Raw genomic sequence first — 57,671 nt, 5'->3', positions numbered from 1 at the left:
TTCTATTATTTTGTTCCCCATAACTTCATCGTATCTTGTGTAATTTTCGTCATTTCTTTATTCGCTTTTTCAATATCCATTTCGATCAGTTTCTCTTGCATTTCGTCCCAAGCTGCATCAAAATCAGCAGGTTTTCCAAGGATGGCTTGGGTGATTTTTTGCTCTGTATAGTCATCGGCTTTTTGTTGGATAATTTGCAGATCACTATTATTCGGAATCGTATAGTTTGCAGCTGCTCCGTGATTAGAGATGCCTAGTTCCTCCGTGGAAGGGAACCAATCAATCCAACTTTCCATCCCATATTTACCCAATGCTTCTTTTTCCGCATCTGTATAGGCAGCGATTATATCCTCTTGTGTGTCAGGTGAAATCGGGTTACCAGTTGAATCAACTGCGCCATTTCCCCATTGTGGGAATGGATAGACATATTGACCTACACCTGTTTTTTCTGGATACTTCGCATCTGTTTTTCTTTGTTCTTTATCATCATCCTGTAGTACTCTTTTTCCATCAATTACATCATAGTTTTCTCCTTCAATTCCCCAATTCACCAAAATTTGTGCTTCTTCGGATGCCATCCAATCAAGAAATTCGAAAGCTTTTTCTTGATGTTCTGAAGTGGAACTAATCGAGATTCCTCCACCACCAGCAAAGCCGTAATCTTTTAAACCTTGAGACTTGTAGTTTTCATTCAATGTAACGGGAAGTGGGGCATAGGTTCTCCACTCTTTTCCATCCGCTTTCAAGGCTTTATCGGCATCCCCATAATTCCAGTCTTGATCCGCAATTCCTAGCACTCGACCAGAAGATAGTTTGGAAATATACGTATCATGTGTTTGTGTGAAAGATTCTGGATCCAGTAAGCCAATATCATTCATGTGATTTAGCCATTTAAAATATTCTTTAATCTCAGGGATCGTAAATTTATATGTTGCTTCCCCTGTTTCATCATCAATCGCCCATTGACCATCGTCCTGTATGCCAAGAGCGAAACCAGCCGGATTTCCAAGCGTAATCAACCAGCGCCAATCACTACCTAATAAAGAAAGTCCGATTGTCTTTTGACCATCTATTTCTGGATTCTTTGCAATATAATCTGTTAATGCATTTTCATAATCTTCAAGTGTTTTAATTTCGGGATACCCTAACTCCCGTAAAACGTCCAATTGTATAGACATCGTTCCACTTGTCTTCCAATAAGCATTTTCCACGCCATAGGTTCCTACTCCATAAATACTTGGATCATCGATTGAATTTCTTAAACGATCAAGCTGGTCCCCGTACATTTTTTTCAAATTATCGCCTTTTTCTTCGATTAAATCATCTAGTTTAATCACGCCGCCAGCTTCGATTAATTTTCCAATATCCCCTTTGGCGTAAATCAGGTCTGGGTATTCACCACTCGCAATCATTAACGGAATCGCTTGCTCATCTCCGCCAACGGGGTGTTGGATATCGAGAATGACACCCGTTTTCTCGGTAATTTTCTTCGCGACTTCATCATCAAACGAGACGTCAGATGTTAAATCCGCATTAAAGAACGTTAATGTAATCGGTTCATCAGAAGACTTCGATTTGTCCCCATCGTCTCCTTTCTTTCCCGTTTCACTACTACAACCTGCAAGCGTAATCCCAACAACTAAAACCAATATCAGTGACCATAATGGCCATTTCCTTCTAAACATGTTACTCCCCCTCATTCATTAGAATTATATCAAAAAATTGATACCTTATTTAACAGCTCCCAAAGTTAATCCGGTGACAAAATATTTTTGTAAGAAAGGATAGACCATCAAGATCGGAACTGTGGCAATAATCGTAATCGCCATTTTTAAAGACTGTGGATTGGTTTGTTTGGCAATAAATTCGGCATTTTGCGAATTGATGCCAGCACCACCAGATGTACTGGCATTATCCAATATTTTCATAAGTTCATATTGTAAAGTGGTCAGATTTTCATTGGCTCTTGCATATAAATACGTATCAAACCAACTATTCCATTGCCCTACAGCCAAAAATAAGGAAATGGTCGCAATCACTGGCATGGAAAGGGGTAAGATAATTCGGGCAAAGATCGTAAAGTCATTGGCCCCATCCATTTTGGCTGACTCTTCCAATGCCTTTGGCAGACTATCCATAAAGGAACGAATAATGATTACATTAAAGGCACTAATCAACATCGGTAAGATATACACCGCAAATTCATTGATGAGACCTAAATTTCGGATCAACATATAATCAGGGATCAATCCCCCACTAACAAACATCGTCAATACTAGTAATAAAGCAATTGGCTTGTTAAAAACATAATCTTTTCGACTTAATGTATAGGCAAGCATCGTACTGGCGATAATTCCCGTTAATGTGCCTACCACTGTTCTCGTGACAGACATGGTAAAAGCTTTAAATAGACGGTCATTACTACCAAAAATTTCCGTATAGTTCGCAAATGTAAACTGTCTTGGCCAGATATGAATTCCACCTTTAGCCGTATCGACCGCATCATTCAGAGAAATGGCCAAAATATTGAGAAAGGGGTATAGCGTAATAATAATGACAATGATCATGCCGATCGTGAGTATAAAATCAAATAGGGTGATTTTCTTAAATTGTTTCACTTTGGTTTCCTCCTTCTCCTAATAGATGCCGCCATCCCCTGTTTTCTTGGCAAGATTGTTAAAAATGACGATTAAAATGACGCTAATGACCGATTTAAAAATACCGATTGCTGTACCGAAGGAATATCGGAACATCCCGATTCCATAATTTAACGCATATAAATCAATGACCAAAGCCTTTTCAGCCACAATATTATTTCCTAAAAGCATTTGTTTTTCAAAACCGATATTAATTAAGTTTCCAATACTTAAAATTAGTAAGACGATGATCACGGGTCGAATACTCGGTAAGGTAATATGCCACATTTGCTTCCATCGACTCGCGCCATCCACTTTCGCTGCTTCATATAATTGCGGGTCTACCCCTGTCATCGCAGCCAAATAAATGATCGCATTCCATCCTGTTTCCTTCCACACATCCGCTGCCGTCACAATTCCCCAAAACATATTAGGGCTTGACATAAAACCAATCGGCTTATCAATGAGATTGACGGCCATTAATAAATTGTTGACAATTCCTTCCGGGGCTAACATCGTTGTCACAATATTCGCTACAATTACCCAAGAGACAAAATGGGGTAAATAAGAAATGGTTTGCGTAAGTTTCTTGAATTTTAATAATCGTACCTCATTGATGAGCAAAGCAAATCCAATGGAGGTAATCGTTCCGAAAACCAAGCCCAATACACCCATACCTAATGTATTTGTGAGAGCTTGATAGAATAAATCTTCCTTAAATAAGACTTTAAAATGCTTTAATCCCACCCACTCCTGGTCAAAAAAACCTTTAGCAGGTGCATAATCCTGAAAAGCCATCGCCCATCCACCAAGAGGAATATACTTGAAAATAATTAACCAAATGACAAAGGGAAATGACATGAAGATTAATGCCTTTTGACTTTTTATTTTCTTCCACGTATTTTTTTGGGGCCTAGTTGGGTTCGCTTTCAATTCTATCGCTGTTTTTGCCACGTTTCTTCTCCCCTCATATAACAAATCATTGCTTATATTTCATGTTATCTGAAATCGCTTACACTTTATACCCATTAAAAAAGAGTAAATTTCCCGTAAAAATTAGAGGTGTAATCTTGCATAAGAAAAGCATTAGACCCCCACCTTGAAAGTGACAGTCTAATGCTTCCCTATCGACCTTATATCTTCTATCTACCCTTTCGACATTTTCATCTCTAAATATTTTAAAGGTTTTTGTAAATTGAACATCACAAAATATCCGATCAAACTAATTAAAAATAGGGAACTTATACTTGGGAATGTCCAATAAATGATCCCAAAAGCAATAATGCTTGTGATATTTAGAAGGGTTACCTTAAAAAATTTAAAATTAGCATACATCGAGATAATGAAAAGGTTTTTCATTTTTACCTCAAAACGTGAAATAATCGGAAAGGCATAGATCATAATAAAGACAGAGACAATCAATAGAATGAAAAAAACAGGCGAAAAAACGTTCGAACGATTGGTTGAATAGCCAATATCGATCGCCAGAATCAACATAATCGTTAACTGAATCATCCAGTATTTGATCGTCGGCCAAAAATTGACTTGATAGGCTTTAAAAAAATCTCTCGTTACATGTAGGTCCTTTTCTCTTACTAATTTTCCCATTGTAGACAAAACAGCCGTCATCGCCGGGCCCGTTGGGATTAAGGTGAGATAAAACAATAAAATATTCTCAAATACAAAATCTGCTAAGAAAAATACAATAAAAAATAATAGATTGCACAAGATAAAATAGAAATTAGTGAGAAAAAAATAATAAAGATATTTCATCATTGTATAGGCCGGTCTATCTGTAACAGGTTTACCCATAATCATCCCTCTTATTAGCTCTTCATTTGGAATTCTTTCGGACTTATTCCTTCATACTGTTTAAAATTTTTATAAAAATAATCGGCGTTCGAGTAACCAACAAGTTGAGAAATTTCATTCACTTTATACTTCTTACTTGCTAACAATTTCTTTGCCTTTTGAATCCTTACTTGATGTACATAACTATTAAAATACTCCCCTGTTTCCCGTTTAAAAAGCTTTCCTAAATAGGCACTATTATAATGAAATAAATCTGCCACATACTTTAGACTAATATCTTCATTATAGTAAAAATTCACATACTCTTTTACTTTATCGACGATATGTCCTTTTGTCGGGGAGCTGCCATGAATCGATTCACTTATGTGAAGCAGTTCATTCATAATAAACTGAATGATCCCTTGCAGATTTTTTTGGCTGTTTATTTTATTCGCTACTACATCCTTATCCACGATATCCAATTCCGTATAATTATTTTGGATCAGTTGAAATAAGGAAATACACCATTCAATCAATTCTGCTTTGATTCTCTCTTGTGGATAACGAATTGTTCGGTAATATTGTTCTAATTCAGCCACTTTCTTTTTCATATTCTGCTTGTCACCAAACTCTGCATAGTGATACAGCTCTTTCTTATCTTGTTCCTCTAGCGGCTTTTTTACCGCTTTATGATTGGTTTTGAAATAGGAATAGCGTAAAACGGCCTTCTCACTATAGCAAAATTGGATATCCATCAATTCTTTGATTTGCTGATAAGCCTGTGATAATTCTTCCGGATGGTAGATAGGATCTGCCATCAGCAAGACGATTGGGGAAGCACCATTTGTCTGAAATTTCCGCTTCATCTTTAATACAAATGTCTTCATAAAGGAAGGGTCCTTTTGAATAAAAAGCAAATGATCGTAATCATCTTTCCTAATTAACTTTATTTGTTCCGCGTTTTCGGCGATATTTTCCCTTAACCACTGATCATGACTTTGTGGCAAATCTCCGTAGATTCTTACAAGCTGCAATTCCTTCACCTGTAATTCTTTGACCATTTGCTCGGAAATACTGGCTAGTTTTCCCTCCAATAGTGCCCGAAATGTTCGTTCTTCGTTTAATTGGTTATAGAAAGCTAATTGATTCTGTAACTCCTGTTCTTCTAAACGTTCTTGCTCTATTTTTTCAAGGGTTTGGATTAATTCCTTCTCCACAACCGGTTTTAACAGATAATGTTCGATGCCGAGTCCCATTAATTTTTGTGCATAAGAAAAATTAGAATAGGCCGATAAAATAATAAATTTTGTTGGTAGGTTTTCTTTTTTCAGCTGGCTAACAATATCGATACCTGAAAGTCCAGGCATCTCTATATCAAGCATCACTAAATCCGGCTGATGCAAGCGAATTTTATGTAAACCATCTCGTCCGTTTATCCCGACATCACAAATTTCATAACCATACTCTGACCATGGGATAACATGTTTTAATCCTTCTTGGATAATAGGCTCATCATCAATGATCAATAATTTTCGCATTTGAATCCGGTCCTTTCACTAAAGGTGAGTGTTCAAAAAGGAGGATAAAAAGGACCAAGAAGTTCGAGGCGGCGCAGTTTCGAGCAGCGCAATGTATGCTTATAAATACATGAGCAGCAGAGAAACAAGCCAACGAAGAAATTCGATGTGTCATTTTTACCGGAGGCCTGCAGGACGCAGGTCACAAAGGCGTTGCGACAGGATGTCGCGAATTTAGCCTTTGCTCCTTACTTTTTGAACATCTTCTAAAGGTAAAAATAATGTAACGACTGTACCAGACCCTACCTCACTTTGGATATCTACACCATATGGATCCCCATAGTATAATTTAATTCGTTTATTCACATTATTTAATCCAATTCCGCTATGTCGCCCGACGGAGTCATCTGAATCATTTAAAGTTTTTTTCAAAAGCACCAGTTTGGAGGCAGAGATGCCAATGCCATTATCGATTACCTGGATGACAAGGTTTTCCGTTGTTTTCAATACTTGAATCTCAATATGACTGTTTTCAGTCTCTCGATCAATCCCATGAATAACCGCGTTTTCGACTAATGGCTGAAGGAGTAAAGGAAAAATATAATAGTCTTGAATATCGCACTCGATCTTAATATCAAAGTCTATTTTATCCCCAAAGCGCATTTTTTGAATTTCCAAATAGGTTTTGACCAGTTCTAATTCAGATTCTAGCAAAATCGGTTGATCCGACACTTCTAAACTGGAACGCATCATTTGGCTTAATAGCATCACAATTCTAGCGACTTCATGATCTTTATTGATCAATGCCTTCATACGAATCATTTCTAATGTATTATAGAGAAAATGCGGGTTGATTTGGCTGGCCAACATTTTAAATTCAGATTCTTTTTGTCTTCTTTTCCATTGTTCTTCATTAATTTTATGAATATACACTTCATTAATTAATTGTTTAATACTATCCGCTGTGACCTCTAAATCTCTATAAGCTCCCCCAATTTCATCTTCACCAAGATTCTGTTTTTTAATATGAAAACGGCCTTTCGCAATATTATTCATCGCATCTCGTAACTGATAGATTCTTTTATCAAATGATTGAATAAATAATACGATTAAAGTGATGGATGTAATGAGACAAACAAGTACGATCAGAAATCCCTTATACAAAACTTCCTTTGAATCTTTAATGACGTCTTCAATGGGAATTAAGGCGGTAATTTGAATCTGATTTTCCAGTGTTTTACTTGGCTTGAAGGAACGTAAATAAACCTTAACTTTTTCCTGATTAAAATTCGCATCATAAATAATCGATTTTTTCTCTTCTGATATCTCTCGATTCTGGATAAAGGCCGGTTTTTTTCCTAAATAACGCGGATCTTTACTATGGACGATTTTTTCATTATCTAAAGATACAAAGACATCGAATAATTCATTTTTGGAGATATCATTTAGATTACCAGGAGAAATATAGATGGCTAAAACACCTAATAATTCATGATTCTCTCCATAGACAGATCTTGTTAAGGTGAGATAATATTTTTCGGTCCATTTGTCTTGAGTATATCTCCAGGATATACGTCCCTGTCTTTCAACGGCTTCCTGATACCATATTTGATTTCTGGTCCCTTGATCCGCATAAACAAATTGAGAGTTCGTGATCATGTCTTTCGTCATAAAGAAACGGATATTTTCAATTTCATTATAATAGCGTAAATAGTTATCAAAAATCGGGTATTTTGCATAGGCATTATAGATTTCAAGATTATTTTCGTATTCTTGATCTACTACTTTCTTTAGGTCTTGACTAATATAAATTTGATCAGAAATACTAATCGCCCGATCCAATATCGTATTTAATCTCATCTCTAATTTATCTACATTGGCATCGACTTCATTAATGGTATTATTGAGGACGACATCTCTCATACTATAATTCAAGTAAAATCCGATGAGCAGCGTGGGGATCACAGTTACGAGCAGATAAATGCCTAATAATTTAATCTTTACCTTTTTATTTGTAAAAGAACGATAGAATTGCCCAAGGTATTTCACTGCATCCCCCACTCCACTTACATTAGATGTTGATTTGAAATATGATTCACATTTTAGACAATGTGGTCTAGAACTCCTATTCCGTTTTTTCTTCTTAATGATGTCCGGGTCAGCTTTTTTCGCTCGTTTCCATCTGTTTTATTCAATTATAACGTGTTAATCGAAACAAGTCTTTCATGAAGATAAAGGGAAACTCCATTCAGCGTTTTTTTCATCCCTCACTGAATCACAAGGATCTAAAGTTCACAATTCCATCCTCCTCACCAGTGGTGTATTTTCAAAACGCTTACAATCCTTACTTTTAATGGTAGCATAGGAAATAAGCAATAAATACACGATAAATTAAACCTAAAATCAGTCAAAATTAGTGATTTTTCGGTAGAAAAATGGCGAGGAATTCATGTATAAACTAATATACTCCTAGGATTCTAGTCGAAAAAAGTACCCCTTACGTAGATTTTTATATTCATTGACTGAAATTATGAAAGCGTCTAAGATGGGGATGATGATGAAATAGAGTAAGAAGGTGGGATAGAGGATGATAAATGATACATTGCCGAAGATTTGGTATGGGGGAGATTATAACCCTGAACAGTGGCATGAAGAAGTATGGAATGAAGATATTCGGATGTTTAAACTAGCGGGAATTGATGTGGCGACATTAAATGTTTTTGCGTGGGCCCGTAACCAACCGGATGAAGATACATACGATTTTGCCGCATTGGATGCCACTATTGACAGATTATATCAAAATGGCATTTATACGTGTTTAGGAACGAGCACAGCTGCACATCCTGCTTGGATGGCGATAAAATATCCTGATGTTTTACGTGTGGACTATCAGGGAAGAAAACGGAAATTTGGCGGCAGGCATAACTCTTGTCCGAATAGTCCGACATTTAGAAAGTATTCAGAAAGGATGGCCGAAAAACTAGCGGAACGGTATAAGGATCATCCGGCTGTCCTTATTTGGCATATTAATAATGAATATGGCGGGTACTGTTATTGTGACAACTGTGCAGAATCATTTCGGAATTGGTTAAAAGAACAATATCAGTCTATTGAAGCCGTAAATAAATCTTGGAATACCGCGTTTTGGGGACATACTTTTTATGATTGGGATGAAATTGTGCCTCCGAACAGCTTAAGTGAGGAATGGGATGGAAATCGTACAAACTTCCAAGGGATCTCGCTAGACTATCGCCGTTTTCAATCGGATCGTTTACTAGAATGTTTTAAAATTGAAAGGGATGCCATTCGTAAGCATACTCCGAATATTCCCATTACGACTAATTTAATGGGTCTTTATCCTGAATTAGATTATTTCAAATGGGGAAAAGAAATGGACGTCGTTTCTTGGGATAATTATCCTTCTATTGATACGCCTGTCAGTATGACCGCGATGACACATGATCTTATGCGAGGACTTAAAAACGGCAAGCCTTTTATGCTGATGGAACAAACGCCCAGCCAGCAAAATTGGCAGGCCTATAATTCGCTTAAACGCCCAGGTGTGATGCGTTTATGGAGTTATCAAGCTATTTCCCGCGGTGCTGATACGATTCTATTTTTCCAGTTACGTCGTTCCATTGGGGCAACGGAAAAATTTCATGGAGCTGTCATTGAGCATGTTGGGCATGAACATACCCGTGTTTTCCGTGAAACCGCTGCATTAGGAAAGGAACTTGGCAAGCTTTCGGACCAGTTGATTGATGCGAAAATTGAAGCAAAGATTGCGATTGTTTTTGATTGGGAGAACCGTTGGGGCATTGATTTAACAAGTGGTCCATCGATTGCTTTAGATTATGTGAAAGAAGTTCATAAATATTATGATGCCCTTTATCAACAAAACATTCAAGTGGATATGATTGGCGTGGAAGAAGATCTTTCGAAATATGATGTGGTGATTGCCCCTGTTCTTTATATGGTCAAAGGGGATTATGCTCAGAAACTAGAGGAATTCGTATCAAACGGCGGAACCTTTGTGACGACCTTTTTTAGTGGAATAGTTGATGAACATGATCTCGTCACAACAGGTGGGTATCCCGGAAAATTACGCAAGCTATTAGGGATTTGGGCAGAGGAAATTGATGCGCTTCACCCTGATCAACATAATCGGATTGTGATGAAGGAAAGGATGGGTCGATTAGATGGGGAATATACATGCAATATTCTATTTGATCTGATTCACTCCGAAGGCGCGGAAGTTGTGGCTGAATATGGGGATGATTTTTACAAAGGCATGCCTGTCGTCACCAAGAATACATTCGGTGCAGGTGATGCATGGTACATCGCCTCCAGTCCAGATGGCGATTTCTTAAGGGACTTTATCACGGAGATTTGCTCCGCTAAGGAGATAAAGCCGCTCTTGAAATCAGATCGTGGTGTGGAAGTTTCACAGCGTGTAAAAGCAGATCGGAAGTTCCTATTTGTCATGAACCATAATGACACAACAAGCTCGTTTGAATTGGATCATGTGCAAAAGCTTGATCTGTTAAGTGGAGAAACGCTTACTGGTACAGCATCGATTGCTGCTCATCAAGTAATGATTTTAACCGATTTAGAATAGAATACGGAAGTAAAAAAGCAGACGTGCTCCATTGAAATGGTGATAACAAACGTCTGCTTTTTGTCATTCCCAACAAGCTTGCTTTGCCTATTGTTCCGTCAGAATCAAAGGACCATTTTTCGTAATCGCTAAGGTATGTTCATATTGGGCAGAGAGTTTACCGTCCATCGTTCTCGCTGTCCAACCATTATCATCCATTTTGGACTGCCAAACACCTTCGTTAATCATCGGTTCGATTGTAATGACCATGCCTTCCTTCAAGCGCAAGCCTTTTCCAGCTGGGCCATAATGAAGAATTTGCGGTGGCTCATGCATAGTCGGACCAATCCCGTGGCCCGTAAATTCACGGACAACGGAAAATCCTTGAGGCTCGACATAAGATTGAATCGCATGACCGATATCACCAAGCCGATTTCCAATGAGTGCCTGTTCAATCCCTTTATCTAAAGCATTTTTGGTCACTTCTAGTAATGTTTTGCTTTTATCAGAAATTTCTCCGACTGCATAGGTCCAGGCTGAATCAGCCAAAGCCCCGTTCAAGTTTACCACCATATCAATCGTGACAATATCCCCTTCTTTTAGCTCCGTTTTGCGTGGGAATCCGTGACAGATTTCATCGTTCACAGACGCACAAGTGGCAAATTGATATCCTTTATACCCTTTTTGTTCGGGGGTTGCCCCATTTTCTGCTAAAAATTGCTCTACAAACCGATCTATTTCTAAAGTGGTGACCCCTGGTTTTATCCGTTTCGCAATTTCTCTATGGCAAGAAGCCAATAATTTACCAGCTTCATGCATCAAACTGATCTCTCTTTCCGTTTTTAAAGTAATCATCGTCCTTTGCACCTCTTTTTCACGTGACATCCCTTATATTTTAATATTGTATGTGAGTGAATACAAATATCCAATAAAAAAATCTCTTCGCAGGGAAGTTTTTTGGATTATTTTAACGGGGAAAGCCATCCAGCGCACCATAATGAAGTAGACGAATGTTCGCCCTTTTTTATAAAAAAATGGACTTCCCCGTCTGCAGAGCGGAGATCGTCCATTGTTTTTCAGTAGGAAATAATCCCTGCGAATAAATAGGCCAATACAAATAACAGGGAGATAGCCGCAACAAATACCGCATCCATTTTTGTATAAAAAGTAGGATAATAATAGGTGCGTCTCGCATTCATTTGAAATCGTTTCGCTTCCATCGCGACAGCGACCCTTTGCGCTCTGCGGATGCTTTGGGCAAATAAGGGCACCGTAAACATGCGCAGTCGCTCGAAAAAACCTTTTACGCCTTTCGAAAAATGAACCCCACGTACTTTGAGGGCATCTGAGCGTGTTCTTAATTCATCGACAATCAGTGGCAGTAAACGGATAGAGGCGATAAAACTGTAAGCATATTTAGGTGCCAGTTTCAATTGCTGCATGAACGCATAAAAAAGCAAGATCGGCCGGGTTGTCAATAAAAAGGTTAAACTGATGATACCAAAACAAAGGGTTTTGCAGCCTAGTAATAAACCATAATAGACGCTTTCTTCTGAAATTTTAATGAAGCCCCAAGACCACCAAATATGATCGCCTTTTCCAAACAAAATCATTGTCACTGCAGAGGAAATAAAAGAGAGCACCATCGGAATCGAAAATAGAAGTAACTTTTTCCACGAATAACCACTCCATCCATACAATAAAATGCCATTGAATACGGTTAAGTGAAAAATAAAGCCTAGATGACGATTGAAAAGAACGATAAGCAATAGGCTAAAAAATAGGACGAATTTTAAAGCGGGATTGACCCGACAGAGCCACGTTTCTCTAAGAGGAGTAAATAGATTCTGCATATAACCGCTCCTTGCGTTTAAACTCCATGTCTACTAATTTCCCCTGCTCAATCGTCCATATTTCTGTAGCAAAATGTGCTACAATTTGTGAGTCATGTGTGACCATTACAATGGTTGTTCCTTCCCTGCGTAAACTTTCAAGTTGCTCCAAAATCATAAAGGTGTTTTTTGCATCTTGCCCAAATGTTGGTTCGTCAAGCAACAATAGTTTGGCACCAGTCATAAAGGCTGTTGCGACACTTAACCGCCGCTTTTGTCCGATTGATAATTGGAATGGATGACGCTTTTCGCTCATGGGAAGTTGAAAAAGGTCGATAAGTTTTTGCACCTTTTTCAGCAATTCGGCTTCCTCTATTCCTTTTATTCGATCGGAAAAGGCTAATTCATCCCATACCGAATTCGTCACAAATTGCAGTTCAGGATTTTGAAAGACAAGGGAAAGACCTTCTGGCAGGGTTTTCCTTCGTTTTTTCCATTGGATGAACTTTCCCTCTAACTCATAATGACCGGTTGTACGCAATAATTGCATTAACGCTAATAGGAATGTGCTCTTTCCGGCGCCATTCTCACCGATAATCGTTAGCCAACTTCCGGGAGTGATTTCGGCCTTTGGAATATGAATTTTTTCCGCCTTGCCTCGGTAGCCGATAAAATCATCCAACTTCAATAATGGTTGATTGTTTTTCTGCTCTTCATCTCTGGTTTTGACAAGACTTAAATAAGAAGGGGACGCCAAATAATCCTCCCAAACCTCTGGATACCAAATCCCATATTGAATGAGTTCTTGTTTGTGAAAATGGAAAATGTTTTCTGGAACATCATCCGCAATGATTTCCCCATTATCCTTAAATAGCATGACACGGTCGACCCAATCAGCAATATGGTCAATTTTATGCTCGACAATCAGCACTGTTTTTTCATCCGCTACTTCCTTAACCGATTCCCAGATTTGTATGACCCCATCAGGATCCAATAAGGCGGATGGCTCATCCAGAAACAGTACATCTGGTTCCAGTAATAACACGGAGGCAAGCGCTAATCGCTGCTTCATCCCTTGCGACAGATCATGGATCTGCGTATGAATGGGAAGTTCTTGTAGACCAACCATGTCCAGCGCCTCTTTAATCCGAGTATCCATCTGGCTTCTAGGGATATTCAAGTTTTCCAAAACGAATGCAAGCTCTTCATCCACATAGGGCATACAAAATTGAGTGTCTGGGTCTTGAAAGACAAATCCCCATGATTCAGGTATTTGGATGGAATCATATTTAAGGGGGACCTCAATCGAATCCGGAATCATTCCACATAAAACTTGCAACAATGTCGACTTTCCGCAACCGCTTGGCCCTAGCAATAAAACTTTCTCCCCCGGTGAAACGGAAAAGGATAAATCCTTAAAAATCAAGGATGGTTCATTTGGAAATTTTAAACGGAGATTGGTAACTCCCAATGCATTCATTTCTTGTTGATAGCCCACTGGTCTACACCCCTTTTTTTCTGACGTTCTGATAAAAGTACCATATGTATGACATCTTAAATCGTTCGAAGTGAAAACATCCCACGACTCGAAGTTGACTCTCAATGGCTCAATACTCGAAGGGCAAGGGATCGAAATAAAGTCGCAATGGCGCACACTTGATCCTCAGCGGCTCGTACTCGATCTATTTATCTAATGCTGTATATTCTTCCTTCGCAACAGGTCGAATAAGATTGGTTACACCTGTTGCTTCTAATGCTCGGACAATGAAATACGCAAATACGCCAGTAAAGAGGAATGCACTAATCACACGCAATCCGTATTTGACAAAAATGGCCCAAGCTTCCAGATTGGCATAACCATAAACCCAATCTAAAAAGTAACTAGCCGCACAAGACATAACACCCGCTAAACCAGCTACGATGATACCAAAACGTTTGTAACGAAAAGTAGCAAAAAGTAATTCAGCCCCTAACCCTTGGAAAAATCCATAAATAAGAACCTCAATTCCATGACCAATAAAGGCGGAAAGACCGGCCGCCGCAACGCTTGCAAGCAAGGCCACACCAGGTTTTCGAATCAGTAAAAAGGCAAAAGGCCCCACCATAAACCACATCCCATAAATCAATTGACGAGCAACGGGCAGCATCGGTTTAATCACCGTGTATAAATCATCCCAGAATTTCATCAAAATGCCGAACACAACCCCAAGCATGACCGTAATCAGTAAATCGGTAAATTTTAATTTCTTCATGTCCCTACCCCTTCCATCCCATTTTTTATCCATACAAAAAAGCCGTCTAAAAATGCTCAGACGACGAGAAGGGCCCTATAACGATTCATCGCTCTCTACGCTGGCATTACCCAGATCAGATTAACGGTCAGTAGCGGATAATAGCTACTATCTCAGCCTGATTCCTCAAGCACCCGGACGGACTTTTATGTAATTAGCCTAAATATACAATAGTTTATGAGATTAAGCAAATGCTTCTTAAAATTTAGTGATATTTTCAAGAAGAAAATGTAAATAACCATGATCTTCTGCATAATGGATGCTATAATAATAGATGTAATAGAATAGGCTTTCAAGGGTGGTCAGCACCTGTTTATCGTCCCTGTCCCGGTTATTTTGATAGGGAAGGGGGGTGCTGCTATGAGTGTGTTCGAAGGATTGATGTTTGCCATTGCTTTTTCAAGCTTAATTTTGGCAATCTTGTCGTTCGATCGCAAAAAACAATCCGCCCTTGAGCCTACAAGCGAGGAGCGGATTATCGCGAACTTGCTGATCGCCTTTAAAGCGATTCTATTACTGAGACCGTTTGATGTTACAAGCATCATTCGGTCTTTTTTAATGTATTTATATCCACATTTATTATAACACAAAAAGAAAAAGATTAAACATTTTTTAACGCAAACTGTTCAATTCTTTTTTAGATAAGCGATCGTCTCCTCTTGGTCAATCTAATCATCTCCCCATCTTTCTTGCAAGAGCTTGATCTCCCGTACATGGGGGATGTCTTCTTTTGGGGTTTCCAAGATAAAAGGAATTTTTTGGAATTGTGGAGTTTTCATCAGCTGGTCAAATTGTTCTTCCGTGATATAACCTGATCCAAAAATGGGGGCATGCCGGTCTTTTCCTAGACGAGGTGGATATTTGGAATTATTCAAATGAATGACTTTGAGCTTATCAAAATAGCCATTTGCATTCCCCTTTTCTAGCAACTCCTCCCAATTATCCCCCGTCCATAACCCTGAAGCAAAAGCATGGCAAGTATCTAAACAAAAACCGATTTTTTCAGGATACTCACATAGGTTACGAACTTGAACAAGCTCTTCCAAAGTCGTCCCCATGCTTCCTGGTACTCCTGCATTATTTTCGATTAAAAGCTTTGCTTTTCCTTCCCAATGTTGAAGAATTTCATTCAGCATTTGGATCATGAGTTGATAGCTTGAAAGAGGATCCGAATGAATTCGTTTGCCAAAATGGACGACAACGCCAATCGAACCACAGGCTTCTGCGATTTCCAAATCATTGCGTAGAGAGGCAACGACTTGCCGTCTTTTTTGCTCATGATGAGGCGTTAAACGGCTGGGATACGGAGAATGGCTGACTGAAATCAAGTCGTTTTCGATACAAAACATTTTGCATTGCGCTGAATCTTCCTTGTTAAAATTTTTGACCCCAAGGCTTCGAGGATTTTTGGGAAAGTATTGAAAGGCCGCTGCATTTATCACTACAGCTTGTTTGGCGGCTCCCAAATACCCCTCTTTAATCGAAAGATGACAACCAAATTTCATCCCTACTCCCTCCTCACTCACTTCTGACAGACTGGACAATAAAAGGTGTTTCGCGAGGAAATTTCGACTTTTACAATCGGTGCCCCACAACATAACGATTTCCAATCCCCGCTAAAAATTCTTGATTGATCAGCGTTGTTTTCAATCCACCTCTTTTTGTTTGGATCCGTTCAAGAAAAGCATCTTGTAAAAAATTTGGATCAAGCGGTTCTGGACCAATATGGTCTAACTCCTGTTGTAGCTTGTTAGAAGACAAATAATGCAAATACCCTAATCGCAGTCCGATAAAATAGAGATGATGATCGCCAAAGCTTAATTGAATTTGCACGGTGCGACGCGGTTTTTCATCCGTTTTTCCATAAAATAGCCACCCACCAAGCATAAGATGCAAAAGCAAATGATCTCCATTCTCCAGATGAAAAATCAGGTACTTAGCCCGGCGATCAATGCCGTTCACTCTTTGCATGGCAACTTGTTGGGTAAAATCCTCTGTTGGCAGATTGATCGATTTTTCACGCTGAACCGCAACCTCTGTGATTTTTTTACCTTGAATTCTTTCTTGTAATAAGAATGCATAATTTTCCATTTCTGGTAATTCTGGCATGGGATGTCCTCCATTTTCATAGTGTCTCCTCATTATTCCTCAATTCATGAAAATAATGATGAAATTCCTTCTTGACTTTCACGTTACGTCAACGTTTATGATGAAATTATCAGGAGGTGATGAGGATGGAGTACACCATTAGCAAATTGGCTAAATTAGCCGGTGTTAGCACGCGAACGCTCCGCTATTACGATGAAATCAATTTGCTCAAGCCAGCTAGGATCAATAGCTCCGGCTATCGTCTATATGGGCAAAAGGAAATCGACCGCTTGCAGCAAATTCGCTTTTTTCGGGAATTAGATGTTGATTTAGACACGATCGTGTCGATTATGAACAACCCTCAATTTGATAAGACTGAAGCCTTACAGCAACATTATGCGCAGCTTGTGCACAAACGAATTCACCTAGACAACCTAATTCAAACCCTAGAAAAAACAATCGCCCATGAGAAAGGAGAATATACGATGACAAATGAAGAGAAATTCCAAGCTTTTAAAGAAAAACTGGTGACAGAGAATGAGGAGAAATATGGGGAAGAAATTCGCCGTAACTATGGAGATAAAACAGTCGATGCATCCAACGCCAAATTACGTGGTATGTCCGAAGAGGACTACACCGCTATGCAAGCACTGGAAAAAGAACTTTTGGGACTTTTGCAGCAAGCACTAACTCTAGGTGATCCGCACTCCCATTTAGCGCAAGAAGCCGCAGCGAAACATAAAGAATGGCTGATGTATTCGTGGGTAGACTATTCTGCTGAAGCCCATGCTGGACTTGCGGAAATGTATGTGGCGGATGAACGTTTTAAAGCGTATTATGACAGGGCTGGCGAAGGTGCAGCCGAACTTCTTCGAGAGGCAATCTTGATTTTTCTAGGGAAAAAGTAAAGGGGAATTTTATTCAGTGTAGGGATTCTTTGTCGCTCATTTACCATTTTTGTTTTCGTCGATTCAAACACATTTTGGATCTATTTTTTTGCTGGTCCTTCGCATTTTCGTAGACCCAAACATGCTTTGGGTCTACGTTTTTGCTGATCTTTCGTGGTTTCGTCAATCCAAACACATTTTGGATCGACGTTTTGACTGGTCCTTCGCATTTTCGTAGATCCAAACACCCCTTGGATCTACGTTTTTGCTGATCCTTCGCATTTTCGTAAACCCAAACACCCCTTGGATCTACGTTTTTGCTGATCCTTCGCGTTTTCGTAGATCCAAACACCCCTTGGGTCTACGTTTTTGCTGATCCTTCGCATTTTCGTAGATCCAAACACCCCTTGGATCTACGTTTTTGCTGATCCTTCGCGTTTTCGTAGATCCAAACACCCCTTGGATCTACGTTTTTGCTGATCCTTCGCGTTTTCGTAGATCCAAACACCCCTTGGGTCTACGTTTTTGCTGATCCTTCGCATTTTCGTAGATCCAAACACCCCTTGGATCTACGTTTTTGCTGATCCTTCGCATTTTCGTAAACCCAAACACCCCTTGGATCTACGTTTTTGCTGATCCTTCGCGTTTTCGTAGATCCAAACACCCCTTGGGTCTACGTTTTTGCTGATCCTTCGCGTTTCCATCAATCCAAACACATTTTGGATCGACGTTTCTACTAATCTATCGCATTTTCGTAAACCCAAACTCCCCTTGGATCTACATTTTTCCAGATCCTTCCCTTTTTATTATAAATTCTAATTAATCCCCAAAAATACTTTACTATATTAGAGTGATAAAGTATACTAATCATATACGATAACATCCTGGAGGGACAATATGATTGGGATTATTGATTATGAAGCCGGAAATTTATATAGCGTTGAAAAAGCGGTGAAAAAATTAGGCTACCAGACAAAATTAATTCGTGAAGCTTCAGAATTTACCGGAATAGATAAAATAATATTTCCTGGTGTCGGTAATGCCAAACAAGCGATGAAAATGATTCGATTAAAGGAACTTAATCAACCCATACAAAAAAGCATTGACAACGATATCCCCTTTCTAGGTATTTGCTTAGGTATGCAGTTACTAATGGAATTTAGTAAGGAAAATGATACAGACTGCCTCTCTATTTTTCCTGGGAAGGTTCTCCCTTTTCAAAAAAAGGTCAAAGTTCCCCATATGGGCTGGAATGAAGTACAGCAGGTTGGGACACATCCTATTTTCCAGAAAATTCCAGATCGAACAGATTTTTATTTTGTCCACTCTTTTTACGTCTCCCCTGCCCAAGAATCGGACAAGATTGGCATCACGGATTATGGTGCTGATTTTTGTTCTGTTATCGGAAAAGATCATGTCATCGGTGTACAATTTCACCCAGAAAAAAGCGCTGAAGCTGGATTAACCGTCCTACAAAATTTTTACAGATATGTCTAAGGGGGCTCTCTTCTATGTTAAAAAAACGAATCATCCCCGCTATTGATGTCGCCAATCATCAAGCGGTCAAATATATTCAATTTCGGAATCCAACTATCATCGGCGACCCCGCAAAACTAGGTCAGAAATATGCTGAACAGGGTGCAGATGAAATTCTTTATCTAGATACGACAGCTTCCTTATATCACCAGGATGTTAGATATGACTGGATACGCCGAGTAGCTGAACAGGTCTATATTCCCTTTTCTGTTGTAGGCGGGATCCGATCCATTGATGACTTTAAACAAGTGCTTCGGGCCGGGGCCGATAAGGTCGGTGTCAATACAGCGGCGGTCCAGCGTCCCGAATTATTAAGGGAAGCGGCTGATATTTTTGGTACACAATGCGTTGTGCTTGCCTTGGATGCCAAGCCGATTAAAAATCAAGATGGCCAAATTTTGCGTTGGGAAGTGTACACCCATTCTGCCCATCAAACAAGTGGACTTGATGCCATTGAATGGGCGCAACGGGCAGAAGAGTTGGGGGCTGGTGAAATTGTATGTACAAGCATCGACAGGGATGGGATGAAAAATGGCTATGATATTGAATTGATGCAGGCACTGACGGAAGCTGTGCGTATTCCGATCATTGCTTCTGGGGGAGCTGGCCATGTATCTCATATAGAAGAAGTCTTTACAAACGGGCATGTGGATGCAGCTTTAGTCGCTTCCTTATTACACTACCAAGAACTGACTGTAACAGACATCAAATCCTATTTACAGGATGCAAACATTCCCATTCGGATATAGCGCAAAAACCCAAGGAGGCCTTTTTCCCTTCCTTGGGTTTTTTTCTTCAAAAAATGGATGGATTCTCTCTTGCCTTTTTAGCCAACTGCTCATATATATCATGCAAAGTGAAACAGCCTACATGGTTGAGCTTTTCCACATAATGATCCCAAAGTTCTGCTGTCATTTGTGCATCCCCTAATGCATGATGCCTATTTACGATTTCAACTCCAGCATATTGACAATACTCATCTAAGGTAACCAAGTCACGATCTGTCTCAATTAGTTTAAACACAAGGGATGTATCGACAATTCTGTGTTTCCAAGCCTTTTTGAATAATTTCCAATGAAAATACTGTAAAAATCTTTTCTCATGTCCTGCATGATGAGCAACTAGTGTGCCTGTTTGTATAAACTGATAGAATTGAAGAAGGACATCTGAGAGAAGCGGGGCTTTCTTTAAATCGTCTTCTCTTAATCCCGTCAAGTCTTGAATATTTTGTGAAAGAGCTTGATTATAATGGACAAGGGAATAAAAGGTCTTTCTCTCTTCTGTTGAGTGATGATTGACCTTTACCGCACCGATGGAAAGAATTTGATCGCCTTGTTCGGGAGAAAATCCAGTTGTTTCTATATCGAATATGACGACGTTCATTTGCTGAAGCGGAATATATAAACTTTTTTCTGTCTCCAACTCTTTTTGCAGATTTCTTAAATAAGCAAGATGCTGTGCCGTATTCTTTCCAATAAATGGCGCTGGATTCCATTTTCGATTGATTTGTTTGAACCATTGAATCAGCGGATTAGCTTTCATTTTTAGACACCCTAACGACATTGGCTTCTACAAATGTAAGCAATTTATTTAAATCTGTTAGTATTCGCTTTACTTCATGTTTTTCTTGCTTATTTAAATTTCGTACATTCAAATAATGAGCCTCTTCATATAGAAAGCCTTCAGAATATTTCAAACGATACTTCATTAAAATGCGAAAGTTCTCCCGGTGAATCGGCAATATCGATTTATATTCCTCATAGGTAGATAGAGATTCCATTCGAGACAATGTGGAGGAATGGGAGATATTCTCTTTGATCGCTAATAACCGAATGGCATTCACATAGGGAAAATAAGCTTGCTGCTTTAAATCAATACAACCTGTATAAGCACCATTTTGAATCGGTAAAAATTGATGAAAGAACCCGATTGCTTTTATTGTATGCCTCGTATTTTCAAACAATCTCCTTAATAAATATGGATACTGCTGTACTTTTTTAAGAATCAAATTCTTTAACCTATAAATGACACGATCATTTGATTCAATCACCCTAGCATCAAGAAAAATTAATAGATATCTAAACGATTGCCATGTATCTTCATCGATCCACTGGTGAATTTGTGATTCCCATTCGTTTAACGATTTGCACCATAATGGATTGGAGCTCATGACATTCCCTTGGCAAAGTGGATAGCCGATCCATTCTAAACCTGCCGTAAGTCTCTTACCAAATTCAAGAAAATAAGCAGCGGTATCTTTATTCTCACAGGTATATACAATGCCATGGTCTTGATCGCTGCGATAAGCCTGTTCACATCTTCCAGAGCTACCTGTAACAAACCAAGTAAACGGACAGGGAGGAGCTCCATGATCTATTCTCATTTTCCTTAAGGTTATATCAAATACTTGCTTTGTTACATAATCATGAAAATCTTGCAGTTTATCAGATTGGCTCTGATAAACGACAAAATGAGCATCGCGCCACTGCTTAATGGAGGCATAGTCAGCATGAACATCCTGCATCATTCAACACTTCCTTTATTCGATCAACTCCATCGCTTCTGGTCGAAACCTCTTATATTCATCCAGAGATAGAATCGTTTCTCCTTTAACATGAAGTGATTCCATGACAGCTCGAAAGGTATCTAAAGAAGTAAATAACGGAATTTGATAACGTAGTGACAATTCCCTCATATAACTCCCCATTTTCTTTTGGTCCCTTCCCTTTGTAGGAATAATGACCGCTCCAGCAAGTCCTTGATCCTTAAATAACTGGTCTAAACTTGCTTCATCCTTGTCAACGCAAACGGCATCGACACCATGCTCCTGTAAAAACTGAGCCGTACCAGCCGTAGCCAGCAAATTCAAATTTGAAGCCGCCCATTCATCCTTTTGCATCGATAGCCATGTATTTTTTTCTCGATTCGAGACGGAGCAAAAAATCGTCCATGGTTGACCGCTATTTCCCGTATCGATTTGTTGAAATATGAGGGCTTTCTTTAATGCTTGCTTCCACGTTAAGCCCAGTCCCAGTATCTCACCTGTTGATTTCATTTCTGGACCAAGCACGGGGTCGACATGATCTAATTTATTAAAAGAAAAGATCGATGACTTTACAGCGGTAAAAGCCGGTTCTTCTGCTAATCCCGTTTTCTTTAGAGCTCCTCCTAACTGAACAGCTACAGCAAGATCGATAATCGGTATTCCCGTCACTTTACTAAGAATAGGCACTGTCCTTGATGCTCTCGGATTCACTTCCAAACAATAGATTTGCTCTTCATGGATAACAAATTGAATATTCAGTACACCAATCATCCCTACTTCTCTACATATTTTCTCTGTATACGCGACGATTTGTTCCTTTTTCTGGGAACTTAGCGTTTGGGGCGGGTAAAAACTTAGACTATCCCCAGAATGCACACCCGCTCGTTCAATATGCTCAAAAATCCCTGGGATAAAAACGCGCTCCCCATCACTGATTCCATCCAATTCGCATTCCAATCCTGGGATATATTGATCGATTAATAAGGGCCAGGTTCGGTCATAGGTAGAAAGATTTTGACGAATATATTGATCGATTTGATCCCCATTGTATATGACAGACATGGATTCGCCACCAATCACATACGATGGCCGAACAAGGACTGGGTAGCCCAAATGATTCGCAATCGTTTTTAAAGCTTCCGGTGAATGCGCTACCTCTCCTTTTATATGTGGGATCTTTAATCGGTCTAAAAGCTGGTAAAATTGTTGTCGATCTTCCAGCAAATCGATGGTTTCCAGCGTTGTCCCAAATAATTTGATCCCTTCCTTCTGTAATTCTACGGCTAAATGAATCGCAGTCTGACCGCCAAATTGAATAAACACGCCTTCTGGCTTTTCTTTTTGAATAATGGGTAAAATATCTTCTATAGTTAACGGCTCAAAGTATAATTTATCCGCAATCGAATAATCGGTGCTTACCGTTTCAGGGTTATTATTCACCACAATCGTTTCATACCCTTGTTTTTTTAAGGCCAAAACGGCATGTACGCAACAATAGTCAAATTCTATCCCTTGACCAATCCGAATCGGACCAGATCCAAGTACCAATGCTTTTTTGCGATCAGAACTCTCTACTTCATCCGTTCCTTGCCATGTTGAATAATAGTACGGTGTTTCTGCTTCAAATTCACCGGCACATGTATCCACTTGTTTAAAAGCTGGAGATAAGCCCAGCGCTTTTCTCTGCTCTCGGACTTGTTTCTCACTACATCCGATTAACTCGCCGATATATCGATCACTCCATTGCCATTTTTTCGCCTGTTTGAACAGATCATAGGGAAGTTCAGAGATGGAATAGGATTGGATGATCTCCTCGAAGTCAATCATTCCATTGATTTTTGCTAGGAACCATCGATCGATTTGGGTCCAATGATGAATACATTCAAGCGATATTCCTCTCCGAAAAGCTTCGGCAATCGCAAATAATCGTAAATCTGTCGCTTCTTTCATATGCTGCTCTAATTCAAGAGTGGATTGGGTTTCGATGAGCGGATGGGAAAGTCCATAAACTTTATATTCTAATGAACGCAATCCCTTATTTAACGCTCCTTCAAATGACCGTTCAATCGCCATCGTTTCTCCGGTTGCCTTCATTTGTGTCCCTAATTGACGATTGGCATCAGGAAACTTGTCAAAAGGAAAACGGGGAAGCTTGACAACGATATAATCAAGGGCAGGTTCAAAGGAAGCAAAGGTATTTCCTGTAATCGGATTGATGATTTCATCCAAATGATAGCCGAGCGCACATAAGGTCGCGATCCTTGCGATTGGGTATCCTGTCGCTTTAGAAGCTAATGCAGAGGAACGACTTACCCTTGGATTTACTTCTATAATATAGTATTGATTGGAGTTTGGATCGAGAGCAAACTGAATATTGCATCCTCCGATGACACCTAAGGCCCGAATGACCTTTAATGAGGCATTTCGCAGGATTTGGTATTGGACATCAGAAAGTGTTTGGGAAGGAGCGACAACGATCGAATCCCCTGTATGCACCCCTACTGGATCAAGATTTTCCATATTGCATACTATGATGCAGGTGTCATTGGCATCTCTGATCACCTCATATTCTATTTCCTTCCACCCTTTTATACTGCGCTCGACAAGGACTTGATGAATCGGACTTAATGAAAGACCGTTTGCCAATATTTTTTTCATTTCCTCTTTATTTTCTGCAAATCCTCCCCCTGCCCCTCCCAACGTATACGCAGGACGAATAATAAGGGGATATTCCACTTCTCTGGCAAACGATAAACCCTCGTCTATACTACCGACGATTTTTGACTCAGGAATCGGCTCCTGAATCTCCATCATTAAACTTCTAAATTGATCCCGATCTTCCCCTTTTTGGATCGCCTCCACAGACGTTCCCAATATTTGAACATGATACTTGTCTAGAATTTTATGTTGATGAAGCTGGACAGTTACATTTAATCCCGTCTGTCCTCCTAATGTACCGATGATTCCATCAGGGCGCTCTATTTCTAGTATTTTTTCAATTGTCTCGATCGTAATCGGTTCGATATAAATCCGGTTGGCCATCTGTTCATCTGTCATGATGGTCGCAGGGTTGTTATTGAGCAAAACCACTTCAATCCCTTTTTCTCTCAAAGCCATACACGCCTGGGTACCCGCATAGTCAAATTCAGCCGCTTGCCCAATGACGATCGGGCCCGATCCAATCACTAATACTTTTTTTATATCTTTATTGAATGGCATAGGACACACCTCCCCAGTGGGATGATTTCATTTGTTGTAAAAACTGCATGAAGATGAATTCTGTATCCTGAGGTCCTGGATGGGCTTCAGGATGAAATTGAATCGTCATGATTGGTTTTTCTTTATGGACCAATCCTTCAATGCTTCCATCATTTATATGCTGATAAGAAATCGTGAATAGCGTTTGATCAATGGTTTGATCGATGACGACATAGCCATGATTTTGTGAAGTCATATAGACCTTACCTGTTTTCATATCTTTCACTGGATGGTTTCCCCCACGATGGCCGAAAGGAAGTTTCGTTGTCTTCGCTCCATAAGCCATGGCGATTAATTGATGGCCGAGACAAATTCCCATTGTCGGGTATAGATTTGTTAATTTTCTGATCTTAGGTAGGTGCTGGATGGCATCTGCAGGATTCCCCGGACCATTGCTGATGACAATTCCATCAGGTTGCATCGCCATTATTCGCTCCAATGGTTCATGATAAGGGACGACCGTTACTTTACACTTACATTTCAGCAAATAATCCACGATCGATTTTTTATACCCATAATCAAGTAATACAACATGAGGTCCCGGATTAGCAAACTGCTCTATTTTCGTTGTCGTGACTTGATGAAAAAGGTTGCTTTCTGCTTGGAAGGAAAAATCTTCTGAAAGTCGATCCGAAATCACACCTTGAACGGTTCCCCTATGACGAATTGTTTTGACTAATGCCCTTGTATCTACCCCTGTTAGAGCAGGAATGCCAAACTGATCAAGCAGATCGATTAAGGCTCCTGTCTGAGCAAAGTGACTGGACTCTGTACATATTTCTCCAGCCACCATTCCTTTTACATAAGGTCTTTGGCTCTCATTAAACCCATCCATTATTCCATAATTTCCGATTAGAGGATATGAAAATACAATAATTTGCCCCATATAAGAAGGATCTGTCAAAATTTCTTGATACCCTGTCATACTCGTATGAAAGACCACTTCTCCGGAACTACCAGTTAAGTCGCCCAATAACTCTCCTTTGAATTGTTCTCCCGTTTCCAATTTTAAAAAACCTGTTTTCAATTTATTTCCCTCCGGTCCATCCTGCTGGCTGTTTGATGTTCTCCCACAAAAACACTTGATGTAGGGAAGATTTCAATATGCATAGATGTAACCCATCAATACAAGATTGATGAGTTTCATGGTCGAATCTATATTATAGAGCGCTTCTCACTCTCTATTATTCTCTAGTAGTAAGGTGAGAAGGGTTGACCTGTAAATCCAAGACAGGGTTGTGTACATCTTTCTTCTCAAAGGCCTCTGGATAGCCATAGCTACCGTGTTCACTGAGATCAAGACCAATCAATTCCTGTTCTTCAGTCACACGAAGGCCGTGTAGCACTTTTTTCATGACAACCAGGAGGATCCATGATACGGCAAAAGCATAGACTCCAGAAACAACGACACCTAATAATTGAACACCAAGCTGTGTAAAGCCACCGCCATACAATAGACCGGCTCTACCAACGCTCGCTAATTCTGGTGTGGCAAAAAAACCCGTTGATAGCGTGCCCCATACGCCTGCAATTCCATGGACAGATAATGCATAGATCGGATCATCGATTCTGACCTTCTCAAAAAATCTTGCGCTGTAAAAGACGATGATGCCGGCAACAAGCCCAATGACAATCGCTGCCCATGTTTCCACAAAGGCACAGGATGCGGTAATCGCAACAAGTCCGGCCAGCGTCCCATTTAACATCGTCGTCACATCTGACTTGCCGAGCACAACCCAGGAAATTAACATACCACTAACGGCTCCGGCAGCTGCTGCTAAACTCGTATTCAATGCTACGAATCCGAAAAATCCATCTTCGACGCCTAAGGTACTTCCAGCATTAAATCCAAACCAACCAATCCATAGAATTAAAACGCCTAATGCTGTATACACTTGATTATGACCCTGAAGTGTATTGGCCGTCCCATTTTCATTATATTTTCCAATGCGGGGTTTTAATAGAATCGTTGCGGCTAATGCAGCCATTGCACCTGTTAAGTGAACAACGGTTGATCCGGCAAAATCTTGCTTTCCATGTGCCGCCAGCCAGCCTCCTCCCCAAATCCAATGCGCGATCACTGGGTATACAAATGCCGAGAATAAAATGGCAAACACGAGATAGACCGATAATTTTGCTCGTTCGGCAAACCCACCAAAGGCGATGGCTAACGAAATACCTGCAAAGGCCATTTGAAAGATAAAGAATGATGAGGTTGAATACGTATTTCCTTCGGTTTCATAACCAGAATAAAAGAAATCTGTCAGCCCTACAAAGAAATTCCCGTTAGCACCGAAGATAAATCCATATCCTATTGCCCAGAAAACAAGAGAAGCAACGCCGAAAGAGAAAATGGTTTTTCCTGCAATATGACCTGCGTTTTTCATTCTTGTTGATCCGGCTTCCAGTAGAATAAATCCACCCTGCATGAAAATAACTAAAATGGCGCCTAACATCACCCAGACACTATTCAAGAAAAATAAGTTATCCATCCAATTCCTCCCTGTTGATCTCTTTCATATATGTGCACGACTTCATGAACACGCACTTATAACAGTCTATTATTCACGGTCCAACCAACTAAGCTGTATGCAGATGAACCGACTCTCAATAATATTAATACTGTGTCATGTATTGCTCGCGTTCCCATGGGTGAACTTGCGTGCGAAACATATCCCACTCAATTTGTTTAGACTCGACAAAGTTTTCCAGTAGGTGGTCGCCTAAGGCGTGGGTAATGGCGTCATCGGCTTGTAATTCCACGATCGCTTGAGCGAGAGTGGCCGGTAAATCTGAAATACCATTGGCTTCTCGTTCTTCTTTTGACATAGCATATATATTTTGATTAATCGGTTGTGGAGCCGGCAATTGAGATCGAATACCATCTAACCCTGCAGCCAATAATACGGCCATCGCTAAATAGGGATTGGCTGATGGATCGACACTGCGCACTTCCACACGTGTACTCATGCCTCTGGAAGCAGGAATACGGATAAGCGGACTCCTGTTTTTGGCAGACCATGCTACATAACATGGTGCTTCATACCCCGGAACCAATCTTTTATAGGAGTTCACGGTTGGATTCGTAATCGCTGTAAAGGCTGCAGCATGCTTTAAAATCCCTGCCAAGAAGCTTCTAGCCGTATCACTGAGTTGCAACGAGCCATCGGGATCATAAAAAACATTTTCCCCATTTCTAAAAAGACTTAGGTTACAATGCATCCCTGACCCATTGATCCCAAATAATGGCTTGGGCATGAACGTGGCATGCAGACCATGTTTGCGTGCGATCGTTTTTACCACAAGTTTAAAGGTTTGAATATCATCACAAGCCCTGATCGCATTTTGATATTTGAAATCAATTTCATGCTGCCCAGGAGCTACTTCATGATGGGATGCCTCGATTTCAAATCCCATTTCTTCCAATTCCAGTACAATATCACGTCTACAATTCTCCCCTAAATCTGTTGGAGCTAAATCAAAATACCCCCCTTGATCATTTAGGTTCATCGTTGGTTGTCCATGTTCATCTAACTTGAATAAGAAAAATTCTGGTTCAGGCCCTAAATTGAAATCTGTAAATCCGAGTTCTTCCATTTCTCCGAGAATTCTTTTAAGATTATTACGGGGATCCCCTTCAAAAGGCGTGCCATCCGGATGATAAATATCACAAATCAACCGCGCTACTTTTCCTTTTTCAGCCGTCCATGGGAAGATGACAAATGTGTCTAAATCCGGATATAAATACATATCTGATTCTTCAATTCGGACAAATCCCTCGATGGATGAACCATCAAACATCATTTTATTATCTAAGGCCTTCGTTAACTGGTCGACAGGAATTTCCACATTTTTAACGGTACCTAATATATCCGTAAATTGCAGGCGAATAAATTTTACATTCTGTTCTTCCACCATCGTCATAATCGTTTCTCTATTCATCGTATTCCTCCCACATAGTTGATTATTTCTAGCATGCATAGGATTCGTCTGTTTGATCCACTTCCCATTCTCCATGACAGATATAGGCCGCCGCTCCTTTTTTCCACACATGACCAAATTCATCCCAGTGAATGTTTAAATCTCCTCCAGGAAGATGGACGGTAATGGGAACATTTCGATCCAATAATTGATTAAGGGTCGAGGCGACAACCGCTGCACATGCCCCCGTACCACAAGCCATTGTAATCCCGGATCCTCTTTCCCAAACCCGGTAGATTAGTTCCTGTCGATTGATGATTTCGACAACCCCGACATTTACCCGTTCTGGGAAAAGTTGTGAGGTCTCGATCATAGGTCCTACTGTTTCTAATGGAAATTCTGAAATAGGGTCAGCGTATAGGATGGCGTGAGGATTCCCCATCGACACACAGGTAAGATGAAAGACATCCCCTAGAAAGGAATAAGGCTCATTTACTGCTGCTTGAAACGGGTCTCCCTGCATCGGAATCATCCCCTTCAGTAACCTTGGTTCCCCCATATCCACTGTGACAGATTGGACTCTTCTCTGCTGATTGGTTTCCACTTCAACCCCAACCACGCCACTTTTTGTTTCAATTGTGAAGTTCGGAGTTGCCGCAAACATATGATCATAGAGATATTTCGCTACGCAGCGCAAACCATTGCCACAATTCAAACCCTCTGATCCATCCTCATTAAAAATTCTCATTTGAAAGTCGGCTGTTCTAGAAGATTGGATTAAGATGATTCCATCTGATCCAATTCCAAAATTTCGATCGGATACTATTCTAGATAGTCTGGCATAATCCTTCACCTCACTCGGTTGATCCAATTCATTAAAAATCACATAGGAATTTCCTAATCCATGCATTTTGGTAAATAACATTTCATCCCTCCTTAGAAAATAAAGTCTACGGTGGAAAGTCTCCTTTTCATCTCTCCCATTACGCGCTTCTCTTCCCCAACCCCCTCTGCTTGAAACGTAACCGAAAAGCGAATATAATGACCGGATTCATCCCATGGAACCGCAGAGATTACATGATTTTTCAACAGATATTGGCTAAAGTCTTCTGCTGTCTGAAAGGTCTCACCGTTCTCTACCCTTTTTGGTATTTTTACGTAGAGGAAAAAAGAGCCTTTCGGTTTGGACACTTCAAATCCACATTCACGTAACGCATCAACCAATAATTGAAAGCGTCTTGCATATTTATCCGCTGTTCGCTTCGTTATTTCGGGATGCCGTAACGCATACGCAGCCGCTTTTTGAATCGCGATGAACTGCCCTGAGTCTTGGTTATCCTTGACAGTCGCAAAAGCTTTCACCAACTTGGTGTTTCCGGCAACAAATCCCATTCGCCAGCCGGTCATATTGAATGATTTCGATAAGGAATGAAGTTCGATTCCCACCTCTTTTGCACCTGGTATCGAAAGGAAGCTCAGTGGAGTTTCTCCGTCATATACAAGCGCGGCATAGGCAGCGTCGTGAATGACGATCAACTCGTGTTCTTTTGCAAAAGCGACGACTTCCTCAAAAAAGGCTGTTGTCGCAACGGCTCCTGTTGGATTATTAGGATAATTCAAATAAATCAGCTTTGCCTTTTTTAGACTTTCTACATCCAGCTTATTGAATTGAGGAAGAAAGCCATTTTCTTCCACCAAGGGGAGATCGATTACTTCACCTCCATAATATTGGGTAAATGTCCCCAAGACAGGATAACAAGGGGATGGCATCAAGGTGATGTCACCAGGATTGATGAAAGCCGCAGGAAGCATGGCCAACGCTGTTTTTAAGCCGATGGTGTGAATGATTTCCGTTTCGGGGTCAAGCCCTGCTACCCCAAAAACTTGCTCCATATATTCCGCCGCTGCTTCCTTGAACATGGGCACTCCATTATCGGCGTAGAAGCGATTTTCCGGCCTGCCCGCTGCTTCCGCTAGTACTTGGACAACCATTTCATCTGCCATTTCATCTGGTTCACCGACTCCCAGATCAATGAGTTCCTTAGATGGATAAGTCATCATCGCTTCTTGCTTCGCTCGTTTAATTTTTTCAAATTTGTATATTTCCTCTTCCATTCCAAATTTCGCTCCACCAATCCGGTTCGCGAATTGGCGCTGTATATACTCTACTGTCATGCTGTTTCCCTCTCATTCATGAAGACGTCAAGTCCATAAGATAGTGATGACATTGTTGTGCTGCTTCCGTGCCTTCTTGAATCGCCCACACGATTAAGCTTTGACCGCGTCTTGCATCTCCAGCAGCAAACACTCCTGGCTGGCTCGTTTGATAAGAGTCTTTCGAAACGGCAATCGTTGCACGCTCATTGACATCAATACTCATTTGTTCCAAAAGCTGGGTTTCCGGACCCTCAAACCCAATGGCAATGAAAACCAGTTGGGCTCGCCATTCCCGTTCAGTCTGTTTGATCTCTGTTCTTATTTTTTGACCGTGCTCATTTTTCTCCGTATGGACTTCCACACTTTTGACCCCTTTTAACACTCCCTGTTCGTCCCCCATAAATTGTAGGGCCGAGGTCGAATAGCTTCGAGGATCTTTTCCAAATTTCAAAGCTGCTTCTTCCTGCCCAGAATCCGTTTTGTGAATAATCGGATATTGGGGCCACGGATTTTCAGGGGTGCGGACTTCGGAACGCTTGGGATAAATATCGAATTGAACTAAACTTTTGCATTTTTGGCGCAGGGCTGTTGATACACAATCCGTTGCTGTGTCTCCTCCACCAATCACAATCACATCTTTTTCCTGTGCGGAGATGAAGTTCCCATCTTCGAAATTGGAATCGAGTAAACTCTTTGTATTTAGATGGAGATAATCCATCGCATAATGAACGCCTTTTAGTTCTCTTCCCGGAATGTCCATATTACGTGGCCGTGTTGATCCTACACAAAGAATAACGGCATCATAATCCAAACGTAATGCTTCCGCTGATAATTGTGTGCCTACCTCGACATTTGTAATAAAACGAACACCCTCTTCCTCCATCAATCGTACGCGTCGATCGACCACAGATTGTTCGATCTTCATTTTGGGAATTCCATAGGTCAATAATCCGCCGATTCGATCATCTCTTTCATATACCGTAACCAAATGCCCTTTTCGATTTAATTCCGTTGCACAAGTAAGTCCTGCTGGTCCTGAACCAATAATCGCCACTTTTTTCCCTGTACGAAACGTTGGTGGCTGCGGTCTTACCCACCCTTCTTCAAAGGCTTTGTCAATGATCGCCCTCTCTATATTTTTTATCGTAACGGAATCGTCAACTAGGGATGCTACACACCCTCCCTCACATGGCGCCGGGCAAGCACGACCCGTAAATTCGGGAAATGGATTGGTTACTGTTAAGCGTTCATAGGCCTCTTTCCACCTTCCCTGATACACAAGATCGTTCCACTCTGGTATAAGGTTGTAAATCGGACATCCCGTTGTCATCCCCGCCAGTAAACGACCATCTTGGCAAAAAGGGACCGCACAATCCATACAACGAGAAGCCTGTTCCTGTAAATTTTTTTCAGGAGGAAGACTCGCTATTTCCCTCCAATCATTCAATCGTTCTAGTGGATCCCGATAGTGTAAATGACCTCGTTGATGTTCAAGAAAACCTGTTGTTTTTCCCATATCTCTTCCTCCAATCTTCCTCTATGTGTACTGCTCATCAAAGGTTGGTGAAGAAGTTGTAAGAAGCTGTCGATATTCTTTAGAAATGACCCTCACAAAATGAGTGCTCTCTTCCTCCCAACGTTCTAGGATTTTTTTAGCTGTACGACTTTTTGTATAATGAAAATGACGTTTCATCATTGTTTTGACTACATGAAGCTCTTCGAAATCCCCCACTGCCTCAACAATGACCATTTCTTGATTACACAATTGACTAAAACTTCCACTCGGTCGATAAATGTACGCTATTCCGCCAGACATACCGGCTGCAAAGTTTTTACCTACTTCACCAAGAACGACCACTCTTCCACCCGTCATATACTCGCATCCATGATCACCGATCCCTTCTACAACGACTTGTGCCCCACTATTTCTGACACAAAATCGTTCACCGGCCATTCCATAAATATAGGCCTCTCCAGATGTGGCGCCATAAAAAGCAGCATTCCCAATAATGATGTTATTCGCAGGAGCAAAATGGGCCTTATGGGACGGATGGATGATGATTGTACCTCCTGAAAGCCCCTTGCCAACATTATCATTGGCGTCTCCTTCTAGTTTCATCGTCATCCCTTTCGGAATAAAAGCGCCAAAGCTTTGACCTGCTGAGCCTTTAAAATGGAGATGAATCGCATTTCCGGGTAAACCATCCTGACCATATTGCCGAGATATTTCACTCCCTAGTAGAGTTCCTGTCGAACGATCTGTATTACGGATCGCGAGGATCGCATGCATCGATTTTTTATCGCTGATTGTTGTACGGCTCATCGGCAACAGTTCCCGATAATCCAAGCTGTTTTCCAGTTGATGATTTTGTTTGACTGTGAACCGTGGGATTCCTTCCACTTTGTGAAGAAGAGGCATTAGATCTAAAGTCTTTGCCTTCCAATGATTGGTTTCGGATATGGTCAACATGTCGCTTTGACCAATCATCTCATCCATTGTCCGAAATCCCAATTCGGCCATATACTCTCGAACCTCTTGGGCAATAAAATGCATTAAATGAACAATATGATCTGCAGTCCCGGTCATTTTTTTCCGTAATTCAGGGTTTTGAGTCGCAATCCCTACGGGACAAGTATCTAAATGACAAACTCTCATCATCACACAGCCCAGTGAGACGAGTGGCAGTGTAGAGAAGCCAAATTCTTCTGCCCCAAGTAAAGCGGCAATGACCACATCCCGGCCATTCATCATTTTCCCATCCGTTTCCACAATGACCCGATCTCGCAACCCATTCATCATTAATGTTTGATGTGTCTCAGACAATCCAAGTTCCCATGGCATCCCTGTATGCTTAATACTCGATTTGGAAGCAGCCCCCGTTCCGCCATCATACCCACTGATTAAGATTACATCGGCCTTTGCTTTTGCCACCCCAGCAGCAATCGTTCCAACTCCTGCTTCAGATACCAACTTAACGTTGATACGGGCATTCGGATTCGCATTTTTCAAATCATAAATCAGTTGGGCTAGATCTTCTATCGAATAAATATCATGATGTGGCGGAGGTGAAATCAATTCAATCCCAGGTGTGGACCCTCTTGTCTTGGCGACCTGAATGGTGACTTTATGACCAGCCAATTGTCCTCCCTCACCCGGTTTTGCTCCTTGGGCCATTTTGATTTGGATCTCATCACAATTAATAAGATAATGACTGGTTACACCGAATCTTCCTGAAGCCACTTGCTTTATTTTACTCCGTTTCGAATCCCCATTTGGGAGCGGTTGGAATCGCTCAGGATCTTCTCCACCTTCACCACTATTACTCTTCCCACCGATTCGATTCATGGCAACAGCAAGGGCTTCATGGGCTTCCTTACTGATTGAACCATAGGACATGGCTCCTGTTTTAAATCGTTTAAAAATCGATTCTACCGGTTCCACTTCCTCTAATGGTACCGATTTTCGCTTATGAGTAAATTCCAACTGTCCCCGCAGCGTCACTTGCTGATCCCCAGCTTCTTGAAGCAGACGACTGTATTTTTTATACACTTCATATTTACCAGTTCGACAGGCATATTGGAGTGTGTGAATCGTTTCCGGGCGAAAGAGATGCGTCTCCCCATTATGTCGCCATTGAAAATCGGAACCACTTTCTAAAGATGGGCTGTTTTCTGAAAAGGCCTTTACATGCCTCATTCGCACCTCTTTTGCTATATCATCCAATCTCAAACCACCGATTTGCGATGTAGTTCGAGGGAAATAATGGTCTATGACCTCTTGACTAATCCCAATCGCTTCAAAGATTTGAGCCCCTTGGTAGCTTTGGATCGTCGCAATCCCCATTTTAGACATAATCTTGACAATACCTTTTGTTACAGCCTTCACATAGTTAGCTGACATTTCCGGCACTGTATCGGATTGCTGCTTTTCTAACATGGAATCCACTGTTTGATAAATAAGATAAGGGTAGATGGCATCCGCTCCATATCCTAATAAACAAGCAAAATGATGCACTTCTCTAGGCTCAGCCGATTCTACGATGATACTAACCTTACTGCGCTGTCCCGTCTGAATGAGATGATGATGGACCGCTGAAACAGCCAATAATGATGGAATAGGAGCAAAATCCCGCCCCGTTTCTCTATCACTCAAGATAAATAGATTACTACCTCTCTCCACCTCATCATCCACTGACTGCAATAAAATCCTGAGTCCTTGTTCCAAAGCTCCCTCTTGTTGTTGAAGAGGAAAAATAGTTGGAATCATGGCCGTTCGCCAATCAGACGTTTGCAGGCGGCGGAGTTTGGCTATTTCTGAATCCAATAAAATCGGGGTATTTAGTCGGATATTTTTATCATTTTTGGAGCTAGGTTCCAGCAAATTCCCTTTTGGTCCTAATAATACTTCTACAGAAGTCACTAATTCCTCGCGAATCGCATCAATTGGTGGATTGGTGACTTGGGCAAATTTTTGCTTGAAATAATGAAATAAAAGCTGTGGTCGATTAGATAAGATCGCCAATGGTGCATCATAGCCCATTGAACCAATCGGTTCACTCCCATTCAAGGCCATCGGTTTGATCACTTTTTCCCATTCTTCGATCGTATAGCCGAAAGAATGTTGGATCTGGTCCACCCGTTCCCTTTCCGCATCTGTTTGTTCAGATGCTTGGTCGCTGAAAATATCTGTTTCGCTTGGGAAATTTTCGAGAGGAATGATTTGTGATTGGACCCAGTCTTGATAAGGATGACTCGAAATAATCGTTTGTTTGATTTCATCATCAAAGCGAAGTTTCTTTTCCTGAAGATCAATCACCAGCATCTGACCTGGTTTCAATCGACCTTTACGAATGATTTTTTCTTCGGGAATATCGACGACACCTACCTCAGATGCGACATAGATGAAATCATCTTCCGTTACCACATATCGAGCAGGCCTTAAGCCATTTCGATCAAGGCAAGCCCCCAATTGAATACCATCCGTGAAGCCCAATGCAGCCGGTCCATCCCATGGTTCCATAAGCGCACTATGAAATTGATAGAAGGCTCTTTTTTTCTCATCGATCATACGATTTTTTTGCCACGGTTCCGGAACCATCATCATCATCGCATGGGGAAGGGACCATCCAGACAAGACAAGGAATTCCAATACATTATCAAACATAGCGGAATCACTACCACTAAGATCGATAATCGGTCTTAATTCTTCCACATCCAGTGTTGTAGATTGAAAGGCTGTTTCCCTTGCAAACATCCCATTAATATTTCCATTAATCGTATTGATCTCCCCATTATGCATCGAATAACGATTCGGCTGTGCTCGATTCCAACTTGGAAATGTATTGGTACTAAACCGGTTATGAACCATAGCCATGGCCGATTGATACAGTTCATCTTGTAAATCAAGATAATACTCTCTTAGTTGTTCAGGAAGAAGTAACCCTTTATAGATAATCGTTCTTGCCGAAAAACTCACGGCATGATACTGTCCTTCTGCACATATATTTGCTTCTGTCCATGCCTTTTCTATTTTTCTCCGAATTTGGTACAATATTCTTTCAAACTGAATATCATTCGGTTGTTCAAAAGGGGATTGGACAAAAACTTGTCGGATCATGGGTTGAGTTGTTCTTGCTTGAGCCTGTAAGAGGCGATCATCAGTCGGAACGGTTCTCCACCCATGAACGGATAATCCTTTGTCTGCAATGACGGATTCTATCATTTTTTCACAAAATTCCCTGGCATCCGGTTGTGGCGGCAAAAAGAACATCCCCACTCCGTATCTCCCTGGTTCAAGTGGCTCTATATTTTTTTTAATCCATTCTTGATAAAATAATGGATGAGGGATCTGAGTCAAAATCCCTGCCCCATCGCCTAATTGTTGATTTGCTCCTCGTCCTCCGCGATGATCTAATCTTTCGAGCGCGGTTAATGCCTGATTGATAATCGTGTGGGACTTTTTTCCATCTATATTTGCCAGCAGGGCTATGCCGCATGCATCATGTTCAAATTGAGGATTATATAGGCCACGTTGATGAACCGACCTCTTCGTTTGCATCTTCCATCCTCTCCTCTGTCCGTTTCGTATATGTATCGTATCATGCAAAATTTTGAAATGATTTAGAGTTATTGGAGAAAGATTTGCACTTTTTTACCTATTTAGAGGAAATTCAACATGTTAAAAAAAGCCAGGCATTTTTTTACCTGGCTTTTTTTAACGAATATCGGTTGGATTTTTCCCCGTATATTTTTTAAATTGTCGACTAAAAAAATGAAGATCGTTGTATCCAAGCGTATAAGCGGCCTCTGTTACGGTCATTCCTTCATAATGTAATAAATGCTCCGCCCGCTTAATTCGAGCTTGAATAATATAGGACTTCACCGTTTGACCAATCAATTGCTTAAACTTTTGCGAAAAATACTTTTGTGAAAGATTCGCACGAGCGGCCAAACTTGCGACCGTATGAGGTTCACCGGGGTGTTGTTGAACATAATTAGCTATTTCATGAACCGTTTCGATCAATCGATTGCTTGTGTTCGTAATCTGGGCGACATGTTCTCTTTCTTCTCTCAGTAAGTGAATAATTAATTGTTTCAAAATGAGTTTTGCTTCAATCTCCGCTCCAAAAGATTTTACAAGAAATAAACGGACATATCGGGCCAACAATGATTCAAAGCTGATTGTGTCAGAAAGAATCCGATGAGGAGACGGAATCAGTTGAGGAGTCTCTAGGACGTCAAAATGTATATACGTCAATACGAGAGGGTTTTGAGGATTATGAGTCGCCGTTGTTTCATCACCAGGTCGAAAAAGAAAACAATGCCCCTTTTCAATTGGAAACGACTTTCCATTAAGGACAACCACCCCTTCACCGCTCCATACATAAAACAGATCATAATTGGGCATCGGTTTATCTCTTTTTCGCCATTTCCAATAGGGTTCACATTTAATCGTAGCAAAGGCGGGCTTTAGAATATATTGATCCGGATTGATATTTAGCATTGAACTCCCCCTCAGTTGAGAACGATTTTCCGATCCATTGCATTTTGCGATTGTAGAAAAGGATTGAATGCAAAGCCTGTCATGAACATCATTATAGCAAAAATAAGAATTCTATGCAGGATCTTGTTTTTAGGAAAGGAGGAGTCCGAGGCGCTCGAGCAAGATCTTTACGTTAGCCTGATTTTCTTTATCTAAGGTGAACTGGGTTTGGACATTTCACCAAGATCTCGCCCTCTGGTCAGATCACCAAATTTTTTTAGCCTTTTCAATCTCCTTTAAACTAATAAGATTTTTTTGCATCGGAGGGGGACATATTCGATTATGTTTTTTTATTTTTTTATTAATCACTTCTACTTCTTTTTCTGTTTCACACGAATGAACGAGTTGGGAGATTTCCTTTTGCAGCCTTAACCACTCAGGTAAATATCCAGCATCCTTTGCCACCTTTTGAAAATTTTGAAAGAGATCCATTTCCAAGTATTCCTTAGGGAGTGGTTGACCTTTCCCTTTTCCTTGATAATTATCCTTCTCACCAGTTCGTTCTAAAATATCACCGATTAGATCATTATATTTTCTTTCCATCACTTACCTCCCATTTTATTTGGTGCTCAACCTTTTGTTTCCTATCCATTTGGATATTCCATTCTATCCTTATATTCTATATTTTAGGCATATTTCCCTTCACATGACTAAAAAATAGGATTATAATGTTAGCGTTCTTTTACTGGTCGTTGATCCCACTACAATGCTCGTCTTTACTTAAATTCTTGAAGTAGCGGACTTACGGAATAAACCACTTCATAGGATGCAGAATAAATTTCAATTTTCCTACCATCCTCTATCAAAAATTTGTATAATCTCTTTGAGGGGGATTGTTATGCACGTAAAAAACATGAATGAATTTTGTGCACGAGAAATCATGCAGTGGAAGTATATGCCTCCATATGATTTTTATAATATGGATGGGGAGGATGAAGATTTACAGGAGCTCCTTCACTATTCTTGTGTTTTTCAAGATGATGAACTGATTGGTTTTTTTTGCACAGGGGAATTCGCCCAAATTCACATAGGTCATGAAGTTGGCGTTTACCCTGAGATGGAAGGGCTAATAGATATCGGCATCGGTTTAAAGCCGGAATGGACTGGAAAAGGTTTTGGACAGGAATTTTTTTCCTTTATCATTCAGCACCTGCAAAAGGACCAAAATCCCAAAGCTTTACGTTTAAGTGTCGCTCAATTTAACAAGCGCGCGGTCAAACTTTATAGCCGCTTAGGCTTTATGACGCAGACATCATTCGAGGTAAATAACGTTCCCTTTTTAGTCATGACAAAAATTTTGTCCCCCAAGTCCGGTAAGTAGTCTTATCATAAGACTGCTTTCTTCCATTTTTAGAAAAAACTTAGTTGCGCCTAAAACAACTTTATCTGCCTTGGAGACAGGCCTTCATAGTCAATCCCCAACATTTCTTGAAATTCCTTCGCATTCCCTGCCGCATCCCCGCCTGAGTTGTTATTGAAAAGCACAATAATCTCTCTCGACTCTTTTTTCAAAGCAAGTATTCGTTTTTTCCATTCTAAGAGTTCATCCCGATTATATTTATATAAATAGCGAACCTCCCGCCAATTGGCATCATTCGGCTTATTCCAACCATACAGATTTCGCCCATGCATCCGAACCAATGTCCTATTAGCATTCGTCACAATGGGAACAATCGGAATTGATCCATTCCCTGCTTGTGGTTCATCAGCGATCGCGTGAATCCACCCTTCCTGTTTCATAAAACTCAGCGTGTTAGTCCGATAGGCATGGCTGAACCAAGATTGATTCCTAAATTCCAATGCGACCGGAATATCCTCCATCATTTTCTTGCAATAACGCAAATAATCCACATTTTCCTTCCGACAATCAAACCAAGGCGGAAATTGAAATAACACCATCGCTAGTTTATTTGTTTCTTGATAAGGGTGCAAAGATTCTTTAAAGGCCTGAAACATCTCCGCTTTCGTTTCAAAAGGGGGCTCCTCTCCACGCAAATGTCCCGTCATCCCTTGATAAGCCTTCACGACAAATCGAAAATTTTTTGGTGTTTTCCTTACCCACTTGGCAGCATTTCGAACTGGCTGAACCGCATAAAAGGAAGCATCCACCTCCACAACCGGAAAATGACTGCTATATTCCGCTAATTTATCCTTTGCTTTCATATGTGCTGGATATAAGCTATCATGATCTCCCCAGCCCGTTACACCGATGTAAATCAAAACAATCTCCCTCCTTTCATTATTTTACCATATGGATCAGGTGGACTTTAAGCGTTTTACAGATGGCTCCGAACTTCCTTAAGAGATGTGAAAAATTCAGTCTATTTCAAATATATGATATACTAATAGAAATAAGCAGATTACGAGGGGGATTCGGAATGTATGACAAAGGGAAAAAAGAGGTTTCCGGTCATGATTTGCTAAAAGAAAAGAATCTGACGTATGAAGATTATGCTTCCATTGATGATGGACTTCGTTATGAATTAGCAGACGGCCAACTAGAATTAATGAGCCCTGGAGCTTCTGTTACCCATCAGATGCTAAGCTTTGAAATGCAGAAAGTAATCGCCAAAAGTTGTGAATCCGAGTATTTGATTTTATGTGCACCACTAGATGTGATCTTAGCCCCAAAAGAGGTAAGGCAACCTGATTTAATTCTTGTGCACCGTCAGCGTATGAATATTATTAAGAAACATGGGATCGAGGGGCCCCCAGATCTTGTCGTCGAAATCTTGTCCCCCTCCAGTATTAAGCGGGACAAAATGGATAAATTAGAAACCTATGCCCTCTATCAAATTCCTGAATATTGGATTGTAGAGCCGCAAACGGGGATTTTAGAAGCCTATATCCTGCAAGGAAAGCAGTACAAGCTTGCCAATATTTTTCTGGAAGACGAAATTGTAACCTCTCCCCATATCCCTTGCCTATCCTTTACGATGGCAGAAATCATGGACAAAATTCCAGATTTAGAGGATGAGTAAGCGTGTGCTTGTTCAAACAAGCCAAATACGAATTTTGCAAAAACGAGTATTTTTTGATAAAATACGGATCATACTTTTCGATAGGCGATGGAGTTCGCTAAACTAGCGGAAACGCTAATGACTCCTACCAGACTTTTATCTGGTAGGAATCTGTTTTATTTTTGGTGATCCTATAAATGAGGTGAGAGTAGTGAAATATTGGGTTGTGGGAATAGCAGGGATGATCGGTGCTTCTTTACGCTATGTGATAGGGATTTCCTTTCAATATTGGTGGCTATACGATTTTCCGCTTGCAACCTTTGTAACAAATATGGCTGGGAGTTTTATGTTAGGATGGGTGACCCTCTTTTTTCCGCGCCTGAAGTTTCTACATCCCTATCTGGTTACAGCACTTGGCGCAGGGTTAATTGGCTCCTTTACAACCTTTTCTACCTTTAGTGTGGAAACCATTGAATTAATGACAAGCCAAAAATGGGGAATCGCTTTTCTTTATATCCTTCTTAGTTTATGGGGTGGACTTTTTTTTTCATGGCTTGGTTATCGATTAGGAGCCGCTGATTCTGCGATCAAAGGGAGGATGCGGAAATGATTCTACCGATCTTGCTCGTCGCAATCGGAGGATTTTTTGGAGCGATCGCCCGGTTTTGGGTGAGTAGTTTGATCAAAACTCAGTATCCAATTGCTACGCTCGTTGTCAATTTAACAGGCTCCTTTTTACTGGGCCTTATCATCGGCGCTAATCTGGAAAATTCTCTTCAACTCCTATTTGGAACAGGATTCATGGGGGCCTTTACGACCTTTTCCACGTTCAAATTAGAGAATATACAGCTCTTTAAAGAGAAAAAATGGGATATACTCGTTTTATATCTAGCCCTCTCTTATACCCTTGGCATTTTCCTAGCTTTTATTGGGATCAAAATAGGCGCTTCATTTTAAAATTCTAGAAAAAAGCAGTTGCCGAAGTTTGGGAGAGAATTGCTGATCTTCAGGGCACAATTGCTGATCTTTCTAGTAGGATTGCTGAGCTTACGGGCACAATTGCTGATCTTTTTAGTGGAATTGCTGAACTTACGGGGGCAATTGCTGATCTTTCTAGTAGAATTGCTGAACTTACGGGGGCAATTGCTGTACTTTCCAGTGGGATGGCTGATCTATTATATGGAGTTCGGAAGCTTGGTGTCGAATGGTCATCCTTCGAGGATGGAGCAAAAAAATCAGCGGGGGCCATCCCACTGATTTTTCCGAGGAACACCAACCAGTATGGACTGAAGAGCTCTAGCGAAAAGAGAGAGATTGCTGAGAACTCAGGAAACATATAGGCGGCAAAAAACGTCCAATTTATCCTTTGGGTAAATTCTTCCATACAAAAATAGCCCTCACTTTATAGGAGTGGGGAAGCTATTTTCTTTTTTTTATGAATAAGGGCTAAGCCTACTCTATAGCGATGACAATTCCTTTTTTACTTGTTCCCGGAATTTCTCATCTGTAAGGAACTTTAACTGAAAAGCATTGATGTTTTTAGATAGCTTAGCCTGCTCGATTGTGCTTAAATCATTGGCAAAAAAGGCTAATTCCGTCTGATTCCCTTCCTTATCTGTCGCATACATGGACATCGTCAGTACAAATGCAGTGGATCCACCCTTTTGCCCAGCATGAGCAAGCCATTCCTGATTACTTGGTTTCGTCATTAATCCTTCCATAATAGGATCAAGTTCATCATACACGCTTGCGGTATGAAATCAGTCTCGAATGGGCTTATTTACCCTGAACAAATGGTTTCCCAGGATCACAGTCTGGTGCAGGCTGATTGGTTGCTTCCGCCACTTTGATAAGGTAATAGCATTCTTCTCTATACATATGATCAGCCATTAAAGCCGAAAAAGAACCGAGTGCCTCTTTGCTTAATCCCATTTCCTCTAATTCTTCTAAAAAGCCCATAAACAATTTCATTTCAAGCGAAACATCTGTATTCATTCTATCTAGGGCAGGGAAGGATGAAAGATTCGTTTTCAAAAAGCTAGCCATTTCCACTGCTTTTAGATAAAATTCTTCAAAATGCTTCGTATAAAGGTCGCTTTTTTCCTTTACTCGTTTTTCTATGCGGTCAAGATTTCCGGAAATCGCTCCAGCATGCCCCGCTGCATCCAATAGCCAGACTAAATGATGATGCAATTCATGAAAGATAGGTGGAACTTCCGACTTTTTTAAGTACTCTAATACACGAAGATACTCTTCCACCTCATTGACCATATGATTAATAAAGCTTGGGGTCAGATTAATCGTGATCCCCCCTACTAATTGCCTTTCAATGATGGTTAATTTAAACGCTCGAATTTTTTGCGCTTCTTCATCAGCTTTCCTACTTAATTGAACCAAATCAGCCGTATTCACCTGACTAAGCAGTTGCTCAAAGATCTGAATAAATTCATTCGCTTTTTTGATATCTTCTTTTTCATTAGGTGCTAGCGTATCATGCAGAAACTGAGCGTGTTCCCCAAGAACTCGCAGCCAAAAACGATGTTCAAATCGAGCCGCACTTTGAAAATCCGTCGCCATTTATATTCCCCTCCCAATTTTCCCCTTATATATAAGAATATCGAGCGAAAAGCAGGAATATGTCTGCCAAACGGGAATTTTCCAGATCCCCCTGCAGGCTTTGGTCTGTTCATTTTAACAGAACAGGCTTGATATGTTTTCTACATCTTTTTGCCAACTTAGCTGATGAAAGCTTTTAAGATCCTTTTGAAGCTTGCATTAAACGGTCATATTCTTCATCTATTAATCCCTCATCCAAACGCTCAAATAAAGGCTCGATAAACAGGATCCGCTTAGGTAAATCACGCTGAGCACGCCATTCGCTTTGTTCCAGTTGTAGCATTTGGCGGATTTTCTCAGCGGAAAACGGTAAAAACGGGTGTAAAAGCTGAGCAAGATTGCAAATGATATACATACATGTGGCCATAGTAGTCGATGCAGAGAATTTATCCTGCTTCACTTGAAGCCAAGGCTGCTCCTGATCAAAATACTTATTGGCCTGACGAATATAATTAAAAATATCCTCTAATGCCTGTTTAAAATGCCCCGCTTCTATTTGCTCGCCAACCCTTTCATATAGGTCCTCTGTAACCTTCTGAATGGCTTCATTCACCTCTCCTTTTGGAACCCTATTTTCAAAAAACTTTTCCAGAAATTTCAGCGTACGATTGATAAAATTTCCATATGCTCCGAGCAATTCACCATTATGACTATAGATAAATTCTCTCCACGAAAAATCGGTATCACGATTCTCAGGGGCATTGATTGTTAAAAAATAGCGAATCGAATCTGAGTCATAGCGTGACAAAATATACGGCGCCCATACAGCCCAATTTTGACTTGTCGATAGCTTCCGTTTCTCCAATGTTAAATACTCATTCGAGATAATATGCGTAGGTAAAGGAGATTGCCGCAATCCTAAAAGAATGGATGGCCAAATCACCGTGTGAAAAGGGATATTATCCTTCCCATGAACATAATAAGCAATGGTGTCTTCCTTCCACCACTCTTCTATTTGTTCACCATGCTGTTTTGCCCATTCCATGCTTGCGGTTAAATACCCTGCAACAGCCTCAATCCAAACATAAATCTTTTTATTTTCAAAACCGGCTATTGGAACAGCGACTCCATTGGGCAAATCTCGCGTAACGGCACGGTCAGGTACGCCTTCCTTTAAATATCTCTCCGTTAAATCTATCGCATTTTCACGCCAGCTATTATGCTGTTTCGCTTGATTGACCCACGCTTCCAAGGCTTGTTGAAATTGACTAAACGAAAAATAAAAATGCTCGGTTTCTTTAATAATAGGTTCGTTTCCGCAAATTTTACAACGCTTATCGATTAAAACAAGTGGATCTAATAGCGTCGAACAATTATCACATTGATCCCCTCTTGCTTTAGCCCCGCAATTCGGACAAACCCCCTCAACAAAACGATCCGGCAAAAATTGTTGATCCGTCTCACAATAAGCCTGCTCAATTGATTTTTTATAAAGATAGCCGTTTTCAAGGAGCTTTAAAAATATTTCCTGAACAGATTGATGATGATGTGTCGCGTCTGTTCGAGTATACAAATCGTACGTAAAGCCAAGCTTTTGAAAGCATTCTACAAATTCCCTATGAAAATGGTTGGCGATTTCTTCTATCGTTGTATTTTCCTGATTGGCCCGAATCGAAATCGGTGTGCCATTACAATCACTTCCTGAAACATACAGAACCTTTTCCCCTTTTTGTCGATAGTACCTAGCTAAGATATCGCCGGGAAGTAAAGCGGCGATATGCCCTAAATGTAAGGAGCCATTCGCATAGGGCCATGCCCCACCAATCAATACCGTCATGTTCCATTCCTCCTAATTTTTTTGGTCAATAAAAAACGCCCTAATCACTACGATTAGGACGATTGCACTCGTGTTACCACCTATATTCACAAACAGCTCACACTATTTGCCTCACTCAGTACGCCTTACCGGGATACTGCTGCCGTTGTAACGAGTGCCATTCTCGTCGCAGCCTACTTGCGAAACGCTTTCGGTACGAAGCTCAAAGGTCATTTTCAAAAGGGTTCATTTACTTCATTTCCACCATCAGAAGCTCTCTAGCAAACACTGCCCTTTTTACTTTTCCTTCTCAAAGCTTTTATTTATGAAGGTTATTGTAATACTTTTGAAAATCAAATGCAAGTTGGGTTTTGAACGAAAACAGACTGAATCATTTCAATCAGCACGGATTTTCATTCATCTATAACTCCAATTCCCCTAATACTTAGAGTTGGGACATACCCGTTCCTTTCCCATGGAAGGAATATGCGAAACCGGTCACTTTCTTCCCCTATTTCGGCTGGGCAAATCGCATTCTACATAATGACCAATAAAAAGTCGTCGTTTGAACCTTTTCGCCCATCTCCCATAAGTTATCGACCAAACGCAATTCCACATTCCTTTTAAATAGTTCCGCAAACAAATCGGATACGATCCATTTATGGAGTGGAACATGACTCGTTTCACTCATATGAAATAACCGCATGGCTTTGCCTCCTTTAGAATTGATTTTTTGCCTTAGGTGGATTGGGTTCTTTGCACTCATTTTAATTTCTTCGGGTTAATCTCTATTTCTTCGTTTTAATTTCAATTTCTTCGTATTAACACCGATTCTTCATCCGCTTTACGCCGATCCATTCTCTTAAACAACCATTTTACAAAAGGAGGCACAGCGAAAAAGATAAAAAAGGTACGGAAGAGCTGATAGCCTGAAACGATGTATAAATCGGCGTGAATGGCGTGTGCAATGATCCCCATCTGGTCCATGCCACCTGGCGCCAAGCTTAACAAACCGGTGGCCTTTGAAACAGGTTGAATGATCGTTAACAACCATCCCAAGCCAATCCCGCCGATGACGAGCATGAGCCCACTTCCGATGGCAATGCATAAGCTTTTGAATTTATGAGGCATGTCATTCGGCCGAAGCAGTAGCCCAACATAAGTTCCAATCATCAGCTGCGCTAGATTAATCAGGGCTGAAGGCAAAAGGGGACCCTCCATGCCAAAAGCTTGTAGAACCGCCGTGCCAATCGCCGGTCCAATTAAATAAGCAGTCGGCATTTTGATTTTGATACAGATGAAGGCCATACCTACACAAACAATCGCAAATAAAAGTAGATTCGGAAATAAGTGGGCCCAACTTACGGATGTGGCGGCAGGTAAATCAATAGCCTCCTGTTCGCTCCCTCCCGCTTCACGAAAAATCGGCAGCATCACAATCAAGGGTGTTGCGACAATAATCATCAGCAGGCGTATCACCTGAGTCATCGTCACAACCCCAAGATTGATCCCCTTTGTTTCTTCCGCCAAGATTAAAACTTGTGAAAGCCCGCCTGGTATACTCGCTAATAAGGCTGTTTGATAATCACTATTGGAGATTTTAGAGACAACATAGGCAATAACCGAACAAAACAATAGCAATAACACCGTCATCAACAGCATATAAGGAATTTGACGCCCCATTTCGTGTAGTGCAGACGAAGTCATCGACAAGCCAATCGTATAGCCCACAATGATCATACCCGAATTTCGAATCGAATTGGGCCACACCAATTGCCAATGTAAGAGATTAATGGCCAATAATACGGAAATCATCGGCCCCAATAACCACGGAACAGGGATATGTAGGAACTGAAATACCCCACCGCCAATTGCGGCTATCAAAAACGTAAAAATCATTTTTTTAAATTGCATATAAAATAGTAACCCTTCTTTCAACTACACCTATCAATGTCCTACTACTCTGGAACATGAATAATCTTTCTTTCTACTATACAGGAATTTTATTTAGAATGTGCTTCTAAAGGCTTCTTTTACTTTTTTATCAGCTAACAACTGCAGCAAATAATTCCTAGTGATTATTTTTACCCTTTCGAATCATCTCACCGACGGATCATGTTCCTTCATCTTGGCAGGATTGAATTAAAGGTAAGAAACTCCACTCAAGCAATCATGATGGTTTTAGACGGATTTTAATCATTTCCTTGAATGCACTTAATGATTGTTATAAAATATAACAAATTGTATTTCTGCTATACCATTACTATTATAGAAGGAGTGAAGCTAATGATTACAAATAAGACATTTCTCCAGCCCACTCCTTTATATTTATTTTCTATCTGGAGCCAAAGTATTTAACTTTGGCTCCTTTATTTTTTTCTGGGAGGAATGAAAAATGGTTAAGTACAAAAGAGTGTTAATAAAATTAAGCGGAGGTGCTTTAGCAAGCAAAGACGGTGAAAGTTTTGGCATGGATACTTTAGAACACATTACGAATGAGATTATTTCGTTAACAGAAATGGATGTTGAGGTTTCTGTAGTTGTTGGAGGAGGAAATATTTTCCGTGGTCACTTGGCTAGTCAACGGGGCATCGATCGAGTGGAAGCTGATAATATTGGCACGTTAGGCACGATTATAAATAGCTTAATGCTTAGAGGCGTATTAAAAGCCAAGACTAAAAAAGAAGTACGAGTGATGACATCTGTTCCTGTTCCATCCGTAGCAGAACCTTATATACGATTGAAGGCAATGCACCATCTAGACAAAGGGTATATCGTAGTTTTCGGAGGGGGAAATGGCCAACCCTTTGTTACAACAGATTATCCAAGCGTTCAGCGTGCAGTTGAAATGAATTGTGATGCCCTTTTTGTAGCGAAACAAGGCATAAATGGGGTTTACACCTCGGACCCAAATATTGATCGAAATGCTAGAATGTATAAACAATTGAACTACAATGATGTCATTCAGAATAATATTAAAGTGATGGACCAATCGGCACTCTTGCTTGCGAGAGACTTTGACTTACCCGTTCATATATTTGATTTTAATGAGTCAGGATTAATGGGGAGACTGTCTTCAGGTGAACAGATAGGAACTTTAATTAGCAAAGGCAAAACATTGTTCATGGAAGAATAGAATTTATTAAAGTAACCCCGTTAGTCGTTTCAAATGATGAAAAAACAGTTTCCAGACAATCCAAAAGGCTACAGGCCAGTGCCTTTGTATTGCCAATCCGAGCTTTATTTCTGTTAAAGGGGCCACAGAAAATGCGGCCCCTTCGTTTTGGATTTCCGCTAAGCGGAAATCACCTCATATTTTGTGTTCACTGTTCATTCAGCCTCCTTTCCGAAATTCTATCGGTCCGACATCCTTATTAACTCACGAAACCTCCCCCAACAACAAGTGAAAGAACGAATTTAATCAATCTTTACCGGCGTCCCTATTCATGTCAACATCCATATTTTCATACGTTTTAATTTGCCTGTTTAAAAAGCACCCATTTTTATTTAGGAGTATCGACTTATAAGCGAAATCGATTTTTAATCATCCTAGCTACTTCTACAGCACTTAGTTCTGTATTATCGATTCGTAAATAATGTTCTTCTTTTATTTCTCCATCTTCTGAATTTAACCGAAGCGTGTCCATACTACTCAATAAGTGTTCTTCAGACTGTTTGATATTTCGTTTTGTTGGCTTTTGTTCGAGCCGATTCGGTGTTTGATTACGTTTGAGCCTTTCTTCCACATCTGCTTCTAGCTCAACGAAGTATATTTCAGCACCTTCAGAACGAAAGATATTGCAGATTTTCTCAACAAATTCCCAATCCCCTATTTTATTGAAAGCCCATACAAATGTAAAGATCATGCCATACTGATCACTTTGGGAAAATGTTTTAAAAACCTCTTCACGGAATAAGGTCGATAATCTCCACATCTCTGCAGTAAATCCAAAAAAAGGTTCGAGTAAATCAATGGTCATATGATTATGGAATAGTTTTAACTCAGTGATCTTTGCTAACTCTTGCCCTACTGTCATCTTCCCGACAGCTTGGGGGCCAAATAATAAAACAAATTTCAATAGACTCACTCCTACTCAGAATCAAACGATTTCATAAAGCAACGGAAGATAATAATGTGGTAAAGCTGCCCACTGGTGACCTTAAACAGGTTTAGTTCCACATGCTAATAGAAAAATCATCATCGCATATGAATCAGGATTCGTTAACAAATTTTCGAATGCCTTTTCAATACTTTGAAAATCACTTTTAGATAGGTAACCTTTTTTATAGAATGGTTCAAATCTTTTGGGATTAAATTGCTCTTTAAAACCCTCTATGCCAACTAAATCACTGTGGACAGAGATGGCATCCATTTCAATATTAGAAAATCCTGTTGATTCAAGTAATCGGGGTAAGCTACGTCCTATTTCACGATTCCCCCCTGCTTTCCCTTGCATAGCAATGAACTTATCAATAATAGAATGGAAATGGTCTATTTTGGGTTCAACTGCACCAAAGATCCCATCATCTAAGTCAATGATTACCAACTTTCCACCTGGTTTTAATACTCTAAAAATCTCTAAAGCAGCTTTCAAAGGTTCGTATAGATGAAGAAAAACTAAACGTGCGATAACAAAATCGTATTCATTATCAGGAAGGCCTGTATCATACACAGAGGCTTGTATAAATTCAACATTTGTATCGGATGCCTTATTTAATCGTTGTTTTGCTTTGACTAACAAATTTTCATCTATATCTAATGCTGAAATTTTGCTTTTTGGTAAGCTATCAACAAGTTTCTCGGTAATAAATCCGGGCCCACACCCAACTTCTAACACCTTCATCCCATCAGACAGTCCAAACCACTTAAGGTGCCTAAATTCTTTTTCCCAGCCCATCAATGCTTGCACCTGAAGACGCTCGACCTCCGCTTCCATACCAATATTGGAACGGGATATATTATAAGTCGAATTAAATTGATTCATTTGCTCGAACTCCTTTATTGTTATCATTATACTGGAGATTATTATCCCATCCCTAACTAATTAATGGATGAAAGAATTTTCAATACCCGACTCTAAAATTAGGCCATGTGAAAAAAATTTTTTTAGTTTACAAGTTGAATTTATGGAGGAACACCCTTTAATAAAAAGCGGTTTAAGTGACTATCGAGACAAATTCTATTTTTAAGGGAACTATTAAAAAATTCTCTGGCATGGCGATTCCAAATTCCTAGTTATTATGCAATTCTAGGATTTGATATGAAATCCCCTCTGACACTTTACACTCTCCCTTTGTTACATTATGATACCATAACTGAAACTTCTGATAAAATAGATCCAGTTTTTGAGGTAAGTCTATCTTCCAACTACGTTTTTTATTTTCTCCCTTTTCCATTAGTCAGTGTTTACAAGCTGAGACATTGATACGAAAACAGAGCGGTATCAATAGCGAGGGACCTTTTAGGCGAAGGCCACTTCTACCTTGCCTTCTTCGCGAGCGATTTCTAGGCAGGTTTTGATAAATTTTAAAATTGCCTTTTGCTGCCAATCAAAGATTTCCCCTTTTCTGTTTTGATATAAAAAGGCATGCTCCCCTAATTGCATAAATCTTTCTAAAGCTTCTTCTACTTGCGAGGGTGACAGCATAATAGTCGCTCCAATGCCACTCACTCCCCCATTATATTGGTGCGCATCAAACAAATCGTAAAACAAAGGTGCATAGGTGTCCCCCATAGTAAAACGTACATGCTGCAAGATTTGCCCTCTTTGGTCATATGAATATATATCGTGACTCACTTTATCATTCCTCCGTTAAAAATTTATTTTCGTTTGGAAAATGTTTGTTTGTAGAAAATTGTAGGAGTTTTCATAGATGAATAGGCTTTCATTTTTTGGAGAATAAAACGAAGGTAAGACAGGAAGATAGACCTAGTTAGATTTTTACATATTACGCTAGTTGGAGTCAAATAAAAATTTCGACATTTTTCGACCTGCACTCGAGCTTTACACAGGAGCTAACCAAGTATTTCCCGAGAAGTGATATACGTATACGCCCATTCCAAGCGTACCATTGCGCTTGGAATGGGCGTTTTTGCATCGTCCTAAAAGAAGCTTTTTAAAGCCCCGGAATATAGATCGTCATTTCCCTTCCATCGATTGTACTTTGAAAAGCATACACAGGTTGATAATAACCTTTGGAATCCAAATAATAGCTTACATCAACTTGATCAATATGTAAGGTTTCGAGCTTATTATCCTCGGGGTAGTATTTAAATTTCTATGTGCTTTGTCCGCCGTTAAGGGAATTTATTCGTCGTTAGACCGAGTTTATTCGCCGTCGCTATGCTTTTGTTCGTCGTGGGACACTATTTATTCGTCGTCATGCTCAAGCTGCCCCTTGTTGCTTTGATATTTACTTTTGATTAATAAAGTTTAACAAGTAATCTAACGGTAATACGTATTTTCGATCTATAAACAAAATCGTAGTTGAATCATCTTTGCTACCTCTGCCGCACTCAGTTTCGTATTATCCACTCGCAAATAGTTTTCCTCTGTTATTTCTCCCGCTTCTGAATTTAATCGAAGCGTATCCATACTGCTCAATAAATTTTCTTCTAATTGTTTAATATTTCGTTTGGTCGACTTTTGTTCCAATCGATTCGGTGTTTGATTCCGTTTAAGCCTTTCTTCTACACTTGGCTCAAGCTCAACGAAGTATATATCTGTCCCTTCTGAACGAAAAATACAAGAGATTTTTTCGAAAAATTCCCAATCCGATTCTTTATTGAAGGCCCATCCAAATGTGAAGTTCATCTCATACTGTTCACCTTTACAAATGCTTTAAAAACCTCCATTTTCCGACTTTACCTTTTGAAGATGGAGTAACTCTTGAATGAAGAATGTAACACTTGTATAAACAGCAAGAAAACTTGAACAGGAATAATCCTAATCAAGTTTTCTCGTTTTATAGCTGATCAGCTATCACTTTATTCTTTTAAGGCAATACTCTCTTCTGAAAAAAATTCATTTAATGCTTGTTTATTCTCTTCAAGATCGATGCTTAAGACTGCGCCAACATCGACATTCTGATCTGTAAATGAATCTGGTATAGGGATGCGTATTTTATCCATTTCTTCTGCCTTGTTGGTTATAATATCTTTTCCCATTGTAAATAAAATACGTTTATCTATATTTGTGTCCACATAAGATGCTACAGTACCAACAATTTTCGGAAGCTGAACAATATTATGGGCAGTAACAGCTTCATCTAAAACCTTGGCTAACACCTCTTGTTGTCGTTCAACTCGTCCAAAATCATTATATTGGTCTTTCCTAAATCGTACATAACCTAATAGTTCATCTCCATCTAACAATTGCTTACCAGGATGCAATGTCATACCAATACCGGTCGACATTTCTTTTTCTATATCCACTTCTATTCCATCTGGTGCAAGCAAATCAACTAGTTTCGGAAAGCCGGTAAAATTAACAACCGCATAATAATTTATATCTAAATCGAAATTATGTTTGATTGTTTTTCTAACTAACTCAGGTCCTCCAAATGAATAAGCCGAATTTAATTTTTGCATTCCGTAACCAGGAATATCTACATATGTATCCCGCATGAGTGATGCTAACTTAATTTGGTGAGTGTTTTGATTATAGTATCCAATCATTAAAGCATCAGAACGACCTTGTTCCCCTTTTCGAGCATCACTACCGATCAAGAGAATCTTAATTTCTCCAAACTTCACCTCCTCTCCTTGAAAAGGTTCCTGCTTAGTTTCTACCAAGTCACCTATTTCTTGATCATCTGCATTACTCGCTAATCCTTTTTGATATTCGTTAACACTATACATAATCAAGAACAAAACTAAAAAGCTAGTGAATAGGCATAATCCTATCATTGCTTTTTTTAATCTTGATTTTTTAGTCTTAGCTCTCAAATCATCCCCTCCTTTAAAACTCTCCTAATCTTTTTGCGACCATTTGCACAGCTAATGCATCATCAATATAACCAACAGGAAATATATAATCCGGTATCACGTCAACCGGCATAATAAAATATAAAAGGACGCTACCCATTAAAATTAATTCCGCAGAAGAAGCTCTTTTTAGACGGAATTTCTCAAAAAATCCATTTAAATATTTAATGAATGGTCCCACACTATCTACTTTCTTAATTTTTTGTTCAAAGCCTGATAATATTTCTTCTTCTCCATCAGAGGTTTGCACAAAGGTAGCATATTCCTTTAATTTTCGCTCGATGTTTTCCTCAGAAAGTTCAGCGATAGATGGCTCAAGTGAATGTTGAATATTTTCAATGTGCTCACTAAGCTCTGATTCAACTTTTTCTTCGCTAATCGGATAACCCGCAGCCTCTAAAAGCTTATTCATGGAAATATTTAAATGAAGAGAAAATTGGTGTAGATGTTCAAGCGTAGCATTTCGCTTTCCATTAATGATTCTCGATATAGTGGCCGTATCAATTGCAGTTCGTTCACTTAATTTTCTCATGGAAAGGCATTCTTTCTCTAATAAACTCTTTAAAAGCACGCCTAATTGATCATTTCCAGTTTGATTTTTCTTCATTGGTATACTCCCTTCTGAAAACTTATTTATCTCGCAGTAAACTATACAAAAACGTTGGCATTTTGTCAACACCCAGACCTGAGCTATTTAAAGGTCAGGCCCGAGCTTCTAACCTTCTAAACTTGCACCGATTTTTTATTTATAAAAAAAATAACACGGCGACAAAAATTAATAAGATGCCACTTATGAAAGTTCCGAATTCACCTAAAGTAAACCGACCTATGCGGACATTCATTAATTTGAAGCCCCAAGTCACCCCAGCCCAAATCGCAAAAAAGCTTCCAGCAGCTGCTAAAAATGAAATAAGGATTGGAGAAATCCCTAAAAGCCCTGCCCCTACCCCATTTGTGAGGGCATTAGCTGATAGAGCAACTCCTAAAATAATAGACTCTCCAGTGCCGATATAAGAAGAATCCTGGAGACCAACACTTTTGTTTAATGAATATGTTGTTTTTGGCGAATTAGTTGGTTTCGCCAATAAAATAATACGGATTCCAATTATCGCTAGTATTACAGCCCCTAAGATAGTTGGCAACCCACCATGTAGTATATGTGCGATCCAAATGCCAAAGTAAATTCCAACCACACTAAACAAAAAGCAAATTAAGGCAATGATACAATTGGAATAGGTGCTTATACGAATACCGCGTATACCATATGACAAACCTACTCCTAGATTATCAATACTGGATGAGATTGTTAGTAAAGCAATAATTAACCATGTTGACATACAATTTAAAGCACCCCTTTAACCATTTGCTTTATTGTACTATGTTTGTTGCTTATTGGCATCTTGTCTAAAAAAATTTGTTGGCGAATTGACAACAATAATTTTCAGACCAAACCTCTATCCAAAACCCTCCTCAATAAAATAGGTCAACGTCCACTTCAACATGAAAATAACCTAGAAATACTTACCTTTGAACAAAGGACAAGCGCCTTTTAATAAATAGGATGAACGGCTAAAAGCGCGACGACAATCGCCACGCCGTTATGACCTACATCCTGTAGGCCTCCGACAAGCAAATGTTCTGGAACCTATGAAGGGCGATCTTTCCCTTCATCGCAAAGTTGTTTAACCCGATATAACCAGCGCTAAGTTTCTCTAAAATAGGAAATGCCTATCACTTGTACCGAACTTTCCATTATTAATCTCGAAATTCCAGGGATTGTTATGTTCGATCCCTACTTTTGGGAAGCCCTTTGGAGACTAGTGCCCAATTGATACACACTTGCTTGTCATCATAAGTTTTTTTCAAGTATAATTTTCGGATCACCTGGTTTATCCGTATCTATCCCGAACTACATCAAAGCCATATTTGATATTCAAAATAAGCATGTTTCGCCATTTATTTTTTGTCTTAGTTTGGATAAGCTTATACCCTTTATCTTTTATGTACAAATGTTGCTCCTCCATTAGTTTAGAAGCAACCCCTTGACTCCTATGATGTTCATCAACGCCTCCAAGCCAACTGTAAAAAATGTCCGGGTTTATTTCATAACCAATTTTATACCCTACAACTTTTCCTTTTTTGCATCCTACAGTAAAAAGAAGTTTTGGCTTAGCTTTTGCCTTGCTCATGAATGTGTCGGAATCTTTGAAAATTGTTTCATGTAGACTTAGAATCTGATTAAGTAACTGCTGATCAGGAAAGCCAGCAATATTTACACACTTCAAAGTCATCCCTCCTTGAAAAAGATTCACTTAATCTAGTAACTTTATTGTGATTGCCACTGTCTTCTCTTTTTCTGGAGTATATATTTTATAAGTCTGATTAACCATTTCGTCAATTGAATCACCAACAGCATCCAAATCGCTTGCAGGAATGCTTTCGTACATTTCTTTAAATGTTGGATACTGCCTTAACCCGATAACCTCAACCACTAACGTCTCATGACTGTCTGGAAGTTTTGTAAATTTTATCGTGTCCCCTATGTTTAATTTTCTCCTTTTTTCATCGTATAACCTTACTTCCACCGTCTTTCTGCCCGAATTCATTGAATTATAAGGTGATTCATAAAGTCCCATTTTATGTTCCATTACCTTCACTCCCATTCATTTCTTATTAAATAAACCTGCCCCATTACTTCAAGTTCTTCCTTGATTTCTCTTTTATATTCTATTTATGATAAAAACTTTACGAATTTTCTATTCCCACTCCTAATAACCTTCCCATTGGAAAGTAGTAAGTTAGGTCGCACGAGTGGAGCCAAGCCAATTTACTATGAAGTCGAATAACTCTACTGAAAATGTGTGCTGACAAGGTGTAGATGGCAAAGTTCCAATAATTTTTTCAACAATCATTTCGGTATTATCTGACTCAATAAAACAAACAAGATCTGGATTGAGTGATCTCAAAGCATTAAAGTAACGTTTTTGGGGTTCAATCATTCTTAGGTTCATTTCAAAACCACTACGTCGTCTGGTGTTATCACCATTTTTCCTTTTTCTTAATTCAACTTCGTCTGTATATAGCACAAAATATTTATCTGGAAAACCGATAGTACGATTTAATAGTTGCTTTCGGTAAAATTCAGTGACAAACTCTAATGATTGTCCACCAAATAAGGTAAAATCAAACACCCAGTTGTACCAAAGTGGTTGAAAAAGGTCGATATCAATAACTATAAAAGGATAGCTAGATGATTTCCTCTGCGCAATCGTCCATCTTTCAACTTGCTTCTCGAAAAACCATTCTGGGTACATCGGTTCTGGCGATTTCCACAACGCATTTACTTCAGGTATCCAGTATCCTCCATAATTCATAGCAAGTTTTGAGGATGTAGTAGTTTTTCCAACTGCACTGGCCCCATCAATACTTATAATCGTCATAGTTTTCCTCCCTGAAAGTTCAATACCTTATGTTTCAAGACAAGGGTTTTGATATTTCGCCAAAAACAGTATGCTTAACATTCATTGTTGTAGAAATAATGTCGATAATAACAGCGTGTAATTCATCACCCTGTCCAGGATTTATTGAAAGTGTTTCTCCTATCTCCTCATACCATTTTCCCGACATCTTCGGTGATTCGTGAATATGTCCATGTAAAGAAAGAATAGGCTTTTCTATCATTATTTTTTGTCTTATCGCTTTGCTTCCAGCAGTTTGTTTATTTCTAAGTAAATCTAATACCCCACCACTTGGCGGAACATGTGTAACCCATATCGATTTAGCAATGGAAAAGGATTTTATCTCCTCTTCTATACTCGGTAAGGTATTCAAAAAATCACTTAATACTTTTTGAGATTTTCCGTTTTGATTTAAAACATAGCCAGATTCTAATAAAACAGAATCATTTGTAAGATCTCGCCGTTCAAAGTTTTTTAATTTAAAAGGACTTGGTGTCACTAACGGAAAACCGAAAATGGGTATTCTCGAACCGATATAGTGTGGCTTATTGCTCAAAAACTGATACCTTTGTGACCGTCAAGTAGAATGTTACAATTTTCGATAATTTATTTTTTACACTTTTTCAGTGAAAATCGTAGCTCGATGTTTCATTCGGTAGCTATCTCCATTTAAGTGAATGACTTCTGCCCGATGGATAATTCTATCCAAAATGGCTGTCGTTATCGCTGGATCCCCCAATAACTCACCCCACTCCTTTGGAGCTTTATTTGAGGTCAAGATAATAGAGGAACGGTT

General features: G+C 39.9%; 54 protein-coding genes, 2 riboswitches and 1 other annotated feature. Of the genes, 11 read left to right on the top strand and 43 right to left on the bottom strand.

The genetic code is table 11. The features are described 5' to 3' along the window. Positions 1-5: 5 nt before the first annotated feature. From MUB24_RS14425 to MUB24_RS23505, 6 genes are all read right to left on the bottom strand, one after another. Positions 6-1,685, bottom strand: a complete 1,680-nt coding sequence (locus tag MUB24_RS14425) for an ABC transporter substrate-binding protein (protein ID WP_244705265.1) — start codon at positions 1,683-1,685, stop codon at positions 6-8. 45 nt (positions 1,686-1,730) lie between these two features. After that, complete coding sequence (locus MUB24_RS14420; RefSeq protein ID WP_244705300.1) at positions 1,731-2,567, bottom strand: carbohydrate ABC transporter permease; 837 nt, start codon at positions 2,565-2,567, stop codon at positions 1,731-1,733. A gap of 69 nt (positions 2,568-2,636) precedes the next feature. Next, on the bottom strand, positions 2,637-3,497 hold the full coding sequence (locus tag MUB24_RS14415; RefSeq protein ID WP_244705299.1) for an ABC transporter permease: 861 nt from the start codon (positions 3,495-3,497) through the stop codon (positions 2,637-2,639). Positions 3,498-3,782: 285 nt separating this feature from the next. Continuing rightward, complete coding sequence (locus MUB24_RS14410) at positions 3,783-4,448, bottom strand: DUF624 domain-containing protein (protein WP_244705264.1); 666 nt, start codon at positions 4,446-4,448, stop codon at positions 3,783-3,785. A 14-nt stretch (positions 4,449-4,462) separates the two neighbouring features. Then, on the bottom strand, positions 4,463-5,965 hold the full coding sequence (locus tag MUB24_RS14405; RefSeq protein WP_244705262.1) for a response regulator transcription factor: 1,503 nt from the start codon (positions 5,963-5,965) through the stop codon (positions 4,463-4,465). Positions 5,966-6,178: 213 nt separating this feature from the next. Beyond that, positions 6,179-7,993 (bottom strand): sensor histidine kinase, encoded by a 1,815-nt coding sequence (locus MUB24_RS23505; RefSeq protein WP_244705260.1) that lies wholly within the window; start codon positions 7,991-7,993, stop codon positions 6,179-6,181. Between the two features lie 538 nt (positions 7,994-8,531). Here MUB24_RS23505 and MUB24_RS14395 point away from each other — a divergent pair. After that, complete coding sequence (locus MUB24_RS14395; protein WP_244705259.1) at positions 8,532-10,562, top strand: beta-galactosidase; 2,031 nt, start codon at positions 8,532-8,534, stop codon at positions 10,560-10,562. A gap of 87 nt (positions 10,563-10,649) precedes the next feature. On the opposite strand, the gene map is transcribed toward MUB24_RS14395, so the two are convergent. The 4 genes from map to MUB24_RS14375 form a co-directional block, all read right to left on the bottom strand. Next, on the bottom strand, positions 10,650-11,396 hold the full coding sequence (gene map / locus MUB24_RS14390; RefSeq protein ID WP_244705257.1) for a type I methionyl aminopeptidase: 747 nt from the start codon (positions 11,394-11,396) through the stop codon (positions 10,650-10,652). Between the two features lie 221 nt (positions 11,397-11,617). After that, positions 11,618-12,394: an energy-coupling factor transporter transmembrane component T family protein gene (locus MUB24_RS14385; RefSeq protein ID WP_244705255.1), complete on the bottom strand. Its 777-nt coding sequence runs from the start codon at positions 12,392-12,394 to the stop codon at positions 11,618-11,620. Further along, the gene (locus MUB24_RS14380) at positions 12,369-13,871 is read right to left on the bottom strand and encodes an ABC transporter ATP-binding protein (RefSeq protein WP_313898453.1); all 1,503 of its coding nucleotides are present in this window, start codon (positions 13,869-13,871) and stop codon (positions 12,369-12,371) included. Before MUB24_RS14380 ends, MUB24_RS14385 begins: the two co-directional genes overlap by 26 nt. A 184-nt stretch (positions 13,872-14,055) precedes the next feature. Continuing rightward, positions 14,056-14,625 (bottom strand): ECF transporter S component, encoded by a 570-nt coding sequence (locus MUB24_RS14375; RefSeq protein ID WP_244705253.1) that lies wholly within the window; start codon positions 14,623-14,625, stop codon positions 14,056-14,058. Between the two features lie 75 nt (positions 14,626-14,700). After that, positions 14,701-14,812, bottom strand: a riboswitch (TPP riboswitch). A 212-nt stretch (positions 14,813-15,024) separates the two neighbouring features. Between MUB24_RS14375 and MUB24_RS14370 the strand changes: the two genes are divergently transcribed. Beyond that, the gene (locus MUB24_RS14370; RefSeq protein WP_244705251.1) at positions 15,025-15,249 is read left to right on the top strand and encodes a hypothetical protein; all 225 of its coding nucleotides are present in this window, start codon (positions 15,025-15,027) and stop codon (positions 15,247-15,249) included. Between the two features lie 83 nt (positions 15,250-15,332). On the opposite strand, the gene MUB24_RS14365 is transcribed toward MUB24_RS14370, so the two are convergent. From MUB24_RS14365 to MUB24_RS14355, 3 genes are read right to left on the bottom strand one after another with little or no spacing between them, the layout of a single operon-like run. Continuing rightward, the gene (locus MUB24_RS14365; RefSeq protein ID WP_244705250.1) at positions 15,333-16,169 is read right to left on the bottom strand and encodes a deoxyribonuclease IV; all 837 of its coding nucleotides are present in this window, start codon (positions 16,167-16,169) and stop codon (positions 15,333-15,335) included. Between the two features lie 17 nt (positions 16,170-16,186). After that, positions 16,187-16,231 (bottom strand): zinc finger domain-containing protein, encoded by a 45-nt coding sequence (locus MUB24_RS23500; protein ID WP_244705295.1) that lies wholly within the window; start codon positions 16,229-16,231, stop codon positions 16,187-16,189. 8 nt (positions 16,232-16,239) lie between these two features. Then, on the bottom strand, positions 16,240-16,773 hold the full coding sequence (locus MUB24_RS14355) for a DNA-formamidopyrimidine glycosylase family protein (RefSeq protein ID WP_244705248.1): 534 nt from the start codon (positions 16,771-16,773) through the stop codon (positions 16,240-16,242). Between the two features lie 125 nt (positions 16,774-16,898). Between MUB24_RS14355 and MUB24_RS14350 the strand changes: the two genes are divergently transcribed. The 3 genes from MUB24_RS14350 to hisF all read left to right on the top strand — a co-directional run bounded on the left by MUB24_RS14350 (position 16,899) and on the right by hisF (position 19,924). Further along, a complete protein-coding gene (locus MUB24_RS14350) occupies positions 16,899-17,660 on the top strand; it encodes a MerR family transcriptional regulator (RefSeq protein WP_244705246.1) in 762 nt (253 codons plus the stop codon). Between the two features lie 876 nt (positions 17,661-18,536). Beyond that, positions 18,537-19,136 (top strand): imidazole glycerol phosphate synthase subunit HisH, encoded by a 600-nt coding sequence (hisH, locus tag MUB24_RS14345; protein WP_244705244.1) that lies wholly within the window; start codon positions 18,537-18,539, stop codon positions 19,134-19,136. A 14-nt stretch (positions 19,137-19,150) separates the two neighbouring features. Beyond that, positions 19,151-19,924, top strand: a complete 774-nt coding sequence (gene hisF, locus MUB24_RS14340) for an imidazole glycerol phosphate synthase subunit HisF (RefSeq protein WP_244705242.1) — start codon at positions 19,151-19,153, stop codon at positions 19,922-19,924. A 46-nt stretch (positions 19,925-19,970) separates the two neighbouring features. Here hisF and MUB24_RS14335 read toward each other — a convergent pair whose 3' ends face one another. From MUB24_RS14335 to MUB24_RS14280, 12 genes are all read right to left on the bottom strand, one after another. Then, positions 19,971-20,717, bottom strand: coding sequence for an exonuclease domain-containing protein (locus MUB24_RS14335; protein WP_244705240.1), 747 nt, complete (start codon positions 20,715-20,717; stop codon positions 19,971-19,973). Then, on the bottom strand, positions 20,707-21,702 hold the full coding sequence (locus MUB24_RS14330; RefSeq protein WP_244705238.1) for a DUF294 nucleotidyltransferase-like domain-containing protein: 996 nt from the start codon (positions 21,700-21,702) through the stop codon (positions 20,707-20,709). The genes MUB24_RS14335 and MUB24_RS14330 overlap by 11 nt, the downstream gene beginning before the upstream one ends. A 12-nt stretch (positions 21,703-21,714) precedes the next feature. Beyond that, a complete protein-coding gene (carB, locus tag MUB24_RS14325; RefSeq protein ID WP_244705236.1) occupies positions 21,715-24,939 on the bottom strand; it encodes a carbamoyl-phosphate synthase (glutamine-hydrolyzing) large subunit in 3,225 nt (1,074 codons plus the stop codon). Next, positions 24,926-26,005, bottom strand: a complete 1,080-nt coding sequence (locus MUB24_RS14320; protein WP_244705235.1) for a carbamoyl phosphate synthase small subunit — start codon at positions 26,003-26,005, stop codon at positions 24,926-24,928. The genes carB and MUB24_RS14320 overlap by 14 nt, the downstream gene beginning before the upstream one ends. Before the next feature lie 157 nt (positions 26,006-26,162). After that, positions 26,163-27,470, bottom strand: a complete 1,308-nt coding sequence (locus MUB24_RS14315; RefSeq protein ID WP_244705233.1) for an ammonium transporter — start codon at positions 27,468-27,470, stop codon at positions 26,163-26,165. A 124-nt stretch (positions 27,471-27,594) separates the two neighbouring features. Beyond that, entirely contained in the window at positions 27,595-28,920 is a 1,326-nt protein-coding gene (gene glnA / locus MUB24_RS14310) for a type I glutamate--ammonia ligase (protein WP_244705231.1), read from the bottom strand. 28 nt (positions 28,921-28,948) lie between these two features. Beyond that, positions 28,949-29,824 (bottom strand): diaminopimelate epimerase, encoded by an 876-nt coding sequence (gene dapF / locus MUB24_RS14305; protein ID WP_244705229.1) that lies wholly within the window; start codon positions 29,822-29,824, stop codon positions 28,949-28,951. An 11-nt stretch (positions 29,825-29,835) separates the two neighbouring features. Further along, positions 29,836-31,074, bottom strand: a complete 1,239-nt coding sequence (locus tag MUB24_RS14300; RefSeq protein WP_244705227.1) for an LL-diaminopimelate aminotransferase — start codon at positions 31,072-31,074, stop codon at positions 29,836-29,838. A gap of 16 nt (positions 31,075-31,090) precedes the next feature. After that, positions 31,091-32,572 carry a glutamate synthase subunit beta gene (locus MUB24_RS14295; protein ID WP_244705225.1) on the bottom strand — a complete coding sequence of 494 codons (1,482 nt, stop codon included), beginning with the start codon at positions 32,570-32,572 and terminating at the stop codon, positions 31,091-31,093. Positions 32,573-32,593: 21 nt separating this feature from the next. Then, positions 32,594-37,114, bottom strand: coding sequence for a glutamate synthase large subunit (gene gltB / locus MUB24_RS14290; RefSeq protein ID WP_244705223.1), 4,521 nt, complete (start codon positions 37,112-37,114; stop codon positions 32,594-32,596). 156 nt (positions 37,115-37,270) lie between these two features. Further along, positions 37,271-38,059, bottom strand: coding sequence for a helix-turn-helix domain-containing protein (locus MUB24_RS14285; protein WP_244705221.1), 789 nt, complete (start codon positions 38,057-38,059; stop codon positions 37,271-37,273). A gap of 243 nt (positions 38,060-38,302) precedes the next feature. Beyond that, a complete protein-coding gene (locus MUB24_RS14280; RefSeq protein ID WP_244705218.1) occupies positions 38,303-38,641 on the bottom strand; it encodes a DnaJ family domain-containing protein in 339 nt (112 codons plus the stop codon). A 295-nt stretch (positions 38,642-38,936) separates the two neighbouring features. Here MUB24_RS14280 and MUB24_RS14275 point away from each other — a divergent pair, with 295 nt between their 5' ends. Continuing rightward, entirely contained in the window at positions 38,937-39,419 is a 483-nt protein-coding gene (locus MUB24_RS14275; protein ID WP_244705216.1) for a GNAT family N-acetyltransferase, read from the top strand. A 50-nt stretch (positions 39,420-39,469) separates the two neighbouring features. On the opposite strand, the gene MUB24_RS14270 is transcribed toward MUB24_RS14275, so the two are convergent. Continuing rightward, on the bottom strand, positions 39,470-40,318 hold the full coding sequence (locus MUB24_RS14270) for a DUF72 domain-containing protein (RefSeq protein ID WP_244705214.1): 849 nt from the start codon (positions 40,316-40,318) through the stop codon (positions 39,470-39,472). 158 nt (positions 40,319-40,476) lie between these two features. Between MUB24_RS14270 and MUB24_RS14265 the strand changes: the two genes are divergently transcribed. The 4 genes from MUB24_RS14265 to MUB24_RS14250 all read left to right on the top strand — a co-directional run bounded on the left by MUB24_RS14265 (position 40,477) and on the right by MUB24_RS14250 (position 42,315). Then, entirely contained in the window at positions 40,477-41,079 is a 603-nt protein-coding gene (locus tag MUB24_RS14265; protein WP_244705212.1) for a Uma2 family endonuclease, read from the top strand. 74 nt (positions 41,080-41,153) lie between these two features. Then, a riboswitch (Fluoride riboswitch) is annotated at positions 41,154-41,213 on the top strand. A 56-nt stretch (positions 41,214-41,269) separates the two neighbouring features. Then, positions 41,270-41,668, top strand: coding sequence for a fluoride efflux transporter CrcB (gene crcB / locus MUB24_RS14260; RefSeq protein WP_244705210.1), 399 nt, complete (start codon positions 41,270-41,272; stop codon positions 41,666-41,668). After that, positions 41,668-42,015 (top strand): fluoride efflux transporter CrcB, encoded by a 348-nt coding sequence (gene crcB / locus MUB24_RS14255; protein ID WP_244705294.1) that lies wholly within the window; start codon positions 41,668-41,670, stop codon positions 42,013-42,015. Before crcB (MUB24_RS14260) ends, crcB (MUB24_RS14255) begins: the two co-directional genes overlap by 1 nt. 18 nt (positions 42,016-42,033) lie before the next feature. Further along, positions 42,034-42,315, top strand: a complete 282-nt coding sequence (locus MUB24_RS14250) for a hypothetical protein (RefSeq protein WP_244705209.1) — start codon at positions 42,034-42,036, stop codon at positions 42,313-42,315. Between the two features lie 200 nt (positions 42,316-42,515). Here the strand turns inward: MUB24_RS14250 and MUB24_RS14245 are convergent, their stop codons facing one another. The 5 genes from MUB24_RS14245 to MUB24_RS14225 form a co-directional block, all read right to left on the bottom strand. After that, positions 42,516-42,767 (bottom strand): hypothetical protein, encoded by a 252-nt coding sequence (locus MUB24_RS14245; protein WP_244705207.1) that lies wholly within the window; start codon positions 42,765-42,767, stop codon positions 42,516-42,518. 67 nt (positions 42,768-42,834) lie between these two features. Further along, on the bottom strand, positions 42,835-43,635 hold the full coding sequence (locus MUB24_RS14240) for a DUF2935 domain-containing protein (RefSeq protein WP_244705205.1): 801 nt from the start codon (positions 43,633-43,635) through the stop codon (positions 42,835-42,837). Positions 43,636-43,810: 175 nt separating this feature from the next. Continuing rightward, the gene (gene metG / locus MUB24_RS14235; RefSeq protein ID WP_244705203.1) at positions 43,811-45,451 is read right to left on the bottom strand and encodes a methionine--tRNA ligase; all 1,641 of its coding nucleotides are present in this window, start codon (positions 45,449-45,451) and stop codon (positions 43,811-43,813) included. A 51-nt stretch (positions 45,452-45,502) separates the two neighbouring features. After that, positions 45,503-45,753: a binding site (T-box leader), on the bottom strand. A 188-nt stretch (positions 45,754-45,941) separates the two neighbouring features. Then, positions 45,942-46,136, bottom strand: a complete 195-nt coding sequence (locus MUB24_RS14230) for a DUF6886 family protein (protein WP_244705201.1) — start codon at positions 46,134-46,136, stop codon at positions 45,942-45,944. Between the two features lie 101 nt (positions 46,137-46,237). Further along, on the bottom strand, positions 46,238-47,344 hold the full coding sequence (locus tag MUB24_RS14225) for an AbrB family transcriptional regulator (RefSeq protein ID WP_244705199.1): 1,107 nt from the start codon (positions 47,342-47,344) through the stop codon (positions 46,238-46,240). Positions 47,345-47,825: 481 nt separating this feature from the next. On the opposite strand from MUB24_RS14225, the gene pyrH reads away from it, so the two are divergent. Beyond that, on the top strand, positions 47,826-48,566 hold the full coding sequence (pyrH, locus tag MUB24_RS14220; protein WP_244705197.1) for a UMP kinase: 741 nt from the start codon (positions 47,826-47,828) through the stop codon (positions 48,564-48,566). 385 nt (positions 48,567-48,951) lie between these two features. Here pyrH and MUB24_RS14215 read toward each other — a convergent pair whose 3' ends face one another. The 12 genes from MUB24_RS14215 to MUB24_RS14160 all read right to left on the bottom strand — a co-directional run. Next, positions 48,952-49,509 (bottom strand): AAA family ATPase, encoded by a 558-nt coding sequence (locus MUB24_RS14215; protein ID WP_244705195.1) that lies wholly within the window; start codon positions 49,507-49,509, stop codon positions 48,952-48,954. An 81-nt stretch (positions 49,510-49,590) separates the two neighbouring features. Then, the gene (locus tag MUB24_RS14210; RefSeq protein WP_244705193.1) at positions 49,591-50,415 is read right to left on the bottom strand and encodes a class I SAM-dependent methyltransferase; all 825 of its coding nucleotides are present in this window, start codon (positions 50,413-50,415) and stop codon (positions 49,591-49,593) included. A gap of 477 nt (positions 50,416-50,892) precedes the next feature. Beyond that, the gene (locus MUB24_RS14205; RefSeq protein ID WP_244705191.1) at positions 50,893-51,228 is read right to left on the bottom strand and encodes a hypothetical protein; all 336 of its coding nucleotides are present in this window, start codon (positions 51,226-51,228) and stop codon (positions 50,893-50,895) included. Between the two features lie 672 nt (positions 51,229-51,900). Continuing rightward, positions 51,901-52,245, bottom strand: a complete 345-nt coding sequence (locus MUB24_RS14200) for a hypothetical protein (protein ID WP_244705190.1) — start codon at positions 52,243-52,245, stop codon at positions 51,901-51,903. Between the two features lie 173 nt (positions 52,246-52,418). Further along, positions 52,419-53,378: an LCP family protein gene (locus MUB24_RS14195; RefSeq protein ID WP_244705188.1), complete on the bottom strand. Its 960-nt coding sequence runs from the start codon at positions 53,376-53,378 to the stop codon at positions 52,419-52,421. A 13-nt stretch (positions 53,379-53,391) separates the two neighbouring features. Continuing rightward, positions 53,392-54,024, bottom strand: coding sequence for a DUF1232 domain-containing protein (locus MUB24_RS14190; protein WP_244705186.1), 633 nt, complete (start codon positions 54,022-54,024; stop codon positions 53,392-53,394). A 139-nt stretch (positions 54,025-54,163) separates the two neighbouring features. Beyond that, a complete protein-coding gene (locus MUB24_RS14185; RefSeq protein ID WP_244705184.1) occupies positions 54,164-54,754 on the bottom strand; it encodes a manganese efflux pump in 591 nt (196 codons plus the stop codon). A 552-nt stretch (positions 54,755-55,306) separates the two neighbouring features. Beyond that, a complete protein-coding gene (locus tag MUB24_RS14180; RefSeq protein ID WP_313898452.1) occupies positions 55,307-55,702 on the bottom strand; it encodes a GNAT family N-acetyltransferase in 396 nt (131 codons plus the stop codon). Between the two features lie 27 nt (positions 55,703-55,729). Next, entirely contained in the window at positions 55,730-56,065 is a 336-nt protein-coding gene (locus tag MUB24_RS14175; RefSeq protein WP_244705182.1) for an ASCH domain-containing protein, read from the bottom strand. A 150-nt stretch (positions 56,066-56,215) separates the two neighbouring features. After that, a complete protein-coding gene (locus MUB24_RS14170; protein ID WP_244705180.1) occupies positions 56,216-56,857 on the bottom strand; it encodes a hypothetical protein in 642 nt (213 codons plus the stop codon). 34 nt (positions 56,858-56,891) lie between these two features. Continuing rightward, positions 56,892-57,431, bottom strand: coding sequence for a metallophosphoesterase family protein (locus MUB24_RS14165; protein ID WP_244705178.1), 540 nt, complete (start codon positions 57,429-57,431; stop codon positions 56,892-56,894). 57 nt (positions 57,432-57,488) lie between these two features. Then, a partial coding sequence (locus tag MUB24_RS14160; RefSeq protein WP_244705176.1) for an ATP-binding protein occupies positions 57,489-57,671 on the bottom strand: 183 nt, incomplete at its 5' end.

It is taken from the genome of Lederbergia sp. NSJ-179, from assembly GCF_022867885.1.
In the GTDB taxonomy this organism is placed as follows: Bacteria; Bacillota; Bacilli; order Bacillales; family Bacillaceae_C; genus Lederbergia.
Note: the sequence above shows the minus strand (reverse complement) of the source record. Positions and strands in the feature narration are given on the sequence as shown.

Bases quoted from the DNA above. Each gene is read 5' to 3' on its own strand.
- hisF (WP_244705242.1), top strand. From the start codon at position 19,151: ATGTTAAAAAAACGAATCATCCCCGCTATTGATGTCGCCAATCATCAA.
- MUB24_RS14295 (WP_244705225.1), bottom strand. From the start codon at position 32,572: ATGGGAAAAACAACAGGTTTTCTTGAACATCAACGAGGTCATTTACAC.
- MUB24_RS14410 (WP_244705264.1), bottom strand. From the start codon at position 4,448: ATGGGTAAACCTGTTACAGATAGACCGGCCTATACAATGATGAAATAT.
- MUB24_RS14355 (WP_244705248.1), bottom strand. From the start codon at position 16,773: ATGCCAGAATTACCAGAAATGGAAAATTATGCATTCTTATTACAAGAA.
- MUB24_RS14370 (WP_244705251.1), top strand. From the start codon at position 15,025: ATGAGTGTGTTCGAAGGATTGATGTTTGCCATTGCTTTTTCAAGCTTA.
- glnA (WP_244705231.1), bottom strand. From the start codon at position 28,920: ATGAATAGAGAAACGATTATGACGATGGTGGAAGAACAGAATGTAAAA.
- MUB24_RS14395 (WP_244705259.1), top strand. From the start codon at position 8,532: ATGATAAATGATACATTGCCGAAGATTTGGTATGGGGGAGATTATAAC.
- MUB24_RS14175 (WP_244705182.1), bottom strand. From the start codon at position 56,065: ATGGAACATAAAATGGGACTTTATGAATCACCTTATAATTCAATGAAT.
- MUB24_RS14425 (WP_244705265.1), bottom strand. From the start codon at position 1,685: ATGTTTAGAAGGAAATGGCCATTATGGTCACTGATATTGGTTTTAGTT.
- MUB24_RS14385 (WP_244705255.1), bottom strand. From the start codon at position 12,394: ATGCAGAATCTATTTACTCCTCTTAGAGAAACGTGGCTCTGTCGGGTC.
- map (WP_244705257.1), bottom strand. From the start codon at position 11,396: ATGATTACTTTAAAAACGGAAAGAGAGATCAGTTTGATGCATGAAGCT.
- MUB24_RS14225 (WP_244705199.1), bottom strand. From the start codon at position 47,344: ATGCAATTTAAAAAAATGATTTTTACGTTTTTGATAGCCGCAATTGGC.
- MUB24_RS14285 (WP_244705221.1), bottom strand. From the start codon at position 38,059: ATGCTAAATATCAATCCGGATCAATATATTCTAAAGCCCGCCTTTGCT.
- MUB24_RS14280 (WP_244705218.1), bottom strand. From the start codon at position 38,641: ATGGAAAGAAAATATAATGATCTAATCGGTGATATTTTAGAACGAACT.
- MUB24_RS14200 (WP_244705190.1), bottom strand. From the start codon at position 52,245: ATGAACTTCACATTTGGATGGGCCTTCAATAAAGAATCGGATTGGGAA.
- pyrH (WP_244705197.1), top strand. From the start codon at position 47,826: ATGGTTAAGTACAAAAGAGTGTTAATAAAATTAAGCGGAGGTGCTTTA.
- dapF (WP_244705229.1), bottom strand. From the start codon at position 29,824: ATGTTATTTACCAAAATGCATGGATTAGGAAATTCCTATGTGATTTTT.
- MUB24_RS14185 (WP_244705184.1), bottom strand. From the start codon at position 54,754: ATGTCAACATGGTTAATTATTGCTTTACTAACAATCTCATCCAGTATT.
- MUB24_RS14350 (WP_244705246.1), top strand. From the start codon at position 16,899: ATGGAGTACACCATTAGCAAATTGGCTAAATTAGCCGGTGTTAGCACG.
- MUB24_RS14265 (WP_244705212.1), top strand. From the start codon at position 40,477: ATGTATGACAAAGGGAAAAAAGAGGTTTCCGGTCATGATTTGCTAAAA.
- carB (WP_244705236.1), bottom strand. From the start codon at position 24,939: ATGCCATTCAATAAAGATATAAAAAAAGTATTAGTGATTGGATCGGGC.
- gltB (WP_244705223.1), bottom strand. From the start codon at position 37,114: ATGCAAACGAAGAGGTCGGTTCATCAACGTGGCCTATATAATCCTCAA.
- MUB24_RS14330 (WP_244705238.1), bottom strand. From the start codon at position 21,702: ATGATGCAGGATGTTCATGCTGACTATGCCTCCATTAAGCAGTGGCGC.
- MUB24_RS14420 (WP_244705300.1), bottom strand. From the start codon at position 2,567: ATGATCATTGTCATTATTATTACGCTATACCCCTTTCTCAATATTTTG.
- MUB24_RS14240 (WP_244705205.1), bottom strand. From the start codon at position 43,635: ATGGCGACGGATTTTCAAAGTGCGGCTCGATTTGAACATCGTTTTTGG.
- metG (WP_244705203.1), bottom strand. From the start codon at position 45,451: ATGACGGTATTGATTGGTGGGGCATGGCCCTATGCGAATGGCTCCTTA.
- MUB24_RS14375 (WP_244705253.1), bottom strand. From the start codon at position 14,625: ATGAAGAAATTAAAATTTACCGATTTACTGATTACGGTCATGCTTGGG.
- MUB24_RS14335 (WP_244705240.1), bottom strand. From the start codon at position 20,717: ATGAAAGCTAATCCGCTGATTCAATGGTTCAAACAAATCAATCGAAAA.
- MUB24_RS14245 (WP_244705207.1), bottom strand. From the start codon at position 42,767: ATGACGAAACCAAGTAATCAGGAATGGCTTGCTCATGCTGGGCAAAAG.
- MUB24_RS14170 (WP_244705180.1), bottom strand. From the start codon at position 56,857: ATGACGATTATAAGTATTGATGGGGCCAGTGCAGTTGGAAAAACTACT.
- MUB24_RS14190 (WP_244705186.1), bottom strand. From the start codon at position 54,024: ATGAAGAAAAATCAAACTGGAAATGATCAATTAGGCGTGCTTTTAAAG.
- MUB24_RS14300 (WP_244705227.1), bottom strand. From the start codon at position 31,074: ATGACAGTAGAGTATATACAGCGCCAATTCGCGAACCGGATTGGTGGA.
- MUB24_RS14315 (WP_244705233.1), bottom strand. From the start codon at position 27,470: ATGGATAACTTATTTTTCTTGAATAGTGTCTGGGTGATGTTAGGCGCC.
- MUB24_RS14415 (WP_244705299.1), bottom strand. From the start codon at position 3,497: ATGTCATTTCCCTTTGTCATTTGGTTAATTATTTTCAAGTATATTCCT.
- MUB24_RS14210 (WP_244705193.1), bottom strand. From the start codon at position 50,415: ATGAATCAATTTAATTCGACTTATAATATATCCCGTTCCAATATTGGT.
- MUB24_RS14230 (WP_244705201.1), bottom strand. From the start codon at position 46,136: ATGCGGTTATTTCATATGAGTGAAACGAGTCATGTTCCACTCCATAAA.
- MUB24_RS14365 (WP_244705250.1), bottom strand. From the start codon at position 16,169: ATGAAATTTGGTTGTCATCTTTCGATTAAAGAGGGGTATTTGGGAGCC.
- MUB24_RS14275 (WP_244705216.1), top strand. From the start codon at position 38,937: ATGCACGTAAAAAACATGAATGAATTTTGTGCACGAGAAATCATGCAG.
- MUB24_RS14405 (WP_244705262.1), bottom strand. From the start codon at position 5,965: ATGCGAAAATTATTGATCATTGATGATGAGCCTATTATCCAAGAAGGA.
- hisH (WP_244705244.1), top strand. From the start codon at position 18,537: ATGATTGGGATTATTGATTATGAAGCCGGAAATTTATATAGCGTTGAA.